Raw genomic sequence first — 57,671 nt, 5'->3', positions numbered from 1 at the left:
TGCACTTGTCTTCATAGGTATTATATCCTTTTTCTCTAATATTAATGTCATTGGTCCTGGCCAAAATCTATCCATTAATTTAGTTGCAACCTCAGGAATATTTTTTGCATATTCACTTATATCTTTTGAAGCAACGTGTATAATTAAAGGATTATCTTGTGGTCTTCCCTTTGCTATAAATATTTTTTCTACACTTTCTTCTTTTAAAGCATTTGCTCCTAATCCATATACAGTTTCGGTTGGAAATGCAACTACTCCCCCATCTTTTATAACTTGTGCCGCTTCTTTTATGTACTTTATATCATTAGTTCCATCTAAAGTAGCAATCTTTGTTTTCAAAGTTAATTCCTTCTTTCTAACTTAAAGTTTGCCCACGCGCAATTTTTATATTTTCAATACAAGCTTCAGTGTAGTCCGCCTTAACACAATATTTAAATACCTCATCTAAAAAAGGATATTTCTTTAATCCACCTTTCTTCACTATTTGGAAATAGTAAATTTCATCTGGATCTAATCTTTTTATCTTATCATATAGTTCAGCTACTTCTGGATATCTTTTTAAAAATCCTTTTGATATTAGCTTCATTCTTCTATTTCTAACTTTTGCATTACTAACTAATATTATCTTCATATAATCTTCCATACCATCAGTATGAACTATGGCTATAGTATCGCATAATATTGTGTTAGTTTGGCTAAATAATCCGCTCGTAAACTTTAGTCTATTATTTTTATATTTAAATTCAAGCTTTGTATAATCTCTTTTTTTTAAAACAGCAAGTATTATTAAAAGCTCTAAAATCAGCACATAAAATATAAAAAATTTTGTTTTTATATCTGTTAGCCATAATGTAGTTGGCAATAACAAAGCTAATATACCCATGTATATGTAAAATCTTTTTATGGCTTTTTTTTCTTTTTTTAATGCTTTATAAATATCCATACTTTGCCCCTTTATATATTCTAAAAGCCTTACATTATCAATGCAAGGCTTTTTTAAAATTACTGCTCTGTATTTCCCATTTGTTTCATTTTTTCAGCTTGGTCAGCAGTTATAAGTGCATTTATAACTTCATCTATATCTCCATTTAAGAACATTTCTAATTTATAAAGAGTTAATCCTATTCTATGATCTGTAACTCTCCCCTGTGGGTAATTATAAGTTCTTATTCTTTCACTTCTATCCCCTGTACCAACCTGTGATTTTCTATCCTCTGCAATACCTGCTGCTCTTTCTGCTTCTGCTTGTTCATATAGTCTTGCTCTTAAAACTTTCATAGCCTTTTCTTTATTTTTAAGCTGTGATTTTTCATCTTGACATGATATTACTATACCTGAAGGTATGTGTGTAAGTCTTACTGCTGAGTCAGTTGTATTAACACATTGTCCTCCATTACCTGATGCTCTAAATACATCAAACTTAATATCTTTATCATTAATTTCAACTTCTACATCATCAACTTCTGGTAATACTGCAACTGTAGCAGTTGATGTATGTATTCTACCACTTGATTCTGTATCTGGAACTCTTTGTACTCTATGAACTCCACTTTCATATTTAAGTCTTGAGTATGCACCATGACCTTTAATCATAAATACAACTTCTTTAAGTCCACCAATTCCAGTTTCATTAGTACTCATAAGTTCAACAGTCCATCTGTTGTTTTCTGCATATCTTGTATACATTCTGAAAAGGTTAGCTGCAAATAATGCTGCTTCGTCTCCACCTGCACCTGCTCTTATTTCTACAAATACGTTCTTATCATCATTTGGATCTTTTGGTAATAGTAGAATTTGTATCTCTTTTTCTAATTCTTCTTCTCTTTTCTTAAGCTCATTAATTTCATCGTTAAGCATTTCTTTCATTTCTTTATCTGATTCAATCTCAAGCATTTCTTTATTATCTTGTAAATCTTCTATAACTTTTCTATATTCCTTGTAAGCTCCAACTATTATTTCTAAATCGGCATGTTCCTTACATAGTTTTCTCCACTCGTTTTGGTTTGCCATAATTGAAGGATCACTAATCTTTACTGATAATTCATCATACTTGTTTTCTATGAATGCTAATTTATCTAATAACATTTTATCCACTCCGTATTATCTAATTTCATATTTAAACATTATATCACATATTATAATCCTTTTTCAACAAGGGTAAAGTTTCCTACAACTACCCTATCATGTCCTGCTAAGTCCTTTATAACTCTTACATCTTTAAAATTATTTTCTTCCATAAGCGTTTTTACCTCATCTCCTTGATCATGCCCAATCTCAAAGGCTAATATTCCTTTTCCCTTTAAAAGAATTTTACTTTCATTAACTATTCTTCTATAGAAAACAAGTCCATCTTCTCCTCCGCTTAAAGCACTATGAGGTTCGTATCTTTTAACATCATCCATTAAAGTTCTTATTTCTTCTTCCTTTATATATGGAGGATTTGAAACAATGATATCATATTTCTTATCTTCATCTATAACAACCTTCAATAAGTCACTTTTAATAAATCTTATTCTATCTTCTAATTTATGTTTTTTAATATTTTTAATTGTGATTTTTTCTGGTTTTTCAAAATAATCTATTTCATCTACATTAATATTCCTTCTGTAGTGTGCAAGTGATATACCAATAGCACCACTCCCTGAACATAAATCACATATATCTAACTTTTCATCATCACCTATATGATTTAAAACTTCTTCAACTAATATTTCTGTATCTCCTCTAGGAATTAATACACCCTCTTCAACATCGAAGTCTAATCCCATGAATTCACAAGAACCTAAAATATATTTAATTGGCATCTTCAATTTTCTTTTCTCTATAAGCTCTAGATACTTTTTCTTATCATTATTATTTATATTTTCTTCACCATGAGTTAGTATATAAAGCCTATCTCTACCTATTATATGTCCTAATAATAAGGTAGCATCTAATCTTGCATTTTCCTTATCTACATTTAATAATATCTTTGTTCCTTCATCTAAAAGTTCTGTTATTGTCATTTCTTCCTCCGGTAATCCTTCAGCCGCTCTTAAAGATCTAATTGCAACTTCTATCTGTGAATCATCTGGCTCTCTTGTTGTAATCTCTTGTAATTTTAATCCTGGAGCTGCAATAATTTTTGCTAGCTTATTATCAGACTTTCCAAGCCACTTTATAAGCTCATAAGTTATTCCTGACACAACTGGTATTAGTATTATTCTAAGTAATAGCCTTTCAAAAAAACTCCCCCATCCAGTAAAAGCAAAAACTATTATACTTACAAACATTATAAGGAATAAAAAATTTGTTCCACATCTTGGGTGAAACCTTGAATATTTCTTTACATTTTCAACCTTTAAGGGTTCTCCAGATTCATAACAAAAGATAGTCTTATGCTCAGCACCGTGATACTGAAATAACCTATATATATCATCTAATTTACTAATTCCCCACATATATAATAGCAATATTCCTATTCTAATAGCTGCCTCTATCATATTAAGACCTATGCTAGATATGTTGAGTTTAGAAAAAAGTGAAGCAACTCCTGTAGGTATTGCAATAAATAAAAATGCTGAAAGTATAAATGAAATAAACATCGTAAAAGTAATTATTACATCATTACTTTTATCTCCAAACTTCTTTTTAAGCCAATCTTCAAAAGCTGATGGTTCAGTATCTTCAAAAAAAGAGGCTGAATAATTTAATGATTTTATTCCTTGTATTAAAGAATCTATAAGTATAAAGCCACCTCTTATAAATGGCATATTTAATATCTTGTATTTTTTTGTAATTGGTGTAATTTTTCTGACTTCAACTTCGATGTTACCATCTTCTTTTCTTACGGCTGTTGCCATTCCTTTACTACCTCTCATCATTACACCTTCAATAACAGCTTGACCACCCACGTCACATTTCTTCAATATATATCCCCTCCTTATTTTTGGTTCTTATATTTAAAGTAACACTCTCCACATAATGATTCATAATGAACATCACCTATATTATCTATAGCAACTTGCTCACCTTCAAATACAAATCTATCATTTATCTTTCTCGCATTTACTACAGCTTTGTTACCACATTTACATATAGTTTTCATCTCTTCTATACTATGTGCAATTAATAGTAGTCTTTTACTTCCTTCAAAACCTTCCATCTTAAAATCAGTTCTTAGACCATAACATATTATAGGAATATCTAGTGTTACTGCAACTTCAAATAATTCATCTATTTGATTTTTTTTCATAAATTGAACTTCATCTACTAAAATGCAATGTAATTTCCCATACTCTTTAACATTGTTTTTAACTATATTACAAATATTTTCATTTTCTCCAACTAGAACATCAACTTCTCTAACTACTCCCAATCTAGAAACAAGTTTATTACCACCCTTTTTATCTGTTGATGGTTTCATTAATAAAACTCTCATTCCTCTTTCTTCATAATTGTGAGCAACTTGCATTAAATGCGTTGATTTTCCTGAATTCATAGCCCCATATCTAAAGTATAATTTACTCAATTTTTTTCTCTCCTTCTACATTTCAGTTAATAATGATTATAGCATTTATGCACCTTTATAAAAAGTTTTTTTTAATTTTGTCTTTTATTGACTGCTATAGGTTACTATGATATACTCTAGTAGTTATTTATTGTATAATGCTACAATAAAACTAAAACACAAAGAGGTGAAAAACATGAGAGAAGGCATACATCCAGAATACCATCACGACGCAGTGGTTAAGTGTGCATGTGGAAATACTTTTACAACTGGTTCTGTTAAAGAAGAACTTAAAGTAGAAATATGCTCTAAATGCCACCCATTCTTCACTGGTAAGCAAAAAATCGTTGATGTTGGTGGAAGAGTTGATAAATTCAACAAGAGATTCAACATTAAAAAATAAGAAATTTAGGGAAAGACTTCAAGTCTTTCCCATTTTCTTTTTTACTAAATTTATTTTAATTATACTGAAATAATGTTAAACTATATTTATATAAAAAATTATATGAAGCGAGTGAATTGAATGAAGAGAGTTCTTATATTAACTACTTCTACTGGGCAGGGACATAATCAAGCAGCTAAATCACTTAGTGAATTGCTTCAAAAAAACGATTATGAATGCATAAGTTATGACTTTTTAAGTAATAGTAGTAAGTTCTTAATAAATGCTGTAGTAGGTGGATATGAAGTATCTGCAATGAGTTTTCCAGGTATTTATGGTTTTATTTATAAACTAACTAATAATAGATTTATAAACACGCTAGATAATATACCTTTTTTATTTGTAAAAAAGAGGCTTGCTAATCTAATTAGCTTAAAAAAACCCGATATAATAATATCTACTCACCCGTTATGTGTCTGTATAATGGATAAACTAAAACAGGAAGGCTTAAACATACCTTTCATTTCAGTTGTTACAGATTTTAAAGCACATTATACATATATAGGAAAGAATGTTGATGCTTATATAACAGGAAGTAACTATACTAAGCAATCTTTAATAAATAAAAATATAAAAAAAGATAGAATTTTTCCTTTTGGTATCCCTATACGAGAATCTTTTTTTGATAGAGATAAAAATATTCCTCATATAAAGGGGACAGAATACTTTAATATATTACTTATGAGTGGAAGTATGGGATTAAAAAATATTTCTTATGTTCTTGATGAATTATTAAAAAATGATAATAAACTTAGAATTACAGTTGTTTGTGGAAATAATAAAAACTTAAAGCATAATTTAATGAAACATTGTACTAAAGAATATAAAGATAAAAAGTTGCATATATTAGGTTTTTCAAATGACATATCTTCATTTATGGAATACTCAGATGTTATAATTTCAAAACCCGGAGGACTTACAGTTACTGAGTCAATTGCAAAAAATTTACCTTTAATAATACCGTTTGCAATACCTGGGCAAGAGAAAGAAAATACTGAATTTCTTACTAAAGAAGGATATGCATTTCACGTAAATGATATGAAGGAAATTAACCCTATAATAGATTCATTAATTGAAAACCCAGCTATTCTTGAAGAAATGAAAAATAAATTAAAATCTTTAGCAGATACATATTCATCATCTTCAATAGTTGATTTAGTAAACCATTTAATTAGTAATAAAGACTGATACAAAAAGTCATTTAACTTTTTGTATCAGTCTTTTTATTCTAAATATTATTTTTTTCAAATACTCTTATAAACTCTTCATTATCTTTAGTTTTACCTAGCATTTTAATTAGATTTTCTGTTACGTTATCTACATTTCCATCTGTATACATTATTTTTCTAATTGCAAATGCAACTTCTCTTTCTTGATTGCTCAATAATAAATCTTCTTTTCTTGTTCCTGATTTATAAATATCTATAGCTGGGAATATTCTTCTCTCTTGAAGTCTTCTATCTAAGTGTACTTCCATATTACCAGTACCTTTAAATTCTTCAAATATCATATCGTCCATTCTTGAACCTGTATCTACAAGAGCTGTTGCAAGAATTGTCAAACTACCGCCCTCTTCAATATTTCTTGCAGCCCCAAAGAATTTCTTAGGCATTATTAATGCACCAGGATCTAATCCCCCTGTTAATGTTCTTCCTGTTGGAGTAATTGTTAAATTATACGCTCTTGAAAGTCTTGTTAAACTATCTAAAAGAATTACAACATCTTGACCTTGCTCAACTCTTCTTTTACCATGTTCTAATACCATTTTTGATACTTTCTCATGATTTTGAGGTTCTTCATCAAATGTTGAGTACATTACCTCTCCATTTATTGATCTTTGCATATCTGTAACTTCTTCCGGTCTTTCATCTATAAGTAATACTATAAGCTTAACTTCCGGACAATTCTTTGATATATTTTGAGCTAATTTCTTTAAAAGTGTTGTTTTACCAGCCTTTGGTGGTGCAACAATCATACCTCTTTGTCCCTTTCCCAAAGGACAAATTATATCCATTAATCTTGTTGAAAGATCATTTTCTCCCTTACGTTCAAGTCTAATTCTTTCCTTTGGATATATTGGAGTTAATTTTTCGAATTTAGTTCTTCCTACAGCCTTTTCAGGATTTTCATCATTTACTTTTTCTAAGTATATTAACGCTTTAAACTTTTCTCCTTCTTTAGGCTCCCTAACCTTACCTTCTAATTTATCTCCAGTTGATAGGTTGAATCTTCTAATTTGAGCTGGAGATACATACACATCTTGATTACTACTTAAGCAATTCTTTCCTCTTAAAAATCCAAAGCTATTATTTTCTTGAATCTCTAATATACCTGATACTGTAACAGCTTGAGCCATATCATTTTGATTATGGTTTCTCTCCCCTTGATTGTTATACCTTCTATCATTTTGAGTATAATTCCTATCACCTTGAGTGTGACTTCTATTTGTATTTTGGTAACTATTTTGAGTGTTTTGATAATTGTTTTGAGTGTTTTGATGATTATTTTGGTAGTTTTGAGTATTTATTTCTCTAGGCTTAGGTGATATTTTTTCTTTTAATATAACACCATCTTTTTCTATAGAATTTACTTTATTCTTTAGAATTTCATCTATCAATTCACTTTTTTTATATTTTGATATATTTTTTATTTTTAACTCTTTAGCAACTTCTTTTAGACTTGCTAATGTCATACCTTCGTAAACTTCTCTTGTCAAAATGACACCTCCATATTTAGTTCAATATTTATATAAAAACTTAAATTCATTCTTTAGGGAACTCTTAAGGTAAGATTCTTAGATAACTTGACTTTTATTTTATTATCCTTCAATAACCTTATGTTTGCAAGGTATTTAGGGTATTTGTTTATAATTAATTAAAAAGATTCATTTTATAATAATTATATTTATAATCTTCTCCTAAAATATATAAAGGTATTCTAAAAATTTAGAATACCTTTATTATATAATAATTTATTTTATTTTTCCTTTAAAGCAGCTTCTATAAATCCAGTAAATAATGGGTGTGGTCTATTTGGTCTTGATTTTAATTCTGGATGGAACTGAGCTGCAACAAACCATGGATGATCCTCTATTTCAACTATTTCAACTAATCTTCCATCTGGACTTGTTCCTGAAATTGTCATACCACTTTCAGTAATTTCTTTTCTAAATTCATTGTTAAATTCATATCTATGTCTATGTCTTTCATATATAATTTCATCTTTATATGAATCATAAGCCTTTGTTGTCTCATCTAACTTACATGGATATAATCCAAGTCTCATTGTTCCACCTAAGTCTTCTATATCTTTTTGTTCTGGCATAATATCTATAACTGGATATTTTGTTTCTTGATCTAATTCTGAACTATGTGCACCTTCAAGTCCTACAACATTTCTTGCAAATTCAATTACTGCACATTGCATTCCAAGACAAATTCCAAGGAAAGGTACTTTATTTTCTCTAGCCCATCTTATAGCTTCTATCTTACCCTCTACTCCTCTATCTCCAAATCCACCTGGAACTAAAACACCATTTACACCAGCTAAAACTTTGTCTACATCTTGAGTTTCTAATTCTTCTGAATTTATCCATTTAATTTTTACATTAGTGTTATTTGCTAGACCACCATGACTTAAAGCTTCAACTACTGATATGTACGCATCATGTAATTCAACATATTTACCAACTAAAGCTATTGTAACTTCATTTTCTAAGTTCTTAATTCTTTGAACCATGTCTATCCATTCACTATTGTCTATATCTTTACAGCCAAGGTGTAACTTTTCGCATACTAAATTATCTAATCCTTCAGCATGTAACATTAAAGGAACTTCATAAAGATGTTCAGCATCTAAATTTTGGATAACTGATCTTCCATCCATATTGCAGAATAAGCCTATCTTATTTTTAATATCTTCTGATAATTCTTTTTCTGATCTACATACTATTATGTCTGGTTGTATACCAATACTTCTTAACTCTTTAACTGAGTGTTGAGTTGGTTTAGTTTTAAGCTCTCCTGCTTTTCCAAGGTATGGAACTAATGTAACGTGTATAAAACAAACATTTTCAGGACCAACTTCACTTCTAACTTGTCTTATTGCTTCTAAGAATGGTTGTGATTCAATATCTCCAACTGTTCCACCAATTTCTGTTATAACAACATCAACATCTCTTTCTTTTGAAACTCTATAAACTTTTTCTTTTATAGCGTTAGTTATATGAGGTATTACTTGAACTGTTCCACCTAAGTATTCTCCTCTTCTTTCTTTTGATATAACTGACCAATATATTCTACCAGTAGTAACATTACTATTTTGAGTTAAGTTCTCATCAATAAATCTTTCATAATGTCCTAAATCTAAATCTGTTTCCGCTCCATCATCAGTTACAAATACTTCTCCATGTTGGTATGGACTCATTGTTCCTGGGTCTACATTTAGGTATGGGTCAAACTTTTGTATTGATACATTTACCCCTCTATTTTTTAATAATCTTCCAAGCGATGCTGCTGTAATTCCTTTTCCTAATGCTGAAACAACTCCACCTGTTACAAATACATACTTAGTTCTTTTGTTCATTTTAGTTCCTCCCTATGAGAAAATTTATTTTTTATTGACATATAGACTATTCAAAGTTATAATAGATATTACCCCATAAATTTCATTTATGGGGTATTCGTGCTAAAACAATTCTCTTTAAATAACATAGATAATATAGTACCACATTTATTTTTTAATATCTAGTCATTTTTTATTTATATTTTATTCATTTCTTATTTTTTTATAATTCTGCGTCTATTTTTTTCTCTATTTCAAAATATTTATCTCTAAATTTCTTATTTATCAATAATTTTTCTTCAGCTTTCTGGTAGTTATAATGTATGCTTTTTCGTGTTTTAACATTTAAAACTTCTTTTAATTCTTCTTCACTCCAACAATCATATTTTTTCAAAAATAAAATTAGTAAGTATTTCATATCTTTTTCCTTTAATATATCCAGTAATTCTTCTTTGGATATGTTATTAAAGGCACATATTTGTTTTATTATTCTAAAATACTTTTCCTCATTAATCATACACATTCCCTCCTTTTATTAAATTATTCCCACTTTTTATTTTTATAGACAAGATTTAATTTAAACAAATTTAATAAAAAATCACCCTACTAAATTAACGTAATCATAATCTAGTAAGGTGATTTTATTATGCTTTTATATCTAATTTTAATTGTGTTTTAAATGATGGTTGCCCCTCTACTTGCATTTCATACTTTATCTCAACATTCCCGCCATCTTCTGTCATATCTATTTTTAACTCTTTAGTATCAATTGTTAATTCTAACATTCCATAAGGTGTATTATATAAACAAACAGATGGTTTGCCTTTTTCAAAATGCATTTTTGTTGTTGTGCTTCCTTCTCTTTCAAGAATGATATATTCATCACCAATTCTAAGCTTTGTATCCGTTCCATTCATTCCAGATATCTCAGTCTCTTTATACATTGCAATTATTTCATCATTCTCATTCTTTAAGCTACCTGGAGTAACCACTTCTATAAGTTCTTCATTTTCCATAGTAGCATTACTAATTATCTTAATAATCGCTTTTTTTTCCAAAATGCTCTACCTCCTTATTTACCTTGTATTATGTACTTATTTATCTCATCTTCACTAGCTGGTTTAACTTTTAAAGTTCCTTCAAATTTACATCCAAATTTCCCATAAGCTATTTCTACCTCATCAAGATCTTTCCCCTTGCAATATCTACCTGCTATCTTAGCTGCTAATTCCTTATCTTTTTCATTATACTTTCCACTTATCACTATCATAGCACCATTATGGCTTGTTGGATATAATACTAAATCTTCTTTAGTTAAAACATTTTTTATTCTATCGCCTTCATCTTTAGTTCTAGTAGCTATTATTTTACAACCATTTTCACTAACAAAATGTCTTCCAAATCTTAATAATTCTATTTCTTTTGGAGATACATCACCATTTCTTTCAAGTGATTCTTTAAGCCTTAATGAATAATTAGGCTCTGTTAATCTACATCCGCCCGCAGGTGATGGATAATCTTTTATTCCCCACTTTTCTGCAAGTTCCATTTGTACTTTTCTACTTCTTCCTGATATATCAAGTAATTTTTCTCTATCTACTAACCCTGATTTTTCCATTTCAGTTTCATCTAAATTTTTTGCACATAAAGGTCTTAGTATAATATCTTTAAAACCTGATTCTTTTCTAACTTTATTTAAAGCTTGTCTATTTTGAGACATTGGTCTTTGATTTAAAACTTCACCTGTTATTATAAAATCTGCATTAAATTTTTTTATTAATTCTCCTGAATACCTCATCATCATAGCATGACAATCTATGCATGGATTCATATTTTTTCCCCATCCATTTTTAGGATCCTTAACCATTTCAAAATGTTCAACTGAAAAGTCAACAACCTCTAAAGGTATACCTATTTGTTCAGTCATTCTTTTAGCATTTTCTTCATCAAAAAAATATGATTTAAAGCATATTCCTATTACTTCTATTCCTTGATCCTTAATTAATTTTGCTGATAATATACTATCTAATCCACCTGATATCATAGCTAGTGCTCTAGTCATTAAAATTTCCTCCTAATAATTAGTTTATTTAAACTTTAACTATCCCAAATTCATAATTTGTTACAAATTATAGTTTATGATTCTTCATTAGTTTTATCAAGTTAATTTTTAAGGTAACTATTAAAATAATCCCTTTATAACTTCTACAATCTTAAATTTAACATTATACTCTTGTTTTTCATCTATCTTTGTGTCATCCTCTATTTTATTAACTTCTTCATCTATTTTATTATCCTTATCATTCTGTTTACTCTTTCCATTTTTACTATCATTTTTTTCTACAGGTTTATTTTTATTTTCAACAACTTTATTCATTTGTCTTTCTGTCTCATTATATGCGACCTCACCTTTAGTTACATCTACAAAGCATAATGGTGGAAACATAACACACCACCAGTTTTGTCCTGATGACTTTCCTATTAAGATTCTATAAGCTTCATATTCTCCTTGTGGTAATACTATATTTCCATATATCTTTTCCGGGAAATTCTCTCTTGAAAGTTCGCTTTTAACACTATAATTATATCCATTTTCTTTTATAACTTTTTTAGCTATATCAATAACCTTCTTATCATTTTCTTTAAGTATTTCTCTAGATTCCTCTATACTTGATGATTTATCTAGTAATGGTGTAAGAAACTTAATTACTTCATCTCTCACTTTAAGTTTTAGTTCCTGATCCTCATCAGTATCACTATTTGCAATTACGTGAAATCTAATTATTTCCTCTTGCACACTATCATAATCATAAGTGATTTCACTATCTACCTTTAAGTTGCCCACCTCACTGCTTGTACACCCTGAAAATAACATTGAAATTATAATTAATATAAATGCATAAAATACTTTTTTCATAATAAAAACCCCCTTACTAGTAATCATTATTACCAGTTAAAGGAGTTCTATACATATATATTTATTTTATATTGTTCTTGTTATACATACATCTTTATATTTCTTTTTCATTATATCATAACACTTTTGTGCTTTAACCATATCATCAAAAAATGCAAATACAGTTGGGCCACTCCCACTCATCATACTTCCAATAGATCCACATTCAATCATTGATTGTTTAATGGAAATTATCTCTTTATACTTTGCAAGAGTAACATTTTCAAGCAAATTCTTCATATTACTTGCTACATATTTCAAATTACCTTCTTCTATATTTTTAATAAGTCCTTCTACATTAGGATGGAATACAACTTTTGACAAATCAAACTCTTGATATACCACCTTTGTTGAAACACCAAAAGGAGGTTTTACTAAAACTAGTATTTTATCTTTGAATGATTTTAACTTAGTTATCTTCTCTCCTATCCCTTCACAAAGTGCCGTTCCTCCAATTATGCAGTAAGGAACATCTGCACCCAGTTTAACACCTAAATCCATCAATTCTTGATCACTAAGATTAGTCTTAAACATCTTATTCATGAGTTTTAATACAGCTGCACAATCTGTGCTTCCACCAGCTAACCCAGCAGATACTGGTATGTTTTTGTTGATTGTTATATTAACTCCTGATTTAATATTGAATTTATCCATAAATAGCTTTGCTGCCTTATAAGCTAAATTTCTTTCATCAGTTGGTACATATGGCTTATTACAATTTATCCTTATTCCTTTATCTATCTTTTCTATCAATATCTCATCGTATAAATCTATTGCTTGCATTATCATTCTTAATAAATGATATCCATCTTCTCTTTTTCCAATAACATCTAATGCTATATTAACCTTAGCATATGCCTTTGCTTTCATTACACATATCCCTTCCCTCCGTCAATGTTATCTCATATTTTATCATAGCTAATTCTCTCTGTCTATTTTTGTAATATAAAAAGATTAGACACATAATTTTTTAATAATTCAAATGGATTATAGAATAATTAAAAAATATTATGTGTCTAATCTTTAATTTAAATATTTATAAATTAACCAACTCTTCTTTTTCATTATCGTCTCTATAATTCTCAACAACCTTCATTAAAGGCTGTAATTCTTCAAAGAATGCTACTATAACATCTCCCTCTTCACTAATTCTTATAGCTTCTTTAAGAGCTTCTGGTTCTTCCAAAACAATTTTATACTTATTTTTATCAGATATTCCATTTTCTATCAAGCTAGCAATTTCTCCTGGCTTTCTTCCTCTCTTATCAATGTCTTCTTTTATTATAATAAAATCTAAATTTTTATCACTTATTTTCCCTATATCAATTGCCATTTCGTCATTTCTATCACCAGGAATACCTATAACTCCAATTAGTTTATTAAAATTCATAGATTTTAAAGATTCAAATATAGCCCTAAATCCATCTACGTTGTGACCATAGTCTAATATAATAGTTCTACCATTTAATTTATACATATTAAACCTACCAGCATTATGTTCATAATCTAATTTAAACTTATTAAACCCTCTAGCTATCATGCAGTAATCTATGCCAATTCCTACTAATGCCGCACATGCTGCTAGTGCATTTTCAATATTAAATATTAAACTGCCATTTAATGTTATTGGTATATCATCAACCTTTAGTACATTATATTTTTTATTATTATTAACTACACAAAGAATACCATCATCTATAAATACAGCCTTCTTTCCAGCAAGTATATTTTTTTGTATTAAGCTATTATTTTTATCTTTGGAAAAATATATTATCTCTCCTCTAGCTCTATCTATTAAATTTCTACTCCAATTATCATCTGCATTTATTACAGAGTATCCACTTGGCTTTACAGCTTCAGTTACTAATGATTTTATAAAACTTAAATCTTCCATTGTGTATATTTCATCAATTCCTAGATGGTCTTCAGTTATATTAGTTACTACTCCAACATCAGCTAAATCATAAGCTAATCCTTTCTTTATCATTCCACCTCTGGCTGTCTCAAGTACCGCAACATCCACATCTTTGTTTAATAGAATTGATTTTGCACTTTCATAACCTGTATCATCACCTATATCTATGCATTCATCTCCAATATAAATACCTTCTGTAGATGTCATGCCAACAATATTTCCCATAAGATTTAATACATAGGATATAAGTCTAGTTGTTGTAGTTTTTCCATTAGTTCCTGTAATAGCTACTACAGGAATATTTCTAGGTTTTCCATTATACAAATGATTTAGTATAGCCTTTCCTACATCCCTCGGTTCTCCACTTGATGGATAATGATGCATTCTTATTCCTGGTGCTGCATTCACTTCCATTACTACACCTTGCTCTTTTATAGGTTCTCCTATACTTAAAGCTGTTATATCAATTCCACAGATATCTAATCCAATAATCTTTGCTGCTTTTATACAATACCTCTTATTTTCTTCGCATATTTCATCAGTACAATCTATAGCCATTCCACCAGTAGAAAGATTTGCATTCCTTCTTAGGACTACTTCTTCACCTACCTTAGGAATACTACTTATTTTATATCCTGATTCTAAAAGAAGTTCCTTCATATCATCATCAATCTTAATCTTAGTTAAAGGTTTTTCATGATCGTCTCCCCTTAGAGGATCATTATTTAACTCTTCTATAAGTTCACTTATACTTCTCTTTCCATCACCTGAAACCTTTGGCGGAATTCTTAGTGAAGCTGCAACAACTTCGTTGTTTATTACGCATACTCTATAATCATTTCCGCTTACATATCTTTCTATTATTATATCTTTATATTCATTTGATAATTTGTTATAAACTTTTATAAGCTCTTTTTCATTTTTTATATTTAAGAATACGCCCTTACCTTGATTACCACATTGTGGTTTTAATACAACTGGATATCCAATACTTTCAGCTGCTTTTAATAAACCTATTACATTATATACTTTTTCTCCATCAGCAACTGGTATACTTTGACTCTTTAATAAGGTTTTTGTAAACATCTTATCACATGCTATATCCGCTCCAATACATGTAGTATTTGACCCTATAGTAGCTTCTATAATACGTCCTTGTTTTCCATATCCTATTTGATAATATCCTGAGTTGTCTATTTCAAAAACAGGTAACCCAACTCTCTCAGCAGCTACTTTTATAGCTTCCGTACTTGGGCCTACTGATTCCTTACTTAATATATCACTAACTAATTTTAATCTTTCTTCAAAATTTATACTTTTCTTTGTTATTAATGAATTTATTAAATCAACGGCTAATTTTCCTATTTCAACTGACGTATTTTCATACATAAATTCATAAATAATATAGTAATGGTCTCCTTCACATTCCCTAGCCTTACCATAGGAAACATCCATACCTAGCATATTTTGCATTCCAATTACTATGTGCTCACAAATATGTGATAGATATGTACCTTCATTTAATCTTATAACAAACCCACCCTCAGTATCTATACCGCATCTATGTTCCTTTAGAATAGGTAAGAGTCTTAAAAGTTCATCATTGAATCCCTCTATTTTATTACTTGGTGTCTCAGAATATCCTTCTAAATCAACATCCATTCTCATACACTTTCTATGCGAATAGATATTTCTTCCATTAAATATCCTTATCCCTTTTATCTTCATCTCTAAATACTTCCTCCTCAAAAGGTATCTTATTAATTAGATCAAATTTATTTCCTTCAATTAGTACATGTAACTTAACATTAAATATACTTAATGTTTTATCTCTAAATTGCTCTGACACATTTGTATGATTTATTCCAGTTCCATCAATTACGTATACTGCACCATTTCCAATAACCTTAAGTATTTTTCTCTCATCAATGATTATAGCTGTATCTTCGTCTATTCCTATTCCTAAATATTCTGGATTTTCAGCTATACCTGTTAATAATCTCCCTATTCTTCCTCTTTGAATAAAGTGCTGATCAATAACAACATTCTCAATAAATCCAAGTCCTGGACACATATTAATACTATGTTTTTTAGGTGACTCTTCATCATCTCCTTCTAAGATCATAGTTCCACTCATTACAGATGCTCCCGCTGATGTTCCTACTATTACTTTTCCACTATGCATCCCATTAATAAGAGCTTTGTTTAATGGAGTTCCTCCTATGAGGCTAGTTATTTTTAATTGATCTCCACCTGTAAAAAATATTAATTTAGAAGATTTTATAAGATCTATATTTTTTTCTAAATAAGCTTCTTCCCTATCTTCTATATTTAAAAACTCTATATTTTTCACTCCTATTTCTCTGAAGACCTTATCATATACATCCTCCATTTCTTCTTGAATTTCAGATGCTATTGTAGCGACTAATAATAAATCTCTATCTTTATTAATTAAATCGCATACTTCATTTAGGATTTTTTTTCTTCCTTCTTTATCTTCTGCTCCACCTATAACAACCAAATCATAGTTTAATTTAGATTTCATAATATTCACCTCAAATCATGCGTTTATTATTATTTCCTAAGGCCATATTATTTATTCAAGAATATTAAAACTCATATTTTAAACATTTAAACGAAAAAATAAGTCTTGCTAAACATTTAGCAAGACTTATTTTTTATACTAAGATACTATTCTTCCAGGTATTAATAATCTTTCTCCAGGTACTAAAATATCAGGATCTTCTAATTCATTCATTCTTATAATTTCATTCATTGTTGTACTATATTTCTTTGCAATCTTCCACAAAGTATCCCCTTTACCTACTACATATATTGTTACACTAGCTTTCTTTTCAACTTCTTCTCCTTCAGCCTCTAAGATATCTTTTACAAATTCTTTTTTAACTTCAAATAATATCTTAGCATTCATGATTAAAGTCGCCTTTATAGCTATAGTATTAGCCTCTATTGCTACATCCATATTTTCTATATTAGCTTTAACTAGTGCTTTCATCTTATCATTAGCGCCACTTGCTTCGATGCTCACATTAAATGGTATATCACCAGAAACCTTATCTAGATACTTATCTTCATCATTAGTTTTATATATAACATTAACATTTATATATCCGCCAACCATAATTTTATCATTAACAACAGATTTCTCAGTAATTATAGCATTACCTGAGAATGTTACTATTCTTTCAGGCATCATAGCGCCTTCATTCATGTAAAGATTATCTTTTACCATAGATTCAGCATTGTATACACCTTGAATCATTCCCATATCACATTGATCTTTGGAAATTTCAATTGGAAATTTTGGTGAATATGCATCTATTACTATATCAACATTTTTCTTTGAAAAGACTCTTACATTACATTTAAGTAAAACTTCCGTATTAAGAATTCTAGCTTCACCTAAATCATCTTCTTCAACAGTAATATCTTTATTTTTAATATCATAATCAGCTGTTACCATCATATCTGGAGTTACTCCTGCAACTTCGACCTCTTTTGATAAATAAATATTATCTTCTAAATAGAAGATATCCTTACTTTCATTGCTTAAATATAATATTACGAGTTTGCAATAACATCCACAATGTACTTTATCTTCTCCAATTTTTATTTCTTTCTTTTGAAGTTCAATTTTAGATTTTAATATCTTTGATATCTGTGGTTTATCCATGCTAACTCTAATAACTGATTTACCAGCTATATCTATATTTTCATTTGCATTTTTATTATTTATAACTTCATTTTTCTTAAGAATCTCTATGCCTTCTGTTCCCTCAACATCTTTTATAAGTTCTAATTCTTTTCCTTTATACATTTCCCAATTAAAATTAAGTACCCCATCAATAGCTACTTTTCTTTCATTGATTATCTTTGCTTCAATATGTTCTACTCTGCATTCAACTTCGCAGACTATTTTATGTTCAGCTTCTTCTAAGTCTAGGTTACTATTAAATTTTTGATAATAATTAACTGATGAAACTACTATATTTTCCTCTTTAGCTAAATACATTAAATTATATTCAACTTTTCCTTCTACAACGATCTTATCCCCCATTGTTTCTTTAGAAGTAATAGAAGGTTTTGCCTCTATCATTAGCACTTTTTCTACATCTGGATGAGTATCAGGTATAAGATATTCATCATTTAACATAGTTGTAGTATTGCTTTCTCTTAAAAGTTGTTCAAATTGGATATTTTCTTTTATAACATCTATCTTTGACATTTTTTAATCCCTCCCCATAAACTACCTACTACTATTTATATAAAAATATTCTAAATGTATGCCTAATGTGAAGGAAAAGCAAATTATTTTTTATAAGTTTTTTCATCATAATATCCATATTAAAGAAAAATTTTTTATAAAGTATATATTTTTTTTACTTATTTTAAAATTTATTTTATATTTTTGTTGACAAACAGACTTTTTTGTCGTAACATAGTAAATGGTTATTGACCATATAACCTCTCATAAATTCTCAATACCCTTTTATACCATAGTTGAAAGATGGAAACCCACCATCTTTCTTTTTTTATTTAAAATTATTTAAATAGAAAAAAACTTCGAAAATCGAAGTTTTATTTTCTATCCTGGAAAATGTAATTGTACTGTCTGAGTTAATACATCTGAATAACTATATGTCACGGTTCTTTGGGTGTCATTGTCTAATCTTATTACGAATATGCTAGGATAAGCACTTTCTAAAACTCCATCGTTAACCAGAATCTTTTTTCTTCCTCCGTTAGCTTTTAAAGTTACTTTTTCTCCAAGGTGCCCCTCAATATTCTTTTTAATTGAGGCAATTGTCTTAATAGTTTCCATAAAAACACCCTCTTTCTTATTTTTATTATACCATTTTTTTGAAGCTTAGTCAAGCAAAAACTTAATTTTAACACTTAACAATTATAATGTCAATATTTTTTTCATACTTTTTCTTACCTTTTTATTATTTGTAAATCTACTTACATTTATGCATAAAATCTAAAACTAATTTTTCATTAATAATAGATATAATATATAAACTTTAAGGGACTTAATTATAAATTATTCTAAATATTATATTTATAATCTTATCCCTCTATATTTAATTTTACTTATAGTACATATGGTGATTTCGGATACCCTTCTCTATACTTCCCTCTAGTTTGTAATCCACCTACACCCTTTATACCAGTAATTGTATTATCAATTACTTCTTTAATTGATGCAATTTCATTAATTCTAGTATATGCAATTTTCTCACATACAAATACAGGATCTAAACAATGAATAAGAACTCTACTTGGAGAAGATGCAAAATTTGCCCCTGCATCTAACATACTTTCATAACAACTTTGACATGCACCTGCAAAAATTATTAATTCATCATAGCTTGAGTTATAATCCCTAAGGGCCTTTACTGCATCTCTATAAAATAATGAATTTCTATAATTATTAAGATCCAAATAATCTCTAGTTCCTCTAAGAACACCATCATGACCTGTCAAAACTACTATATCCGGTTTAATTTCTTTTACTAGATCAACTATCTTTTTAGGTTGTTCTTCCTCCGGCAGTGCTACCCCCACTGCATCAAGTGAAAGTTGCTTATATACTTTAAGACAAGTATCCATATATTCTTTATCTCCATCGACGTGAAGTATTTTTCCTGGCCTTCCAAAAAACAATTCTTCCGTTTCTTCATTTTTAGAGACCTTACTTACTTTATTACTAGCTTTTGTTGCACCTTTTCTGTTATATATATCTCTAGTTGAAATAGCAGTTTTTATAGCTTTGTTAACTCTACTATTTAAAATTTTATCTTGCTCTCCTGAGTAATCTTCTGATACTTTCTCTAAATCGTCACTCTCAGCATCAGCTATAATTCTTATATTTAACCCCTTTAATATGAATGTAACCTTTCCGTCTACCTCCTTTATATCAATCACTTTAAAAGAAACATCCTTATCGTATGATTTTCTTACAACTATATCTCCTACAACCATAATTTCACCTAAAATATTATTACTCTATTTATTATATGTAAAAGATATGATTTATGATTTAATTAAAATAAAACTCCACCGAAATGGAGTTTTATTTTAGTCAATGTTATATTCTTCTTTAAATTTCTTTAAAAATTCTAGATAATTATCTCTTTCATCTATTATACCTTGAAGCTTCTTAGCAAAAGTATTTTGTCCCCAGTTAACTTCATTGTAATAATATCTGTTAGCTAATCTCCAATATCTTTGAGGGAATTGTAGATAAGCTAATAAAACTTTATACTCATCTTCTCTTATAGGAGATACACTATTATATGAGTCAATTATAGCTTTAGCATATTCAAAGTCCCATTCAACTCTTTTTAATACTTTAGTCATGAAGTTAGAAATATCAAAAGCTCTTATTTCTCTCTTACAATAATCAAAGTCTATAACATTAACATCATTATTATTATCAATTATAATATTATGATAAGTAAAATCATGATGACAGAAACTCTTATCATTTTCTGCAATTTCACAAAGGTCAAGATAATTTGATTGCTCTAGAGTGTTATAGGATTCTCTCCCCATTTCTTTGTAAAATTCCATTGATTTAATATATATTAAATCAAAATCACTCTTATTACTTTTCTTTCTAACCATATCTCTCATTTTATCTAATGATTTAACTCTCTTTTTCATAAGATTAAGCCATCTACCAAGATCACTCTTTAACTTTGAATTTTCAGGTGGATCATACCCTTTTGAAGCTTCATGCAACTTTGCTAAAGTTTCTGCTGCAAGTTTTACTTCAGAAATTTTATGAAAATCACATTCCCTTCCTTCTAGCCATATTGATAGAGTATATAAATCTTCATTTACTAATGCATATGGTTCACCCTCTATGTTTAAAAAATACTTGTCTACCTTATCAAATCCATTATTTATTAAATGTTCCTTAGCACCATATACAAATAATAGTTTTTGAGGTCCATAGTTTATTTTTTTTAAGCAACGTTCTCCCTTGTTAGTTTTTAAATAGTATACACCTTTATTTGCTTTTAAAGTTTCAATCTCAATATTAAATTGTCTTTCTATTTCAAACTCTCTCATCATTTTAATCACCCCCTTAATATTTATATGTCCTACCTATTTCTTTTATTAACATTTTTTACTATAAATAAATATAATAAGATTAAGAATACTTTGAAAGGATTAAATCATGAAAATTGGCATTGACGGCAGAGCCGCAAAATGGTATAGAGGAACAGGTATCGGCACGTATACGCACCAATTGATAAATAATTTAAATAATGTAGATTTCAATAATGATTATTTAATTTTTACACCAGATAATCCCAACCTAAGTAATTTAAATTCTAATTTTAAAATCGAAAAAATTGATACTGTAGTTAAGGAGCACTTTTGGGAAGAGGTAAGAGTTCCTAATATTTTATCTAGTAATAGCATGGAATTATATCATGTTCCTCAAAACGGTGTAGGACTTTCTGACAATATTAATTGCAAAAAAGCCATTACATTACATGATATAATCCCGCTTAGAATGCCAGAGACAGTTAGCGATCGTTATCTTAGAATATTTAATGATGATATGCCTAAAATTCTAGATAATTGTGATGGAATAATTACTGTTTCAGAATTTTCTAAACAAGATATATGCAAGGAATTTAATTATCCTAAGGAGAAAATATATGTAACTCACTTAGCTGCTGAAGAGATTTACAGACCTATGAGTAAGTGCCAATGCAAAAAAAATATTGAAAAAAAATATAGTATTGCATCAGATTTTATATTATATGTTGGAGGCTTTAGTCCAAGAAAAAATATACTTGGGCTAATTGAAGCATTTTCATTATTACCTCCTCCTTATAGAAAAAGTACAAAGCTAGTTATAACAGGTAAAAAAGGGTTTTCATATGATGTCTACCTAAATAGAGCTAGAGACTTGAATGTTGAAAATGATGTTATATTTACTGGATTTATCCCACTTGAAGACTTACCTTATTTCTATAATGCTTGTGAAATGCTTGTATATCCATCCTTTTATGAAGGATTTGGATTGCCACCTATAGAAGCTATGGCATGTGGTACTCCTGTAATAACATCTACAGAAACATCCCTTCCTGAAGTGTGTTATGATTCTGCATTACTTATAAACCCTCATAATCCTGATGATTTATGTTATGCAATGCAAAGAGTTCTAAGTGATAGCTTACTAGTCCTAGCTATGGTAAAAAAAGCACTAACAAGAAGCAGGTTATTTTCATGGGAAAATACAGCTCTAAATACTATTAAAGCTTATGAAAGCATTTTAAGTAGATAAATTAAAGAGTGAGTGATTAAAAATTTTAATCACTCACTCTTTAATTTATTTATAATATCTTATCTTCATAAAACTTCTTATAATCATCTAAAAATTTTATTCTAAATACATCATTCTCAAGTTTTGTCTTGAATCTATGAAGAAAAACCTCTTCTTCCCATTCTTTACTCTTATGATAATAGGATTTTATTATTGAATATATATCCCTTGGAAAACTCATCAAAATATATATAAGTTTATATTCCTCATCTTTTATTTTGAATATTTTATCATAGCTCTCGAGTGCAAGCTTTCCCTTATTTATATCAAAAACACTATTCTTAATCCATTTTAAAAGAAAGTCAGCTATATCTAAAGTTCTTAAATCTATTGTAGAATAATCAAAATCAATTATATTAATCTTATTTTCATTGATTATAAAGTTATGATTTGCAAGGTCATTATGACAAAGACATATTAACTCCTTATCCATTAATAAATCTCTATATTTACTAACCCAAATCATTTCATTTACCTTTGATATCTCTTCTATATATCTATCACAATTTTCTATAAAAAGCTTATCAAATTCATTTTTATAAGTATAACAACTTACCCAGTCCTTTATATTTATAAGATCTTCCTTTATTGATTTGTAGTACTCAACTAAATTGTTAGATTTTTTAATAGCTATTTCTTTAGGCTCTAGTACATCGCTAATCATCTGAGAAGCCTTATGCATTCTAGCTAATGCCTCACTGCACATTTCTACCTCTATGGGATTACTTATTGATGCCTCTCTTCCTTCTATTAAATCCATTACTATATAATTATCACCTTGCCAGCTTATATAATTATCATTTGCTTGTAACTTATTCATTTTCATAATGTATGGAAAATTCTTGTTTACATATTCAAGAGACTCTCCTATAAACTTTATTCTCTCTTCATTATAATCAACTTTCTTTAATATTTTCTTTCCTTCAGTTGTATTTAATATATATAACTTTCTTAGAGGAGTTATATCTAATATATCAAGTCCTAGCTTGTCAAAAAAGTTTTTACTTAAATCATATCTACATAAAAGCTTTTTATCTCCATATTTAACCTTCCTCATTACATACCTCCTTTAGAATTCTAATTCTCTCTCAGATATAAGTCTGAATTCATCTCTACTATGCTCATCCCACTCATATCTATTTTTATACCAATATTTAAGGCTCTCACATGGCATATCAACAATTAAATTTATATATTGAAGGCTACTTTTTTTAAGGTTTGACCTTCTTACATATTCTTTTGCATATTCTCTTAAAGCATCTTTATTACATTTCTTCTTATATTTAAATAAATAATTTATAAAGTCCTCCTCAACTATGTTAAAATTAATTTTTTTAATCTTACCAATCTCTACTTGATCTACAACTCTTAAATTACTCTCATCAACTCGTTCAATACATATTTCATCTTTATACATTCCTCTTCTATATATATCTATATAATCAATATCCTCTATTCTTTTAAGCTGTTTCTTTACTTTATCTAATACACATTTTTCATAATAATTTAGCTCATTAAATCCTATATCTAACTTTTTTGTCATCACAAAAATTCTATCAACTCTTCTACCTATTTCACTTAAAATACTGTTTTTTTCAACAGAATGGTATCCCATCAAAATTTTTTGAAGGTTAATTATTATATCTATATGATTTAAAATATCTATATCATTTTTCTTCTTTTTAAAATAATTTCCCATTATATAAACATCATTTTCCAATAAATAATTTTTAAGAGTTACCTCATTTATAGTAATCACCCCTTAGTTAAAGAAATTATTTAAAAACTCTTCTTTCTCTTCTCTATCATTCAAATATTTATTAAGTTTCTCTAAAAGAAACTCCTCTCCCCATGGTTGTTGCTCCCAATACATTTGTAACCCTCTTTGCCAGAAATCTTGTGGGAATAACATAAATGATTTCATTATTTTTTTTTCTTTATCAGAAATCTCAATATTTTTAGAGTATCCTTCAAGTATTATATTACCTTTATTTTTATCCCACCTATGATATTTCATAGCTCTCATAAATAATGAAGATAAATCATGAAGATGACTATCTAAGATACAATAATCAAAATCAATTATATTTATATCGTTATTTTTTCCTATCAATATATTATGATTCGCTAAATCATGGTGACAAAATTCTCTTTTCATTAAATGCTCTTCCATAACACAAGAATAATCACTTTTGATAAGTCCATTTATACTCCTATCGGCTCTTCTAATCTCTTCATCTAAATTTCCTAAAAACACCTCATCGAATTTATTTTTATGTGCCTTTTGAGATATTCTATGTGCAAAATCAAGAATTTCTTCTCGTCTTGTTTTAAACATATTTATCCATGATAACCAATATACTCTTGGCTTCATAAGAGGTGTTATAGTAAAATTTCTACTACAGATGTGAAGCTCTGATAATTTTTCAGAAACCTTTTTTAGTTCATCTATATCATCATAATTGCTTTCTCTTGAATCTACCCATTTAGTTAAGTAAGCATAATTTCCATTTGTAAGATCTACATACAAACTTCCTTTATTATTTTTTATTATATCTAATACATTTAAAAAACCATTATTTTTTAAATGTAACATAGAAGATAAAATAAAATAAAAATGAGGAAAATTATATTTTACAATCTTAAAACAATATTCCTCATTTCCATTTATCTTATAAGTATTTTTAATCTTTGTAGCAGATTTAACTTCTATATCGTACTCTTTTTCCACTATATTTTTAATAATCTTTTCATTCATATACTTCTCCCAAAACTTATTTGATTTATTATATGAATATCCTTAATTTAATGTGATTTCATTCACAAATTTTACTATCAATAATATTTTATAGTATATAGCTAAATTGAGGTGTTTTAATGAAGATTTGCATAGATTCTAGAAGTATAAACTTACATGCCGGAACTGGTATAGGAACATATACAAGAAACTTAATTTCAGAAATGATAAACATAGATAAGAATAACCAATTTACTCTTATATGGGCTGGAAAAGTAGATACTAGATTTACTCAAAAAAATACTGATCTTATTTACTGTTCTGGACGCCATGGTACTTTTTTTGAAAAAGAATATATTCCAAATTTAATTAAAAATAGAGAATTAAATTTATATCATATTCCTCAAAATGGCATGGGATTTCCTTTTAATTACGATATAAATACAGTTGTAACAATACATGATCTTATACCATATATAATGCCAGAAACTGTTGGTCCAGGATACTTAAAAAGATTTTTAAGAGATATTCCAAATATAATAGAAAATTCTAAAGGTATAATTACTGTCTCTGAATATTCTAAAAGAGATATTCTAAAATTTTTTAAAGGTTATCCAGAAGATAAAGTATTTGTGACACCTTTATCCACAAATTATGAATTTACTCCTATGAATAAAAATAAGTGTAGAGAAACTATACAAGGTAAATTTAATTTTAAAGATCCTTATATATTATATATAGGCGGATTTAGCTCAAGAAAAAATGTTCGTGGTCTAATAAGTGCATTTAGTAAAGTTAAAAACAGTCTTTCTAATAAATATAAGCTAGTTCTTGCAGGTTCTTTAAAAGATGACGGCCTTAATTTAAAAACTTATTCTGAAAGCTTAAATTTAGAAAATGATATTATATTTACTGGCTTTTTAGATGATAAAGATCTTCCTATTCTTTATAATGGTGCAGATCTTTTTGTATATCCATCTTATTATGAAGGATTTGGACTTCCACCACTTGAAGCTATGAGCTGTAAAACTCCTGTTATAACTTCTAATACTACATCAATTCCTGAAGTAACTAAAGATTCTGCACTACTAATTAATCCTACAATAGAAGATGAATTATCTAATGCTATATTTGATGTACTTGAAAAAGATTCCCTTAGAAATGACTTAATTGAAAAAGGATATAAAAGAAGCCTCCAATTCTCTTGGAGGCAAACTGCACAAAATACATTAAGCGTATATGAAACAATATTAGATTCTTTAATTAACTAGATTTCCTTCAATCTCTTTATAAAGATTATAATTATTTATTTTAGGAGCCTTCTTAGAGATATTACTCATAACAACAAGAGGGCTCTTCCCTTCAAAATTCTTAACATGCTCTTCTACTTTATTGCTTTTATATGCATATATATAGCTTGGAAACAAACTTCCATCAAGTGCATATTTTAATGCTATATTGGTATTATTACTTGCATACTCTAAAAAACTATTTATAAGTTTTTTATCTTCAGTACTATTAAGAACAACAAGATTTTCACCTTGTGCTACAAAAAATCTATTTGATCCAATGTTAGTAGCTGGTGGATTATTTGCTGTCCAAATTCCTTTTGTTTGTAACTTCTCAATAGATTTCATTCCATTTATAGAAGATACTTTAGCAAAATATTCTTCATCATTGTTTTCTGTAATAATATTTTTTTCATTAAAATATTTCAAATTTTTCTCTACATTTTTTATTATCCCATCTTTATTACTTTCATACTGCATATTCTGCATTATAAGTAATGTCTTTAAATCATTATAATCTTGCCCAACCCCATTTAAAGCTCTATACTTACCATTACTTTTTTTATAGATATCTTCTGAAACTTTAATTAAGTCATCCCATGTATTTATATCACTACTAGAATATCCGTACTCTTTTAATACATCTTCTCTTAAATATATAACTAATGGCCTACTTGTAAATGGAACAGCAATTAACTTTCCATCTATCATTACCTCTTGTAATCTACTACTTGAAAAGTTCATTTTATAAGTATTTATTAAATTACTCTGATCTTCTGGTTTAATTTTCTTTTCTTTCATTAAGCTAGTAAGCTCTTCACTATTAAATAATGCAATATTAGGTACATCTTTTTTATTTAAATTTACTATTTTATTAAAATACTCATTACTATTAATATTCTCAACTTTAATCGTTGCTCTCTTATTATTTTTCATATAATCCTTTGCCAGTTCGTCTAAGTAATCATACGTATGATTATTTGCCCAAATAGTAATTTCTCCTGTTATTTTATTATGCTTATCATCACTAAAATAATTTATTATTACAACAGATACAACTATAGTTATAATAAAAATTAATACTGTTCTTATTTTACCATTCATAAAATCAATCCTTCTAATTCTTAACTATACTCTCTTTTTTCTTTATATATAATATTGCAATGAAAACCGATAAAAATCCACAAAATAATTTGATGAATATATATATACCTATAATTTCAGTTGCTTCACTTGCAACAAATCCAAGTTGTCCTCCAAGCACATAGGCCCCACCAACTGAAAAAGCGCTACATAATATTTTCCCCTTATCATCAAGTTCTTCGAAGTTTACAAATACTATTATAGCTGAAGCTAAACTTCCTAAAAATGCAGCAATCGAATTTTTGTTAACTCCAAATTTTAATGCTAATCTATCTAAAGGATTTTCTAACAATCTCTTTAGTACTTCAAGCATAACATATGCACCGCCTAAAAATATAGCAATTTTACCTACTATATTCAAAGCTTCTTGTAATGGCATAAGATTTTTAAAAATCATTACGCCTGAAATAGATTGTATTCCTTGAAGTGATAATCCAATTATACTAAGCCACAATATCCCTTTTCCTAAAATATTAAATATAAAAATTATTTTATTTTCGCAATATAATATTCCTATGCTAAGGAGTATAGAAATTATAATTATAGGAATCAAATTTATAAGTATAATATTTATAGGTATCTTAAGTAACAATCCTCCAATAAATAAACCAAAAGGTAATGATATAATACCAAATAACATACCTATAAATAATTGCTGTCTATTTTCCTTTTTTATTATTCCAAGAGCTAAAGGAAGGGTGAAGCTTAAAGTACACCCTAGCATTGAAGCCATTAAAACTCCTGAAAAATATATCATTTCTTTACTAAGTGCAATATTTTCTGCTATATTAAAAGCTCCCATATCTATAGCAATAATATTTGATATAAATATAGATGGATCAATTCCAATTTTATCTGCAATTGGAACTAAAACTATATTTAATATTTCTGTTATTACCGGTGTTAAAGATATTATTCCAACCATTGCTATAGCAAGTGCTCCCATGCTTTTTATTCCATCAGCAAAATAACTTCCTAATTTAAGTTTATCTCCACAAACATAATCTACCGCTCCTATAAAAAAAAATATAGCAACAATATATAGTACAATATTCTCCATAACTTCTCACCTACATTTTATGCCTCTGCTACTAGATTTTTAATCCATTTTTTTGATGCCATTCTTTTAAAACATGCAATTGCTTTTGTAATTTCTTCAAAAGTACATAATGCATATACTAAATATACTGGTAATTTAAATACAAATGCTCCCATTAATGCAAAAGGAACTCCTATAAGCCACATTGTTGATGCTTCTATAATAAATGATGCTTTTACATCACCGCCACCCCTTAATACTCCAACAATTGCTATTATATTATAAACTCTTATTACCATTATTATTGATGTAACATAAATTATTGCCTTTGACCAAGTTTTAACCTGATCTGATACCTCATACACAGAGACTATAGTATTTGCAGATAATGAGAGTGCTATAGCTATAATTATACCGATTATACATCCTATAACTAGGAAATTCTTACTATATTCTGCTGCCTTTTCTTCATCACCTTTACCAACTTGTGCCCCAACCATTACAAGTGTTGCACTACCCATACCAAAAATTATTACCATGAATAAATTATTTATGGTAGTAGCAATTTGTACTGAGGCTATTGCCTGAGTTCCTATTCTCCCGTAAATTACATTATACATAACTGAACCAAGTCCCCAACAAGCTTCATTTAATAATACAGGCATTACTGTGATATATATCTTTTTCACAAATTCTATATTAAACGAGAATAATTCCTTTAAATTTCCCGCCAAAATACTTTTGCTAATATAAACATAAGCTACTATTATTAGAAACTCTATTATTCTAGCTATAAGTGTGGCGATAGCTGCTCCTCTTACTCCAAGTTCTGGCATGGCAAAGTTTCCAAATATAAGTCCATAATTCAATACTGTATTCGTAACTAATGCAATAGCACTTGCTATCATAGGTACTATTGATTTTTCTACACATCTTAACGAAATTCCATAATTAAATGTTATAGCAGTAAAAATATAGCTAAAAGATACTATTAATAAATATTGTGCTCCTAGCTCTATAACATACTTATCTTTATTAAATATACTAATTATTCCTTCTGGTGCTATTTGAGCTAGTATATTAAATATACTACCTATTACTATTGCAGCTATAATTCCTATTCCAATAAGTTTTTTAATGTTCTTTTCATCCCTTTTACCAAAATATTGAGATACAAAAATCCCTATTCCACTAAATAATCCCATCATTAGTATGTTTAATAAGAAAAAATATTGATTCGCAATTCCTACTGCTGCAATTTCACTTTCTCCAAGCTTTCCTATCATCATTGTATCTACTATATTTAATGATGACATTATAAAATTTTGTATAACTATAGGTAACGCTATAATAAGTGCTTTCTTATAAAAACTTTTATCCATGCTAAGTATTCTATTCATAATTGCCCCCTTAATGTATTTAACTTTTAGTATAGTATGCAACCCCAATGCTTCCTGGACCAACATGTAATCCAATTATTGGTCCTATAGAATCTAATATTATATTGCATTCTATTCCTTTTTGCTTTAGTCTATCTTCTAATTTTTTTTTAAGTTCTATTCCTTCATCCTCGCAATTTATATGATGTATCGCAATCTCCCCAAGTCCTTTTTTATCAATATCTTCTATAACTTTATTGATTATTACATTTATTGCCTTTCCTCTTGTTCTAACCTTATTAAAGATAGTAGTTTTTCCATCAGTTACTGTAAGAATAGGAACTATTTTCAATATACTTCCAACTAATGCAGCTGCACTCCCTATTCTTCCTCCTTTTTTAAGATATTTTAAAGTCTTTGGCATAAATAAGAACTTGCTTTTATTTATTACTTCTTCCGCCTTTGATACAACTCCCTTAATATCAGCTCCTTCTTTTGCTGCTTTTGCTGCAACTATTGCAGCATAGCCCATTTGCATACAGTTTGTCCTAGAGTCCAAAATTTCTATCTCTGCTTCTGGATACTCTTCTAAGATTATATTTTTAATCATATTTGCACTTTGGTAAGTTCCACTCATATCAGATGAGATTAATACGCAGACAACCTTATCTCCATTTTTAATAATATTTTCAAATTTTTCTTTAACTTCATTTATACTCGGTTGAGAAGATGTTGGTAAATCATCTAATTTCTCTAGCTCATCAAAAAATTCTTCATTAGTAAGGTCAATTTCTCTATAGCTTCTTCCCCCGAAGATAACATTTAGAGAAATAACTTCAATTTCCAATTCATTCCTAATATCTTCAGGAATATAACTAGTACTATCAGTTATTATTTTTACGCCCATTCTTACCTCCAAAATTTGAATAATCTAGAACAATTATATCATAACTTATTCATATTTTATTCCAATATCATTCACTTTCTATTCATTTATATATAATAATAAAATATATTAATACATAAAAAAAAGAACCCATATAAATAGGCTCTTTTTTTATAATAATTTACTTTATAGATTCACTCTTTTTATAACAAGTCTTTTTTATTTACCTTCAAAATATTCTTTAAATTGTGGCAAATAATCTTTGTGTGCTTCTAATAATTCATCTAGAAGAGTCTTAGCCATACTTTCTGAAGGTATTAATGGATTCATACAAAGTGCCATTAACGCCTTATGATAATCTCCTGTAACAGCTGCTTCTACAACTAGTCTTTCAAATGATTTAACTGTTTGAATTAATCCATTTACTGATACAGGAATTTCTCCCATAGCTAATGGCTTTGGACCATCTTTTGTAATCATACATGATATTTCTACAGCGGAATCATCATCTATTCCTTCAAGAGCTCCACCATTTCTAACATCAATTGGTTGAATATCTCCCTCATCATTATAAATTGAATAAATTAATCTACAAGCTGCATCTGAGTAGTAAGCTCCTCCTCTTTTTTCTAATTGAGGTGGTTTAATATCAAGATTTTCATCTTTATATAAATCAAATAAATCAGCTTCTAATCTCTTAACTACTTCTGCTCTTGTTTCTCCTTTTGAGAATTCTTTTAATTCATCTTCTAACATTTGTGCAGTTTGGAAATAGTATCTATGATATGGACAAGGCATCATTCCTAATGCTTTAATAAAGTCAGCATCCCATCCAAAATCTTTTACATTTTTAACTATTGATCCAAGTTTACCTTCAGCAATAGAATCTATAACTTTACTAGTTACATTTTCTCCATCAACATAAATGTTCTTTCCAAATACCATATGATTTAATCCAAAGAAGTCAAATCTTACTCTTGAATGGTCAACACCTAACATATCTGCTGCTGCCTTTTCCATTCCTATTGGAACATTACAAAGTCCTATGACTTTTTTATTTCTACCGTGTCTAAGTAATGCTTCTGTTACCATACCTGCTGGATTTGAGAAGTTTATAAGCCAAGCATTTGGGCAAAGTTCTGACATATCTTTATCTATATCTAAGATTACAGGTATTGTTCTTACTGCTTTAAACATACCCCCTGCACCATTTGTTTCCTGTCCTATAACGCCATGACTTAATGGAATTCTTTCATCCTTAATTCTTGCATCTAAAAGACCTACTCTAATTTGAGTTGTAACAAAATCAGCATCCTTTAAAGCTTCTCTTCTATCTAAAGTTAAATGAATTTCCATAGGAATTCCAGCTTTTTTAACCATTCTCTTAGCAAGGTTTCCTACTATCTCAAGCTTTTCTTTTCCTTCTTCTATATCTACAAGCCATAATTCCCTTACAGGTAGCTTATCATATCTCTTAATAAATCCTTCTACTAATTCTGGAGTATAACTTGACCCTCCACCAATAGTAACTATTTTTATTCCTTTTTTGTTCATTCTCTACACCTCTTTACTTAATAATCTGTAATTTTCTTTTGTAAGATTTTAATCTAAAAGGCTATGGTATTAATATCCCCATAGCCTAATGATATTTAAATTATTTTAATTTAAATGCGAATTTACTCCATGGTTCAATATAATCTAATAAGAATTGTTCATCTTCTACAACTCTTCCAACTACATTAGTTTTACCACTATTTTTCATTTCTTTTATTGCAACTTGAAGCTCTCCAGCATACCTTGTATAAAGATCTGATTCTATTAAGATATCACCCTTCTCCATATCTTTCGTATTAAATGGAGCAAAGCTTTCCCCTTTATATTTAACTCTTGATTGAGTTGATCTTATAACATAATCTGAAACATCCCCTCTGTTAAAGTGAAATTCTTCAAGAACTATCTTCTTTTGTAGTTCTGGTATACCTTCTTCTAATTCAACAGAAAGTTCTAACATTTCTTTATTAATTTCACTTAATGCTTTAAGCTCCTCTTCTGATGCAAAACAGTTAGCTATTATTACATCATCAATTAAACCTGTTGCAAATAAATGTTTAGCTTGTACATCTATAGGCATATCTCTATGCATTTCTAATGTACAAAGTCCTTCTGATACTGGCCATGGTCCAAACTCCGCCTTAGGGGAATTTACAAATGCGGCAGTCTTTATTCCAAGTTCTTTAAATTGCTTACTACATTTTATAAAATGATCGTATGAAAGTCCTGTATAGACATGAGGATAGAAATTATGACATCCATATAAATTATTTAAATTTGGTCTATATGAAACTATATTATCAACATACTTAGTCCCATTGCTCATATTAAGTTCTACCTTTAATCCATATTTATTAAAAGTCATTATAGCTTCTTCATTACCTGAGAATCCCATATCTAATCTTATTCCACTAAGTCCCATATCCTTAAATACTTTAAGATCCGTGATACTAGCTCCTAAATTATTAAATACCGTTGGATCTAAGTCGGCTATAACTTCCATGCTATGTTTATTTGCTACATTAAGCATAACTTTGAACTCTTCTACAATATCTTCTATTGATTTTCCTTCTGCTGATAAAAGGCATGTGAAAATTCTTTCAAATCCATACTTTGCGGCAAGTTCTATATATTCTAATATCTCATCAATTGGACGATGTCCTGGATATACTGAAATACCTAATCTCTTCATTAATATGTCCTCCAATACCTTCTAAATCTTTCTACCTTACACTGTTATTGTATATATAGTATGCGCCCTTTGCTGCTGATACATCTTCATCTACAAATTCAACAACATTTATATTCTTGTTTAAATATTCTTCAAATGCATCTCTCAATATTTTAGATTTTTTTATAGCACCTCCAACAAGGCCTATTTTACACTTATTAAAATCTAGACTCTTAAATACTCTTTCTGCATCCTTTGCAAGTGCAATCCCTTCAGTTTCTAATATGCTCCTAGCATATTCATCACCTTTTTCTGCATATTTAGATACTAATCCCGCAAATCCTGCTATCTCATCCTTTGTTGCTGAGTAGATAAATCCAATTACTTCATCAACTTCTTGAACATTAAGTTCATCAAGTATTGATTGTGAAAGTTCACTTCTTCCTAAACCAAAATCATATTCATAAATCATTCTTTTAAATGCTTCAATTGAAATCTTATATGCACTTCCTTCATCGCCTAATATATGGCCCCATCCACCACATCTAGCCTGCTTTGTGCTATTTATACCAAAGGCTGTAGAACCAGTACCTGCTATAACAAGTATTCCATCTTCACCCTTTAGTAACGCTTTTAAAGCTAAATCTCCATCATTCATAATAACTGAATCTAAATCAAACTTTGACTTAATCTCATTTTGTATCTTTTTAGCATTATCAGATACCTCTGAACCTGCAATACCAAGATATATACCCTCTAACCCATCTATACTTAACTTATCTAATATTTCGTTAACAGCGCTAGTTATATTATTTAAGGCTTCTTTCTCATCATTAAGCAAATTCCCAAAGCCAGTTAAGCTTTTAGCTAAAACTTCTCCATCTAAGCTATAAGCTACAGCTTCAGTTTTAGTACCTCCGCCATCAACACCAATTATATATTTCATAATTTTTAATCTCCTTAACATATAATTAATGAACTCTAATGCTTACCATTAGAGTTCATATTTAAAATGCTATAGATTATAGTCTTGCATGTATGTCAATTATTTGACTTGCTAAATCTTTTAATGTCATAGTTGTCATTAAATGATCTTGAGCATGAATTAATAATAATGAAAATTCTGCTTTTTGACCTCCAGCTTCACCTTGTATTAAGCTAGTTTGTGAATGATGAGCAAGTCCTAACTCTTCATTTGATTTCTCAATTAATCCTCTAGCACCTTCAATATCTCCACTTTTTGCAAGTTCCATAGCTTCCATTGCATAGCTTCTAGCTTCTCCACTATGCATTATTAAGTTTAAAATTATTTCTTCCATGTGTCCCTAACTCCCCTTCATATTGCCAAAATTTTGACACAGTTACGATCTACTGAATCTTATTTTTCATCGATTAATTTTAATGCATGTGCTAAAACTTTTGCGCCATTCATTGTTCCATAATCTACTGTATTTATTACATCAACAGGAATTCCCATTGGTTCATATTTTGATTTCATTTTATTTAATAAGAATCTAACTTGCGGTCCTAATAATAATACTTCCATTTCATCTTCGTGATTCTTAACGTCTGCTTCTGAATAAGCGTTTATTAAACATTCAATCCCTTGTTCCTTTGCAGCTGCTTGCATCTTTGTTACTAATAAACTTGTTGACATCCCTGCTGAACAACATAATAATATTTTTTTCATAATAAATTCCTCCTTAAGATTTAAACTTTATATTTTTTATATTATATTTTATTATTTTACTTTTTCGTTTTGTGTTCCTTTACACTATTTATATATAGCAAATTGCATGCCAAAATATTCTCGAAAAAAATTTTTTTATTTTTTTGTAACTATGGCTTATTTACTAACTTTCATCTTAATAAAAAAGTTTGTAGTGTGCAATTTAAATTACACACTACAAACTTTACACTTTACACACTTTTTACACTCTACACAGAGACTATATTTTCTAAAAACATTCTAACTATAAATGCTAGATCGTCTTCACTTATCTTTATATTATAATTAACTTCAAGCTTTCTAAGATTTTGTCTTATAAGTATAAATTCTCTATTATGTTTATTTCTAAAATCATTTAAATTATCAAATTTCTTTCTCTTTCCACTCTCAATTATTTTTTCAATTAAGAAACATATATGAATTACCATACCAACAGCTACTTCATGTGATATTTTAATATTTAGATTCTCTTGTACTTCTTGAATAGCTTCTCTTACTATTTTAACAAGATATTCTCCATCTACTTCTTCTAATTGAGCATCTATTGAATTCGCTATCTTCTGAAAGTCTTCTTCTTGGCTTATAAAATTCTCTAGTACTGATAATCCATCTCCTGCTAGAATATCTGGCGCTGATATAAATGGTATTCCCTCTACATTTAAATTAACAGTACCAACTATTGCTAAAATATTGCTATATTTCTTTAAATTATCCACATTTTTAATAAAGTCATCTCTATCTAATATGTTTAGTGGTTTAACTTTTACATTTGGATTATTGATTCCACTAACTATTAATTGCCTTAATTTTTCAGCCGATCCTTCTCCAGTAAAACATGTTGTAACTATTACTTTCTCTTTCTCAATCTTTGTATTTTTTTCTCGTTTTAATCCAAATCTACTGATTTCTAAACAAGCTTTGCATATCTCATCTATTTTTCTTCCATTTAGAGCTTTTCGTCCAGCTTCAATAACTGCAAGTGTACTTATCATATCTATTGTTTTTACATCTATGTTAGTCTCATCCTTAATCATCTCACCAAAATTAGTTAAAGAGCCCATATCAACTAATAAAATGACACCTTTTCCTTCATCTATTTCTTTTACCTTTTCTTTTGCTAGCTCATACATCTTTTCAGCCTTCATACTTAATGGCATATCAAGTGCATTTACATGAATCTCTCCAATTAATTTATTTGCAACCTCAACCATACTAGATGCAGTTGAATGTCCATGCATTATTACAATTACTCCAACCTTACCTTCTTTTTTCTCATCAAACTCATAAGGCTTTGCTGCTAAGAACATTGTAAGATATCCTATCTCATCAAGTGGTACTTGTATATTAAATTTATCATCAATCTTTTTAGCAGCTTCCATTGCAACCATGAATTCATTAGAGTATTGAGACCTAACAAAATTTAATTTAGGATGATATATCTTATTTCCTTGCTTTATTCTCTCTAAACTTCCTTGAAGATGTAATGCTAATCCAAAATACACTTTTTCATCGTAATGAGTATTTAACTTCTCTGAAGCCATATTTAATATTTCTTCTACCATATTAGCAATATCTTCGCTAACGATCTTGGTTATCTCTTCTTTTCTTACCTCTTCTGGAAGATCCCTTATATATTTTTCAAAATAGCTTTCTATATCTATATTTATTATTTGATTTATTTCTTCTTCTTCCATACCTTTTTTCTTCAGGTAATCTAATTTGTTTTCTATAATATCGTAAAAATAATCGCCTTTAATATTTTCTTCTTCTTCATCCATAAGATTTATTATATTATCATCATTATATGAAAATCTTAAAACGTCTGAAGCGCCTCCTAATAGCTCATCAATTTCTTTTCTACGATCTTGAAGATTCATAAGCCCCCTATTTACTCTTGGATGTAAATCTCCTTGCTCAACTATTATAAAATCTTTATTATTTGCTTTATAATTTAAAAAAGCCTTTGCACATGCAAGTTGTATATCACTCTTTAATTGCCCTATATTGTTTGGACAATCATATAATAAAAATGAAATAAGGGCATTTTTATTAAAATATATACTATCGCCTAATCTATGTGATTCTGCTTTTATGAATTGCTCTAGTAAATGATATCTTTCACCCGCACTTCGCTCCTTAAGAGATGGAAGTGTTATTGACATTGGAATTCTTCTAGTAAATGTCTTTAAAAGATAAGACTTTGGATCCTCTGTTGTTGCTGCAATAATTTGAGCATCTGAATATATTGGATTATCAGTATCACCAAGCGGTCTAAAATACCCTTTATCTATATATGTAAATAACATTTCTTGTCCTTGAGGAGATAATCTATGAATTTCATCTAGAAATATTATTCCTCCATTTGCCTTTTTAAGCAATCCCTCTTTATCTTTATCAGCACCTGTATACGCTCCTTTTTTCACCCCAAAAATTTGAGCAATTACAAGCTGAGGATTATCTGCATAATCTGCACAATTAAACCTTATAAATGGTGCATCTTTATCTAGCAAATTATCTTCCTTTGCAAACTGATACATAAGTTCTGCAAACATCGATTTACCTACACCTGTTTCTCCAAGAATTAAAGTATGTAATCCTCTAGGTGGATACATCATTGCAGCCTTTGCCTGCTGAATAGGTACTTGTAGGCTTTGATTTGCACCAACCATCATATCTAAACTATTATCACCTGAATTTACTTTTAAAGGTTTTCTCTCTTGAACAGTTTCCTTTTCTTTTATTGTGTTAATTGATGCATATCTTACTGGTCTTCCTTCTTCTTTAGTTACTTTTCCATCAGAATACAATTTATTTAAATATCTTGATACATTTGCCCTATTTGAATTTATGTATTCACTTAGTTCTTGTGCCGTTACACCTCTATTTTCTTGTGCTTGAAGGTCTAATAATGATTGATAGACCTCATTAATCTTACTCATAAAATCCTCCCTTTCTCAAAACTATAATCAATTATACTATATAGGTAAACCTTTTTGTACACACAAAAAAATAATACACACTAATTTATATTTTTCTTAAAATTAGCGTGTATTCATTCATATTTTCTATTGAGCTTCTAATGTTATATCAACTGTTTTTGCTTTTCCGTCTCTTATAATCTTAGCATTTACCTTATCTCCAGCCTTCTTAGTGTTTTTAATAGCATTTAACTCTTCAAGAGTTTTTACTTTTTTTCCACCAAACTCTGTGATAACATCACCTTGTTTAATTCCTGCTTTTTCTGCTGGTGAAAATGGAGTTACTTCAACTACATATATTCCTTCTGGAATATCATATTGTTTTGATAAGTTCTTATCTACTTCTCTAACCTTAACTCCTAAAGTTAATATAGGCTTTGATAAAACATCTAGTTTTGATTTAACTTCATTTATTGGAATTGCAAATCCTATTCCTTCAGCTCCTCCAGCTAATTTTAAAGTGTTTATTCCCACTACTTGACCTTCTGAATTAACTAAAGGTCCTCCACTATTACCTGGATTTATAGCTGTGTCTGTTTGAATTAAATTAACTTGTTTACCAGTTTCAGTATTTACTGTTCTTCCAACTGCACTTACAACACCTTTTGTAACTGTTTGAGCAAAGTCTTTTGATAAAGGAGTTCCTATTGCTATAACTTCTTCACCTGGTTTAAGCTTAGATGAATCTCCAAGTTCTGCAACTGCTGGAACTTTAAATTTACCTTGCATCTTAATCATTGCAATATCCTGTGTTTCATCATAATTAACTACCTTTGCCTTAACCTCTTCACCAGTACTTAAAGTTACTGTAACTTCTTGCGCTCCTTTAACAACATGGTAGTTAGTTAATATATCTCCATCTTCATTTATTATGAATCCTGATCCTATCCCCTCAACCTCTTGTGGTATAATTCCATTTTGCATTAAGCCTTTAGTTGAAACTATTACTACCGCTGGAGCTACTTTATTAAATGCTTGTTGGGTTGTCATAGCTGATGAATCCTTAAAATCTGGTGCGTTTCCCTCTTTACTTTGAGTAGTTACCTTATTATCGTTCTTCATTAAGAAATATGTTACTCCACTACCACAAATTCCAGCAAGTAATGCTACAACGACAATGATTGCGCCAACTACAAAGGTTCTAGAACCTCTCCTTTTCTTCTTAGGTTCTGGACTTTCATTTACATAATTATAATTTCTATTATTATAATTATTGTTCATATCGTCATTAACACTTCTATTAGTGTTATCATCAATTCCGTCATTTAAATCTTTATTTAAGTTGTCATCATTATTCATTAAGTACCTCCTAATTTATCTTAAATTCTTCTTAATCTAAGTATAAAAAATTTTTGTGTCAACTATATGGCATAAAAAAAAATTTTTGATTAATAAGCCCAATTTTTTCAAAAAAATACTGAATAGGACTTCTCCTATTCAGTATTAGTATAACCATACGGTCTTATATTTAGCCTTTATATTAATCGTTATTTTGTGAATTCTTTTTTTCAATTCTTCTAGCTGACTCAACAACTTTTTTAATTGCATTCTCCACATTCTTTGAATCCATCATTGAATAAACTAATCCATCATAAGAGCTCTTATATTGGAATGTTAAGTCTGGACTTCCAAGTCTTTTAAGCGGATTATCCTCTTCATTGCTTAGTATATAATATGGTATATTCTTAAACATTCCATCTTTCTGACTATCACTTGCTCTATCATATATATTTTTTGTTTCATTATAAACAGCATCTCTATAACCATTTTGATTTTTTTTATAAGAAAATTCTTCTCCAGCAAAACCAGTAAGGTTATTTTCAAAATCTTTATTCTCATTAGCTAGTCCAAGTTTGTCCAATAGTAGTGTTAAAGAAAAATTCGATCCTACATCTTCTATCTTCTTTCTAACTAAATTAAGTGTATCTTTAATACCATTTTTCTGTTCTTTAATTTGATTTTCATCATATGGATTTATTAACACTACTCCTTTTATACTATCAGGATACATGCTTGCAAAGTTTGTCATAACTAAACTTCCATATCCCTCACCAACTAGTATATACGGCCCACCTGCTGCTGCTTTTCTTAATAATATCTTTAAGTCTTCTGCTTGCTCTTTAGGAGTAATCCTACTTCCTGAGTCATTAAATCCATATCCTCGTCTATTATATACAAATGTTTTGACACCAAGTTGTTTTTCAACTTCATCTGCTACAGTCTTCCACTCATAGGCATTTGCTCCTGTGGAACCATCAAAAATTATTGTAAAATCTCCACTGCCTGAAACATTATACTCCATTTTCTTATCATTGACTCTAGTATATTTCATTCTAGCTCCAAACTTTTCGCCTATATAAAAGCCATATCCCCATTGGATTACAAGTCCACTAACTATTACAATTAAAGCTATTATAATTATTCTTTTAAACAATGTCATTTTCGAAATTTTTTCCTTCATATCAACTGTATGTAGGCTATTAGAATTAGGTAATAACTTCATATCTATCCCCCTATTTATACTACAGTTTTAAATTAGGTTTAGCATTCAAATCTAACGTTGATTCTTCACCTTTTATAAATCTAAAATATGCAGCACTTCCTATCATAGCTGCATTATCAGTACATAAAATTGGCTCTGGGAATAATACCTTAATTCCTTTTTCATTTCCTTCTGAAATTAGTGCCTCTCTTAATGCTGAATTTGATGCAACTCCACCTGCTATTGCAATTTTATCTAGATTCTTTTTGTCACATGTTGCAAAAACATTATCTTTTAAAACTCCCACTACAGCATTTTGGAATGATGCTGCAACATCAGCTCTATTTATTTCTGTATTTTGCATTTTAGCTTTATTTAAATAGTTAAGAACTGCTGATTTTAGTCCGCTAAATGAGAAATCTAGTGTATCATCATGGAACTTAGCTCTTGGAAATGCTATAGCATCTTTATTTCCTTCTTTAGCTAACTTATCTATTTTAGGCCCTCCTGGATATCCAAGACCTAATGCTCTTGCAACTTTATCATATGCTTCTCCAGCTGCATCATCTCTAGTTTCTCCTATTACTTCATACTTTCCATAATCTTTTACGTAAACAATAAATGTGTGTCCACCTGATACTACAAGTGAAACAAAAGGTGGTTTTAAATCTTCATGTTGTATGTAATTTGCTGATATATGTCCTTCTATATGATTAACTCCAATTAATGGTTTCTTAGTTGCCATAGCTAAACCTTTAGCATATTGCAATCCTACAAGTAATGCCCCTACAAGACCTGGTCCATAAGTAACACCTATTGCATCTATATCATCTAGAGTTACGTTAGCTTCCTTTAAAGCTTCTTGTACAACACCATTAACAACTTCAGTATGCATTCTTGATGCCACTTCTGGTACAACACCACCAAATTTTTTATGTGTATCTATTTGTGAAGCTATTACATTAGATAAAACTTTTCTACCATCTACAACAACAGCAGCTGATGTTTCATCACAGCTTGATTCAATTGCTAAAATTATTTTTCTATCCATTTTAATTCCCTCTTCTTTATATAATCGCATAAATTTACTATTTGTAATTATACTTCATTACCAATTTATTATCAATGAAACACGTACTTGTTAAGTATTTTTTAATAATGTATATTTAAATTATATATTTTAAATCATATATTATCATTAACTTTATGTTTCAAAATTTGGAAAATTAATGTCTAAAAGGAGTTATTTTATGTCACAGTATGCAAAAGTCGTTGTTAAAGGATCTCCTATAACAAAATCAAACTTTAAACTTCATAATAAAGATGGAAGAGCTATTCTTCCTTATAATACAGGTAAATATCATGATAGATATGCTCTTTATGAGCAGGAGATAGCATATGTTGCAAGAGTTCAAAATCCAAGTACTGTATTCACTGAAAGCTTAATTGCTATACTTAAAGTTTATTATAAAAGTGAAAAACGTCATCCAGATACAATAAATATTTCAAAAAGTATTTTTGATGGAATAGAAAAGAGTGGTCTTATTATAAATGATGCTCAAATAGTAAAAATAATAGTTGAAGAATATTATGACAAGGAAGATCCTCGTTTTGAACTTGAATTGTTTCCTCTTAGTCAATTTGAGCTTTCATTTTCAATAAAAGAGAGAGATGAAAAATTAGAAGAAAGAAATTATAGCCCTATAAAGAAATCTTCTATCTCAAAAGAATTAAGTCATAAAGAAATAAAACCTAAAGAAGTCAAAAAAGATGTGTCAGTATATGTATGCGAAATATGTAATAAAAAGATTTCTCCTAAAGACTCAATTAAAGCTAATAAAGGAAAAACCTTAATATGTAAGAAATGCTTTAATAAATTATTTTAGATTAAGAGGTGTTTTTATGAATTCTAATAATGTAGATATTATTCTATTTGGAGATAGTCTTACCTTTGGTTTTGGGGTTTCTAAAAAAGACTCTTGGGTTTATAAGCTTCAGCAAAGGTTTAATAACCTTACTATATTAAATAAAGGAGTGAATGGAGATACAACTTCATCAATGCTCACTCGATTTTACAGAGATGTAACTAGTAAATCTCCTAAAAAAATATTTATAATGGGTGGTACTAATGATTTATTAAGTGGAAGAAATGTAGATTATATTATTGGCAATTTAGAACTTATGATAAAAGATAGTCTTGATATTAACGCTTCAGTTATAGTTGGTATTCCCCCTATTATTATTGAAGATTTAGCAGAAGACTTATTTATGCCTTCAAATTACTATACTCATTGCAGTAATTCACTACCAATACTTCGAGCAGAAATTATTAAGCTACAAAAAAAATATCCCTTCAAATATGCTGATTTTTATACTTTAACTAAAACCTACATAAATGAAAAGATATTTTTAGATGGTATTCATTTAAATTCATTAGGAAATGAATTCTTATTCAGATATTTTATGGATATAATTTGATGCTACTAATCCAGCATCATATCCATTTATATCTTCCATCTCTATGCATTCTTTTCCATATATAATATTTCCGCAAGCAAATATACCAGGCTCCGAAGTTTCATAATTATCTACAACAGGAGTATTTGTATCCTCATTAATCTTAATATTAAGTTCCTTAACCATCCCAAGTTCTGGATAATACCCAACTGATAAAAACAATGAATCACATGTAATTTCTTTAATCTCTTCTGTTTTTTTATCAAGTAACTTAACTTTATTAATTCTTTTATTTCCATCAATATCTAAAAGCTTTATATTTTCTAAAATATTTATATCAAAGCCTTCAAGTATATCTTTATTCTTATCTGTAAGCTTAAATCCACTTTCTTCATTTATTATAAGAGCTGCAACTTTTCCGCCTTCAATTTCTAATCTTCTAGCAAGAATTAATGCCCATTTATTATTTGCAATTATTACTGGATTCTTTCCAGGTAGTACACCTTCTAAATTTATAAATCTATGGGCATTTCCTATTGTAAATATTCCTGTAAACTTATTTGTAGGAGTTAATACGTTACCTGTATATCTTTCTCTACATCCTGTTGCTAAAATAATAGCTTTAGCTTTTACATCCCGCACTCCATCTTTTTCATTAACATAAGTTACTACCTTCCCATTTGATACATTTAAAACACTCGTTTTTTTCTTTTTATCGAACTCATATTTATTAAGCTTAAGCCTAATAAATTCTATAAATTCTGGCCCTGTAACTTCATCCTCTATATATGATTTACCAAAGCCATTATGAATACATTGATTTAGTATGCCTCCGAATTCATCTTCTCTTTCTATTAAAAGTATATTTTTTATTCCATTTTGCAGAGCAGCAAGAGTTGCTGTCATTCCTGATATTCCTCCACCTATAACTACTAAATCATATTTTTTCATGGCTTTTACACTTCCTTTATTATATCTATCTTAGGAACTCTAACCTTTAATGCATTTGGAATAACTTCAAAGGTCAAGTCTTTTGAAAATAAAATTTCTCCATCTAGATTTACGATGGTTTCATCCTTTGCTATAACTTGAATTTTATTACACTTTATATATTTTATCTCCTCTACATGGCTTGTATCTTTCCCTAATACTACCATTGGTAAAAATCTTATAAGTCTATGTACCTTCGGTTTTTTTATAGCATATATATCGAGTAGTCCATCATCTAGTTTCGCCTTTGGTGCAATTTTTATACCACCACCATAACATTTGCCATTTGCAACTGCTATTAAATACATATTTCCTTTTGTTTCTGCCCCATTTATTTTAAAGGTTAATTCCATAGGTTTAAATGTAAAAAGAGTTTTCATTACCGCTATTGCATATGCCATTGGTCCACTTATAAATTTATATTTTTTATAGTGTCTTGCGTTATTAACTACACTTGCGTCAAATCCTATAGATGATATATTAAGATAATACTGATCATTTAGCTTTGCAACATCTATAGTCCTTTCTTCTCCATGTATTAAGTCTTCTAATAAATTATCAGACTTTATATCTCCATACAAAGTTCTAGCAAAATCATTTCCTGACCCAGCTGGTATTACAGCAAGTGAACTATCTGAATTAATAATTCCATTTAAAACTTCATTTAAAGTCCCATCTCCACCTATTGAATATACTATGCATTTTTCTTTTGATGTTATCTTTTTAACTACTTCTATAGCATGTCCACTTTCTTTAGTAACTATAATTTCATAAGGGTAATTTATCTTTTTAAAAATATTATGTATCTTTCTCTCAAAGTCTAATCCCTTTCCTTTTCCTGCTACGGGATTAATAATAAAAATATGTTTCATAACCTCTCCAATTTATATAATTAATATTTTAAATTATATCACATAGAAAGTTTACAATTCTATATTATTATTTACAATATATTTTTCAATATACAAGGAGCAATATCTTAGCCTAATCCGTCCTGATATCACTTATTGCATATTGTAAATTACATATATAATATTCTTATTTTATATTTTAATTACTCTCTTGCTATTCATTATTTCAACAATTGCATACATATTGGATATTTCTCCTGTTAATAACTTATCCTTTAGACCATAAAAATCCAAGCATGTACCACAACTTATAATCTTAGTTCCCTTATCTTCTAGCTCTTTTATACTGTCAAGCACTTCACTTCCTTCAGTTACAAGTTTTACACCACTGTTTAAAAATACTATCTCTTCTGGTATTTCCATCGCTTCACTTAGAGCATATATATAGCTTTTCATTAAAACTTTTCCAAGTTCCTCAGATCCTTCTCCCATTTTATCAGTTGTTATTATTATTGAGAATGTATCTTTTCCTTTGCAGCTGTTATTATTCTCTGATTCCTTTATAATAGTAAGCTTAAATAATCCCTCTTCTTCAAAACTATTAACTGTAAATCCTGAATTTTCTGCAAATCTTGTAATATTAGTATTTGCAATCTCATTATCCACTATAATTACAGCCTTCCCACCTTCTATACTATCAAAATACTTTTTAGTCTCTATTACTGGTTTTGGACATGTAAGTCCAATACAATCAATAATCTTCATAAAAACACCTTTCCTTTCATTTGTTACTAATACTATTATATCATTATTTTACACTCTTCTCTTCTCCCTTTATTGATTAAATATAGTCCATATACTATAATTTAAATTGATTATACTTTAAGGGGTGACCATATGGAGAAGTTTTTTAGAGTCTCTAAGATTAAGTTTAATAAAGATACACTTTTTAGACTTATATTATTTTTAATACCTTTATTCGGAATTGTTTTTAAAGGTATCCTTCTACAATGTTTTATTGCTAGTAAGGATCCTCATAACTTAAATATTGCGGGAGGATTTAATAATGCTAGATATTTTTTAGATTATTATTATGCTTTTGCATTAGTTTTTTTAAGCTTTGCTTTGCTATTTAAAGGTAAAGGTAGAGTTATATATTTATTCATAATTGATGCAATATTAACAGCACTAATTTTAACTGATATTACATATTTCAGAGGATTCTTAACAGTTCCATCATTACTTATATTTACTCAGACTGCTAACTTAGACAATATGTCTGGAAGTATCCTTTCAATGTTTAGCCCATATGATTTCTTATTTGTAATAGATTTCATAATAATGGGAGTCTATGTATACTTTACTAGAAAATCTTATGTGAGAGTGCAAAAAAGAGCTATTAAATCATTTTTATGTACATTAATACTTCCTATAGTATTTATTGCTTATGTACCTTTTATAATTTATACTTTTGGTAGTGAATATGTTGAAAATGCATATATTTTTGAAAATTATGATCCAACCAATACTGTTCAATACTTTTCACCTATTGGATATCACATAATTGATGCTATAAATGTATATAAAGATTCAAAACCTTATAAAATTACTGAAAAAGATAAGGAACAAATTAATGATTACTATAAATTCAAAAATGAAAATTTACCAAACAACGAATACTACGGAATGTATAAAGGCAAAAACCTTATAGTAATACAAGTAGAATCTTTAGAAAGCTTTATCTTAGGACAAGAGATAAATGGTAAGAAAGTTACTCCTGTATTAGATAGTTTAATTAATAAGGGCGCTTACTTCCCAAATATTTATGAACAAGTTAATGAGGGTACAAGCTCTGATTCTGATTTAATGATTAATACTTCAATGCTACCACTTAGAAGAGGATCAACATTCTTTAGATATCCAACTAGAGCTTATAATTCTCTTCCATTAATACTTGAGCATAACGGTTATGATACAGAAGCTATCCATCCTGATAAAGGCTCTTTCTGGAATTACAGAAGTGGATTAACTGGAATAGGATTTAATAAGTTTACTGATTCTCACTCATTTAACCAGGATGAAATAATTGGAATGGGTATAAGTGATAGAAGCTACTTCAAACAAGTTGTTCCTATGCTTGAAAAATTAAAACAACCATTTTACGCATTTACTGTAACTCTTACAAGTCATGGTCCATTTGATCTTCCAGAAAATCTTACTAAGTTTAATTTAGATCTTGAGCTTGGCGAACTTGGCGGATATATAGAAAGTATTCATTATACAGATACTCAAATAGGATACTTCTTAGATCTTCTTAATAAAGCTGGACTACTTGATAATACAGTTATTGCAATAGAAGGAGATCACACTGGTGTTCATAAGTATTATCAATATAGAATTGATAATATAGACAAGTATTATAAAGATAAATTTGCTAACTTAAGTAATAAGAAAGATTGGTATTCAAACCATGGACAGCCAACTGTTCCACTTATAATTTACAATAAGAGCAAACCACTTGGAAAAACATTTGATACTATAGGTGGTCAAATTGATATAATGCCAACTCTACTATATGGACTTGGTATACCATCAAAGGAATACCAAGATACTGCCCTTGGAAGAAATCTATTTAACACAAATAGAAACTATGCAGTACTTACAAATGGAAAACTCGTTGGCGATTTAGGTAATCTTTCAGATAAAGATAAAAGTCTTATAGAAGGATCTCTTGATATGTCTGATAAGATGATACGTTCAGATTATTTTAATATGAATAAAAATTAAAATGAAAAAGAGCAAGAATTTTTATTTCTTGCTCTTTTTCATTTTGTTATATACTATAAATACAACTATAGTAATTACTATTATCATAATTGTAACTATAGAATATTTTTTTAGTATACTTCCAATTAAAGATTTATTATTACCTATATAGTATCCAAGAGCTAATAAAAATATATTTACTATAGTAATTCCTATTGCCGAAAGTATTGTAAATATATATTTATTTAATTTCTCTACTCCAGCTAATAGTGATATGTATGTACGTAGAAAAGGTACTATTCTGGCTATTATAATTGCAAATCCTCTATATTTACGCAATATCTTGCCAATCTTATCTACTCCTTTTTTGCTATTTGGGATTTTATTCTCTATCTTTGCTAAGGCATCATTTCCACCATAATATCCGATTATATAATTAACTATTGATACTAATATTTCAGTTAATATTGTACATAGTAATGCTAAGAAAAAATTAAAATTCCCATTTGAAATACCAAGTCCTATAAATGGTAAGACTACTTCACTAGGAAATGGAATCATACATAAAAGGCAAATTCCTAAATATCCAAATGTTTGTGTTAATTGAGTTGCTATATTTATAACATTCATTCTACACCCTCCATTATTTAGAATTGTATCACCTAATTATTAGAAATTTATTAATACAAGCTAAATAATGTGAGAATGTGAAAAAATTTAACTATTTTTTCTTTTTCTCTTTCTATATATAAATATAACTATCCCAACTATTACTATTAGTATACATATAGTTGAGTATTTTCTAAATATACTTCCTATAAGTTCCGTATTGTTACCTATATAGAATCCTATAAGTAATAATACAAAGTTCCAAATTCCTATTCCTATTGCTGAAAATACAATAAATATAGGTTTATTAAGGCGCTCTGCCCCTGCAAGCAATGATACATATGTCCTAGTAAAAGGCACTACTCTTGTAAAAAATACTGCAGATTTTCCATAATTAGAAAATAAATTTTCTATCATCTCTATTCCTTTTCTACTACTTGGTATTTTTCTTTTAAGCCACCTTATTACAATTTCTCCACCAAAATATCCTACTGCATAACTTATTAACGCTCCCACAATAGCTGCACATATTGTGCATATTAATACTAATATAAAACTATATCTTCCATTTGCAATGCTAAGTCCAACAGCAGGCAATACAATTTCACTTGGCAATGGTATACATGCATATTCAAGCATTGTAGCTATAAATATCCCTAAATATCCAAAATTTTCTGTGATGTGTGTTGCAATAGCGATTACATGATTCATAAAATCCATATAAAATCCTATCTCCTTATATTTAATTCTGTTTTGTATTATAGCACCTAGATATTATAAATTTATTAATAATTAAAAAAATTAAGAGAATGGTAAAATTTATTACCATTCTCCTACTTTAAGTTATAATTCTTATTCTCCTGCTATTGATAATTCTTTAATTAACACAGATGGAGAACCAAAGCTACTCATTGGGAATTTTATATCTGAACAAACTTCCTCAATATCCTTTAAAAGTTTAAAGAAGTTTCCTGAAACAGTTATCTGTTCTATAGGGAATGTTTGCTTTCCTTCCTCTATCATAAATCCTTTAGCTGCTAATGAGAATTCTCCTGTTATTGAATTAGCTCCTGCATGAAGTCCTGAAAACTCACTAATTACAACTCCATTCTTAACCTCAGCTAAAAGCTCTTTAAAATCTTTTTCTCCATTTTCTAAATAGAAGTTTGTAGGTCCTACACTTACTGGTGCTGCATATGAACTCTTAAATCCATTTCCTGTTGATTTAATACCTGCTTTATTGGCTGTCTTTAGATTATGCAGTAATGTTGTAAGCTTTCCTTCTTCAATAATTGATTTCTTAAATGTTGCGACTCCTTCATCATCAAATCCAACAGATGCTAATCCATCTTCCATTAAAGGATTATCCACTAATGTAATTTTATCAGAAGCTATCATTTCTCCCTCTTTATCTTTTAATAAAGATATTCCCTTTTGTGCTGAATCTGCATCAAATACTGACCAAAATGCTTGAAGTAATGATACCATAGCTTCATTCTTAATTACAGTCTTATACTTATTTGATTTTATTGATTTAGCTCCTACCTTCTCCATAGCTTCATCAACGCCTTGTTTTGCTATCTTCTTTGGATTTATCTCTTCTATTGATTTAGCCGTATCGTATCCAAATCCATCATACTTTCTATTATCTATCTCCATAACTGGTGCTACGTAAGCTGTTAAAAGGTTTGATTTATCAGTAAGTTCTAATCCCTTTGAATTCATAAGACCATATTTTACATTTACATAACTTATTCCGCATCCTATGAAGTTAACTACTTTATCTGAACAATTCTTACATTCCTTCTCCATATCTATTGCTAAATCTATAAGTTTTTTAGCATCAATATTTTCTAACTCTTTATAGTAGCTGTTAACTTCACTATATTTTTTATCACCTTTATATATAAATTGCATATCATCATTTTCTATTGATAATGCAGATGCTTTTGCATTTGCTACAAGCATTTTTATTGCATCCTCATCTATAATTTCAGTATAAGAATAACCCATCTTTTCATCTACCTTTGCTCTAAAAGATATTCCAAAAGATTTATTTAAATTATACTTTTCAACCTCTTCTTTATATATACTTATACTTAAACTTTCCTTATTTGAAAAATATATTTCAAATTCTGTAAGCCCTTCATTTCTTGCTTCTTCAAAAAGCTTTTCCTTAAAATCTTTAAATTCCATCTCTAAAAACACCTCCTATCTTCCACCTACAGTTATTTCTTTTAATCTAATCATTGGCTGACCTACATTAACTGCTATACTACCTGATGATGAACCACACATTCCTTGTGCCTGTTCAATGTTAGTTCCAACCATATCTATATTCATTAATACTTCGCTACCTTTTCCTATAAGACTAGCACCTCTTACAGGCTCAGTAATAACTCCATTCTTTACAAGGTATCCTTCTGCTACTGAGAAGTTAAATTCTCCTGTTACAGGATTTACTGACCCTCCTCCAAGCTTTCTTGCATATAATCCATCATTAATTGATTTTATTATATCTTCTGGTTTGTCTTCACCTGCAGCTATATAAGTATTTGTCATTCTTGAAGTTGGTGCATATTTATAATTTTGTCTTCTTGCACTACCAGTTGGCTTCATTCCCATTCTTCTACCATTTAACTTATCTATCATGTATCCTTTTAATATACCATTTTCTATTAACACATTTCTTTGAGATTCCATTCCCTCATCATCTATATTTATTGAACCCCATGCATTTTTTATAGTTCCATCATCTATTGCTGTAACTTTTGAAGATGCTATTTGCTCTCCCATCTTTCCTGCAAATTCTGAATTTCCTTTTGCAACTGAAGTAGCCTCTAGTGAATGTCCACATGCTTCATGGAAAAGCACCCCTCCAAACCCATTATCAATTGCAACTGCCATTTTTCCAGCTGGACATTCTTTTGCATGAAGCATTGTGACTGCACTTCTTGCTGCTTCTTCTCCATGCCATACTGGATTTATCTCATTGAACATCTCAAATCCCATTGAACGTCCCGGTCCTTCGAATCCTGTTTGATTCTCTCCATTTTTTGATGCTACTGCGCTTATTCCAAGTCTTGTTCTAACTCTCCTATCTTCAACGCAAAGTCCATCTGTATTAGCTATTAATACTCTTTGATCCTTATCTGAATAACTAACACTAACTTTTGTAATATCTGTGCTATATTCCTTTGCACTATTATATGCCATCTTCATTACTCCAATTTTTTTTGCATACATTATATCACCTGGATAATACTTTATTATATGTTTATTAGGTACTATTATGGAGTCATTCACAAATATCTCTTTCTCATCTTTTAAATCTCCAAGTGCCACAGCAGCCTTATAAGCTGTATCTAGAAGGCTACTTAATGTATTATCATTAGTATATGCATAAACGCTTTTAAGCCCCTTAAATATTCTTATACCTACACCATAGCTTCTTCCACCTATAGCACTCTCTACTTTATTATCTAAAATCCCTAAGGAATTATTTATTGTATCTTCTTCATAAATTTCTGCAAAATCTCCTCCTGTAATCATACATTTAGATAAGACTTTACCTATAACCTCTTTTGATAACATAATATCCCTCCTTATTTTTTTTCTTTCTGGAATTCTTTAAATGAATTCGCCCAATAATCTACATAATCACTTGCACACCATTCTGCCATTATAACCTGATCACCTTTATTAAGATCATACCTTTCTGCTGGCTCTTGTGATAGTTTATTATCTTTCATTTCATAAACTAATAACTCACCATCTATTATTATAACAGCTATATTCCCATCTGGAGATATATATGCATCTTTCATAAATGGAACTTCATTCTTTAGAACTCTCCACGGAACTACTAAAGAATCATATTTAAGCAAATTCTCATTTGGTTTTATTGATAATCTATAATCATGAGATTCACCATTACCACTTAGTGGTGATATTTTTCCTTCTAGTACCCACTTACCGTTCTCTCTCTTCATAGTGAAATTACTATAATCAATATATTTTTTAGATAATTCTTTTTCCTTTTCAGTAAGCCCTGCATATGCATTTTCATAATCCTTTTTATATCTAGCATTTATATCTTTTGAATATATATCTTGTATAACAAAGCCCTTTTCAACAGATAAGTTATCTACTGGCAATACCTCATATTGAGGAAATTTATTCTGAAAATCATTTCCCTCATATACTTCAGTTGATATATAATTATTACTTATAAAATTAATACTTCTATATATATCTTTATCACTTTTTATTACTACCGGATTCTCTTTATTTTTTCTATCGATAGTATTTGCTACAAAATACTCTTGATGTTTATTATTTTTATCCAATGTCTTTTTATCAAGTGTCCATATTCCTGTCATTCTAGGAAATATTATTCCATTAGCCTTTTCTATAGGCTGAACTTTATTATCCTTATAACTTATCCATAATGTTTTATAAGTTTCATCAGTATATGTTCCATCTTCTTTTAATCTTCTTGGTTCTTTAATCCCTAAGTATAATCCAACATCTTGTTTACTCTTATCTGCAGCTTCATTTTGATTCAATAATTTTTCATTTGAATTTATAAATGTATCTTTAGTGACATCCCCGACTTTTTTAACTGTTAAAAATACGCCTTGATAATATATATAACTTTTATTATCTTTTATATGGAAAAAATCAAAAATAATATTATTTTTACTATTTGCCGTTATTAAATCGACATCTTCATTTTTTATTCCTAAATCCTTAATTGTAAAATCTGCCTCATAAGAAATATAATAATCACTTTTAACGACCCTTAATTTATAATCAACATTGTTATATACTTTATTATCAATATTTATGTTTCTAGTTCCAATGTCAATAATTTGATTTTTTAAATCTCCAATCTTACTACTATCATATATATTTTTATCTAAAACCATATAATCCACAACTTGCCATTCCCCTTTTATTGACAATTCATTGTTTCTAGGTGATTTAATTTCAACCATTTGATTAGCATTAATACTCCCGCAGCCACTCAAAGAAAACAAGGTAATTATCATAATTATAGATAATATTATCTTATTCTTCATTTTTAAATTTCAGCTCCTTCAAATTTAGGGATAATTATTTCAATTTCTGTACCAATATTTATCTCACTTCTTACTATTAAAGATCCACCATGCAATTTAATTATCTCATCTGCTATTGAAAGACCAATACCAGCGTTAGAATTTGCATTACTGCCTTTATAGAATTTTTCTTTTACTCTCTCAAGTTCATCCGCTGCTATTCCACATCCATCATCTTTAACCTTAATTATTAAATTACTTTCTAAATCTATAAATTCTACTTTAACCCTACCTTGCTCTTGAGTAAATTTAAATGCATTATCTATTATATTTATAAGCACTTGCTTCATTCTATTTGGATCTATATTTATCTCCATATCTTCGGCATTATTATAAACATAGAAATTTATATTCTCTCTCTCTGCCCTTGGTGTCATGTATAATTGTATATAATTTGCAAAATCTTTTATAGCTATAGGCTGTTTATTAAGACTAATTTTATTATTTATAAGCCTTGAGAAATCAAGTAGCTCCTCAACCATTGCTGATAATCTATCTGTTTCCTTTTCAAGTATATCAAATCCAAGGCTTAATGTTTCTCTATCTGTATTATCATTATTAAGTGTTATTACCCAACCCTTAATTGCAGTTAAAGGCGTTCTTAATTCATGTGATATTGATGATATAAAATCATTCTTCATCTGGTCTTTTTCTGTAAGTTCTTCAGCCATAAAATCTAAAGTATCTGCAAGTTGCCCTATTTCATCTTTTGATACAAAATTACTTCTTTGATTTAAATCTCCACTCGCCATCTTCTGAGCTGTATCTTTAAGCTTCAATATAGGATCAACTATATTTTTTGCCATAATAAAACTAAGAACTACTCCTATAATTAAAACTAAAACAGATATAATTATGAAAAAGCTTACTATTGAAGCTATAGAGTCATCTATATCTTTTAATGACGTAACGAACCTCATCACACCTATTATTTTGCCATTTACTTCTAAAGGTTTAGTTACAGCCATTACTTTATATTTTGTATAACTTACATATCCAATCCATCTACTACTTTCTCCTTTTAATGCTCTCTTAACTTCATTATTACCTTCTAGCGACTTATCATTAACTCCTATAGAGTCCATTAGAAGTTTTCCATTTTCATCAAACATCTGAACTTGTGCTGTTGTTTGATTCCAAAAGGAATCAACATTGTCATATATATTCCACACTAATGATGACGTTGAATAATATCTATCATAAAAGTTACTTGCTACATCAATTTGGTTTGTAAGCATATTTTCGGCATTATCATAATAATACTGCCTAACAAAAACTATTAGCAATATATCTAATATCATTATTGTTGAAAGAATTACTACTATAAAATTTCTTATAATTCTACTCTTTATACTTTTCATATATTACCCTTTCCATCTGTATCCTATGCCCCATACAGTTTCTATAAACTTTGGATTTGAAGCATCTTCCTCTATCTTTGCTCTTAATCTTCTTATGTTTACGTCTATTATCTTAGGATCTCCAAAATAATTATATCCCCATACACTATTTAAAAGCTCATCCCTTGAAAATGCTTTGTTCGGATTTTCAATAAATGTTTTCATAATCAAATACTCTTTAGGAGTTAACTCTATTTCCTCTCCATCTTTAGTTATCTTTTGTGAATAAAGATTTATTATAAATGGTCCATTAATTATCTCATTTGATTTTACATCTGCAGTCTTTTCTAACCTTCTTAATATAGCCTTAATTCTAAGTACTACTTCTAATGGATTAAATGGCTTAACTATATAATCATCAGCACCATATTCTAGTCCCATTACCTTATCCATATCTTGCCCTTTCGCCGTAAGCATTATTATCCCCATATCAGGGTATTCACTTCTTAATCTATTACAAACTTGGAAACCATCTATTCCAGGTAACATAACATCTAATATAGCAACATCTGGCTTTTCAGCAATAGCTTTTTTGATACCATCTTCTCCATTACTTGCTTCTATTATTTCAAAGTCATTTCTTGCTAGATTTATTTTTAAAAATCCTCGTATACTAATTTCATCTTCTACTAATAATATTTTAGCCACTTTCTACCACCTCTTTTATTAATTTCAAAAAAGAAGCTTAACATTATCAAGCTTCTTTTAATACTATTATAATCTATATTTACGTTTCTTAATATTAATAAATATTATTTCATTGTTCTAAATTCATATCCTTTACTTTTAAAGTACTCAATTATTTCTGGTAAAGCTTTAACTGTATTCTCTTTTCCATAAGTGTCATGCATTAAAAATACAACACTATCAGCATTTGAACCTAAAGCTTCTACACTCTTTTTAGTATTTTGAACTAATTGTTCTGGAGTATTTTTTCCACCATTTTCAGCATCTCCATTTAATGCATTCCAATCAACTATATTTACTCCATTCTTATCTAAAACTGGCTTAGCTTGTTCTCTTCCATTCCATGACCAATAACCACCTGGGAACCTAACTACTCTAGTTGAAAAGTCTTTTCCTAGTACACCTTGTAATAATTTATTTGTTTTATTATATTCTCCCATGAATCTATCTGAATTTATAACTCTATTCGGATATAAATAACTATAATCATGACTATAACTATGATTTGCAATTGCATGTCCATCTGAAGCTATTCTTTTTAAAATGTCATTTGTTACTTCTGGCTTAGCTTCAATACTCTTACCCATTACAAAAAATGTTCCTTTAATATTATATTTATCTAATATATTTAAAACTTCAGGTGTATTAGTACTTGAAGGACCATCATCAAATGTTAAATAAGCAACTTTTTTTCCATCATCTCTTACAGGATAATGTAATTGTCCCTTAAGAAGTCCAGAAGTACGTTTTGCAACAACAATTGCATCATCTGCATTAGGGTCTTCTTCCAATGTCAAATATCCTGAATTATCCAAATTATTTTTTTTAGTTTCCTCAGTACCTTCTGAAGATTTACCTTTATCATCTTTGCTTTCTTTATTATCAATTTCTTTTCCATCTGCTAAAGCTTGTTCACTTTTACCATTTGATGAAAAAGCTGAATAAATTCCAATACCTCCAACAGTTAATACTAATGCTAGTCCCAATAATAACATACTTTGTTTTTTTCTTTTTTTCATTTTAATAATCCTCTTCTTCTCAATAATCCTATTCTTCTTCATTCTTTCTAAATTATGTTTATTATATGTACTCTGTCTCCTCACAGATAGCCCCCCTTATGATCTATACTTTAATTATAATACTTATATAAAAATTTGCTATTACAAAAACATTAATATCTATTACAAATTTGTAATACATTAGAAGTTTTATTTACTCTTTATAATACAAAATTATTGAATTACGATTACATATAAAGACAATAATTTTTATTTTTAGGCAAAAAAAAATAAGCTATCATTAGCTTATAATAAAAATGGCTCCGCGAAGAGGACTCGAACCTCCAACCTGTCGGTTAACAGCCGAATGCTCCACCATTGAGCTATCGCGGAATATTTTATTCAGATTTTTATTCTCTGAAAATTGCACATGAATTTTTGTTGATCGTTTTTTATTGGTCAAGCCCTCGACCTATTAGTATCAGTCAGCTGAACATGTTGCCATGCTTACACCTCTGACCTATCAACCTTGTGTTCTTCAAGGGGTCTTACTAGCTTATGCTATGGGAAATCTAATCTTGAGGTGGGCTTCACGCTTAGATGCTTTCAGCGTTTATCCCTTCCCGACTTAGCTACCCAGCTATGCTCTTGGCAGAACAACTGGTACACC

The 57,671-nt window shown here is 28.9% G+C and carries 52 protein-coding genes, 1 tRNA gene and 1 rRNA gene (1 of these 54 running past the window's edge); 7 read left to right on the top strand and 47 right to left on the bottom strand.

All coding sequences use genetic code 11. The features are described from left to right. The 5 genes in view from JOC62_RS11855 to JOC62_RS11835 are tightly spaced (at most 59 nt apart) and all read right to left on the bottom strand, a layout consistent with a single transcriptional unit that may run on beyond the window. Nucleotides 1-339: the start of an L-threonylcarbamoyladenylate synthase gene (locus JOC62_RS11855; RefSeq protein ID WP_204595492.1), read on the bottom strand. 705 nt of this gene lie to the left of the window's left edge; the window shows 339 of its 1,044 coding nt (coding positions 1-339); its start codon is at nt 337-339; its stop codon lies off the left edge, out of view. A 16-nt stretch (nt 340-355) separates the two neighbouring features. After that, the gene (locus JOC62_RS11850) at nt 356-943 is read right to left on the bottom strand and encodes a hypothetical protein (RefSeq protein ID WP_204595491.1); all 588 of its coding nucleotides are present in this window, start codon (nt 941-943) and stop codon (nt 356-358) included. A 59-nt stretch (nt 944-1,002) separates the two neighbouring features. After that, nucleotides 1,003-2,085: a peptide chain release factor 1 gene (prfA, locus tag JOC62_RS11845; protein WP_204595490.1), complete on the bottom strand. Its 1,083-nt coding sequence runs from the start codon at nt 2,083-2,085 to the stop codon at nt 1,003-1,005. 50 nt (nt 2,086-2,135) lie between these two features. Continuing rightward, the gene (gene prmC / locus JOC62_RS11840) at nt 2,136-3,908 is read right to left on the bottom strand and encodes a peptide chain release factor N(5)-glutamine methyltransferase (RefSeq protein WP_204595489.1); all 1,773 of its coding nucleotides are present in this window, start codon (nt 3,906-3,908) and stop codon (nt 2,136-2,138) included. A 14-nt stretch (nt 3,909-3,922) separates the two neighbouring features. Then, nucleotides 3,923-4,510 carry a thymidine kinase gene (locus JOC62_RS11835; protein ID WP_204595488.1) on the bottom strand — a complete coding sequence of 196 codons (588 nt, stop codon included), beginning with the start codon at nt 4,508-4,510 and terminating at the stop codon, nt 3,923-3,925. 175 nt (nt 4,511-4,685) lie between these two features. On the opposite strand from JOC62_RS11835, the gene rpmE reads away from it, so the two are divergent. Together rpmE and JOC62_RS11825 are read left to right on the top strand one after the other, a co-directional pair. Beyond that, a complete protein-coding gene (gene rpmE, locus JOC62_RS11830; protein ID WP_204595487.1) occupies nt 4,686-4,892 on the top strand; it encodes a 50S ribosomal protein L31 in 207 nt (68 codons plus the stop codon). Between the two features lie 120 nt (nt 4,893-5,012). Next, nucleotides 5,013-6,119, top strand: coding sequence for an MGDG synthase family glycosyltransferase (locus JOC62_RS11825; protein ID WP_204595486.1), 1,107 nt, complete (start codon nt 5,013-5,015; stop codon nt 6,117-6,119). A gap of 40 nt (nt 6,120-6,159) precedes the next feature. On the opposite strand, the gene rho is transcribed toward JOC62_RS11825, so the two are convergent. From rho to JOC62_RS11760, 13 genes are all read right to left on the bottom strand, one after another. Beyond that, nucleotides 6,160-7,647, bottom strand: a complete 1,488-nt coding sequence (rho, locus tag JOC62_RS11820; protein ID WP_204595485.1) for a transcription termination factor Rho — start codon at nt 7,645-7,647, stop codon at nt 6,160-6,162. 260 nt (nt 7,648-7,907) lie between these two features. Further along, nucleotides 7,908-9,515, bottom strand: a complete 1,608-nt coding sequence (locus JOC62_RS11815) for a CTP synthase (protein ID WP_204595484.1) — start codon at nt 9,513-9,515, stop codon at nt 7,908-7,910. Nucleotides 9,516-9,717: 202 nt separating this feature from the next. Next, complete coding sequence (locus JOC62_RS11810) at nt 9,718-10,011, bottom strand: hypothetical protein (protein WP_204595483.1); 294 nt, start codon at nt 10,009-10,011, stop codon at nt 9,718-9,720. A gap of 127 nt (nt 10,012-10,138) precedes the next feature. Further along, the gene (locus JOC62_RS11805) at nt 10,139-10,552 is read right to left on the bottom strand and encodes a YwiB family protein (RefSeq protein WP_204595482.1); all 414 of its coding nucleotides are present in this window, start codon (nt 10,550-10,552) and stop codon (nt 10,139-10,141) included. 14 nt (nt 10,553-10,566) lie between these two features. Beyond that, nucleotides 10,567-11,556, bottom strand: coding sequence for a tRNA 4-thiouridine(8) synthase ThiI (locus JOC62_RS11800; RefSeq protein ID WP_204595481.1), 990 nt, complete (start codon nt 11,554-11,556; stop codon nt 10,567-10,569). Nucleotides 11,557-11,676: 120 nt separating this feature from the next. Next, complete coding sequence (spoIIR, locus tag JOC62_RS11795) at nt 11,677-12,411, bottom strand: stage II sporulation protein R (RefSeq protein ID WP_204595480.1); 735 nt, start codon at nt 12,409-12,411, stop codon at nt 11,677-11,679. Between the two features lie 66 nt (nt 12,412-12,477). Beyond that, nucleotides 12,478-13,320: a 4-(cytidine 5'-diphospho)-2-C-methyl-D-erythritol kinase gene (gene ispE, locus JOC62_RS11790; RefSeq protein WP_204595479.1), complete on the bottom strand. Its 843-nt coding sequence runs from the start codon at nt 13,318-13,320 to the stop codon at nt 12,478-12,480. A gap of 166 nt (nt 13,321-13,486) precedes the next feature. Further along, entirely contained in the window at nt 13,487-16,093 is a 2,607-nt protein-coding gene (gene cphA, locus JOC62_RS11785; RefSeq protein ID WP_204595478.1) for a cyanophycin synthetase, read from the bottom strand. Further along, nucleotides 16,065-16,910 carry a cyanophycinase gene (locus JOC62_RS11780; RefSeq protein ID WP_204595477.1) on the bottom strand — a complete coding sequence of 282 codons (846 nt, stop codon included), beginning with the start codon at nt 16,908-16,910 and terminating at the stop codon, nt 16,065-16,067. Before JOC62_RS11780 ends, cphA begins: the two co-directional genes overlap by 29 nt. A gap of 138 nt (nt 16,911-17,048) precedes the next feature. Then, complete coding sequence (locus tag JOC62_RS11775) at nt 17,049-18,611, bottom strand: DUF3794 and LysM peptidoglycan-binding domain-containing protein (RefSeq protein WP_204595476.1); 1,563 nt, start codon at nt 18,609-18,611, stop codon at nt 17,049-17,051. 360 nt (nt 18,612-18,971) lie between these two features. Further along, the gene (locus tag JOC62_RS11770; protein ID WP_204595475.1) at nt 18,972-19,208 is read right to left on the bottom strand and encodes a Veg family protein; all 237 of its coding nucleotides are present in this window, start codon (nt 19,206-19,208) and stop codon (nt 18,972-18,974) included. Between the two features lie 272 nt (nt 19,209-19,480). Further along, nucleotides 19,481-20,371 (bottom strand): sporulation peptidase YabG, encoded by an 891-nt coding sequence (gene yabG, locus JOC62_RS11765; protein ID WP_204595474.1) that lies wholly within the window; start codon nt 20,369-20,371, stop codon nt 19,481-19,483. A gap of 96 nt (nt 20,372-20,467) precedes the next feature. Further along, nucleotides 20,468-21,469, bottom strand: a complete 1,002-nt coding sequence (locus tag JOC62_RS11760; RefSeq protein ID WP_204595473.1) for a CotS family spore coat protein — start codon at nt 21,467-21,469, stop codon at nt 20,468-20,470. Nucleotides 21,470-21,575: 106 nt separating this feature from the next. Here JOC62_RS11760 and JOC62_RS11755 point away from each other — a divergent pair, with 106 nt between their 5' ends. Next, nucleotides 21,576-22,697, top strand: a complete 1,122-nt coding sequence (locus JOC62_RS11755) for a glycosyltransferase family 4 protein (RefSeq protein WP_204595472.1) — start codon at nt 21,576-21,578, stop codon at nt 22,695-22,697. Nucleotides 22,698-22,746: 49 nt separating this feature from the next. Here JOC62_RS11755 and JOC62_RS11750 read toward each other — a convergent pair whose 3' ends face one another. From JOC62_RS11750 to JOC62_RS11740, 3 genes are all read right to left on the bottom strand, one after another. Continuing rightward, nucleotides 22,747-23,793, bottom strand: a complete 1,047-nt coding sequence (locus tag JOC62_RS11750) for a CotS family spore coat protein (protein ID WP_204595471.1) — start codon at nt 23,791-23,793, stop codon at nt 22,747-22,749. Nucleotides 23,794-23,805: 12 nt separating this feature from the next. Beyond that, complete coding sequence (locus JOC62_RS11745) at nt 23,806-24,435, bottom strand: hypothetical protein (protein WP_204595470.1); 630 nt, start codon at nt 24,433-24,435, stop codon at nt 23,806-23,808. A 63-nt stretch (nt 24,436-24,498) separates the two neighbouring features. Continuing rightward, a complete protein-coding gene (locus tag JOC62_RS11740) occupies nt 24,499-25,494 on the bottom strand; it encodes a CotS family spore coat protein (protein WP_204595469.1) in 996 nt (331 codons plus the stop codon). A 119-nt stretch (nt 25,495-25,613) separates the two neighbouring features. On the opposite strand from JOC62_RS11740, the gene JOC62_RS11735 reads away from it, so the two are divergent. Beyond that, nucleotides 25,614-26,744 (top strand): glycosyltransferase family 4 protein, encoded by a 1,131-nt coding sequence (locus JOC62_RS11735; RefSeq protein ID WP_204595468.1) that lies wholly within the window; start codon nt 25,614-25,616, stop codon nt 26,742-26,744. Here the strand turns inward: JOC62_RS11735 and JOC62_RS11730 are convergent. The 13 genes from JOC62_RS11730 to tsaD all read right to left on the bottom strand — a co-directional run bounded on the left by JOC62_RS11730 (nt 26,733) and on the right by tsaD (nt 42,171). After that, entirely contained in the window at nt 26,733-27,866 is a 1,134-nt protein-coding gene (locus JOC62_RS11730) for an ABC transporter substrate-binding protein (RefSeq protein WP_204595467.1), read from the bottom strand. The two genes, JOC62_RS11735 and JOC62_RS11730, sit on opposite strands and share 12 nt — an antisense overlap. A 13-nt stretch (nt 27,867-27,879) precedes the next feature. Next, a complete protein-coding gene (gene eutH / locus JOC62_RS11725) occupies nt 27,880-28,965 on the bottom strand; it encodes an ethanolamine utilization protein EutH (protein ID WP_204595466.1) in 1,086 nt (361 codons plus the stop codon). A 17-nt stretch (nt 28,966-28,982) separates the two neighbouring features. After that, entirely contained in the window at nt 28,983-30,344 is a 1,362-nt protein-coding gene (locus tag JOC62_RS11720) for an MATE family efflux transporter (RefSeq protein WP_204595465.1), read from the bottom strand. A gap of 19 nt (nt 30,345-30,363) precedes the next feature. Beyond that, nucleotides 30,364-31,230, bottom strand: coding sequence for a DegV family protein (locus JOC62_RS11715; RefSeq protein WP_204595464.1), 867 nt, complete (start codon nt 31,228-31,230; stop codon nt 30,364-30,366). A 198-nt stretch (nt 31,231-31,428) separates the two neighbouring features. Next, nucleotides 31,429-32,763 (bottom strand): 6-phospho-beta-glucosidase, encoded by a 1,335-nt coding sequence (locus JOC62_RS11710; protein ID WP_204595463.1) that lies wholly within the window; start codon nt 32,761-32,763, stop codon nt 31,429-31,431. 100 nt (nt 32,764-32,863) lie between these two features. Next, nucleotides 32,864-33,952, bottom strand: coding sequence for a DUF871 domain-containing protein (locus JOC62_RS11705; RefSeq protein ID WP_204595462.1), 1,089 nt, complete (start codon nt 33,950-33,952; stop codon nt 32,864-32,866). A 31-nt stretch (nt 33,953-33,983) separates the two neighbouring features. Further along, on the bottom strand, nt 33,984-34,877 hold the full coding sequence (locus JOC62_RS11700) for an N-acetylglucosamine kinase (protein ID WP_204595461.1): 894 nt from the start codon (nt 34,875-34,877) through the stop codon (nt 33,984-33,986). Nucleotides 34,878-34,953: 76 nt separating this feature from the next. Continuing rightward, nucleotides 34,954-35,250 (bottom strand): PTS sugar transporter subunit IIA, encoded by a 297-nt coding sequence (locus tag JOC62_RS11695; RefSeq protein ID WP_204595460.1) that lies wholly within the window; start codon nt 35,248-35,250, stop codon nt 34,954-34,956. Between the two features lie 59 nt (nt 35,251-35,309). After that, nucleotides 35,310-35,621, bottom strand: coding sequence for a PTS sugar transporter subunit IIB (locus JOC62_RS11690; protein WP_204595459.1), 312 nt, complete (start codon nt 35,619-35,621; stop codon nt 35,310-35,312). Between the two features lie 248 nt (nt 35,622-35,869). Further along, a complete protein-coding gene (locus JOC62_RS11685; RefSeq protein ID WP_204595458.1) occupies nt 35,870-38,599 on the bottom strand; it encodes a sigma-54-dependent transcriptional regulator in 2,730 nt (909 codons plus the stop codon). Between the two features lie 126 nt (nt 38,600-38,725). Then, a complete protein-coding gene (locus tag JOC62_RS11680) occupies nt 38,726-39,937 on the bottom strand; it encodes a S1C family serine protease (RefSeq protein ID WP_204595457.1) in 1,212 nt (403 codons plus the stop codon). Between the two features lie 181 nt (nt 39,938-40,118). Beyond that, on the bottom strand, nt 40,119-41,141 hold the full coding sequence (locus JOC62_RS11675; protein ID WP_204595456.1) for an alpha/beta hydrolase: 1,023 nt from the start codon (nt 41,139-41,141) through the stop codon (nt 40,119-40,121). A gap of 19 nt (nt 41,142-41,160) precedes the next feature. Then, a complete protein-coding gene (tsaD, locus tag JOC62_RS11670; RefSeq protein WP_204595455.1) occupies nt 41,161-42,171 on the bottom strand; it encodes a tRNA (adenosine(37)-N6)-threonylcarbamoyltransferase complex transferase subunit TsaD in 1,011 nt (336 codons plus the stop codon). Between the two features lie 199 nt (nt 42,172-42,370). On the opposite strand from tsaD, the gene JOC62_RS11665 reads away from it, so the two are divergent. Together JOC62_RS11665 and JOC62_RS11660 are read left to right on the top strand one after the other, a co-directional pair. Then, nucleotides 42,371-43,006 carry a RusA family crossover junction endodeoxyribonuclease gene (locus JOC62_RS11665; protein WP_204595454.1) on the top strand — a complete coding sequence of 212 codons (636 nt, stop codon included), beginning with the start codon at nt 42,371-42,373 and terminating at the stop codon, nt 43,004-43,006. A 16-nt stretch (nt 43,007-43,022) separates the two neighbouring features. After that, the gene (locus JOC62_RS11660; RefSeq protein WP_204595453.1) at nt 43,023-43,598 is read left to right on the top strand and encodes a GDSL-type esterase/lipase family protein; all 576 of its coding nucleotides are present in this window, start codon (nt 43,023-43,025) and stop codon (nt 43,596-43,598) included. Here JOC62_RS11660 and JOC62_RS11655 read toward each other — a convergent pair. The 3 genes from JOC62_RS11655 to yedF form a co-directional block, all read right to left on the bottom strand. Continuing rightward, on the bottom strand, nt 43,569-44,528 hold the full coding sequence (locus JOC62_RS11655; RefSeq protein ID WP_204595452.1) for an NAD(P)/FAD-dependent oxidoreductase: 960 nt from the start codon (nt 44,526-44,528) through the stop codon (nt 43,569-43,571). The genes JOC62_RS11660 and JOC62_RS11655 overlap by 30 nt on opposite strands. A gap of 5 nt (nt 44,529-44,533) precedes the next feature. Next, nucleotides 44,534-45,439, bottom strand: coding sequence for a diacylglycerol/lipid kinase family protein (locus JOC62_RS11650; protein WP_204595451.1), 906 nt, complete (start codon nt 45,437-45,439; stop codon nt 44,534-44,536). Nucleotides 45,440-45,610: 171 nt separating this feature from the next. Further along, on the bottom strand, nt 45,611-46,183 hold the full coding sequence (yedF, locus tag JOC62_RS11645) for a sulfurtransferase-like selenium metabolism protein YedF (protein ID WP_204595450.1): 573 nt from the start codon (nt 46,181-46,183) through the stop codon (nt 45,611-45,613). Between the two features lie 132 nt (nt 46,184-46,315). On the opposite strand from yedF, the gene JOC62_RS11640 reads away from it, so the two are divergent. Continuing rightward, nucleotides 46,316-48,205 (top strand): LTA synthase family protein, encoded by a 1,890-nt coding sequence (locus tag JOC62_RS11640; protein ID WP_204595449.1) that lies wholly within the window; start codon nt 46,316-46,318, stop codon nt 48,203-48,205. A gap of 21 nt (nt 48,206-48,226) precedes the next feature. Here the strand turns inward: JOC62_RS11640 and JOC62_RS11635 are convergent, their stop codons facing one another. The 10 genes from JOC62_RS11635 to JOC62_RS11590 all read right to left on the bottom strand — a co-directional run. Continuing rightward, complete coding sequence (locus tag JOC62_RS11635) at nt 48,227-48,814, bottom strand: DedA family protein (RefSeq protein WP_204595448.1); 588 nt, start codon at nt 48,812-48,814, stop codon at nt 48,227-48,229. Nucleotides 48,815-48,901: 87 nt separating this feature from the next. Next, a complete protein-coding gene (locus JOC62_RS11630) occupies nt 48,902-49,513 on the bottom strand; it encodes a DedA family protein (protein WP_204595447.1) in 612 nt (203 codons plus the stop codon). A gap of 132 nt (nt 49,514-49,645) precedes the next feature. Beyond that, on the bottom strand, nt 49,646-50,989 hold the full coding sequence (locus JOC62_RS11625) for a TldD/PmbA family protein (RefSeq protein WP_204595446.1): 1,344 nt from the start codon (nt 50,987-50,989) through the stop codon (nt 49,646-49,648). A 15-nt stretch (nt 50,990-51,004) separates the two neighbouring features. After that, a complete protein-coding gene (locus JOC62_RS11620; RefSeq protein ID WP_204595445.1) occupies nt 51,005-52,387 on the bottom strand; it encodes a TldD/PmbA family protein in 1,383 nt (460 codons plus the stop codon). A gap of 11 nt (nt 52,388-52,398) precedes the next feature. After that, nucleotides 52,399-53,877, bottom strand: a complete 1,479-nt coding sequence (locus JOC62_RS11615; protein ID WP_204595444.1) for a hypothetical protein — start codon at nt 53,875-53,877, stop codon at nt 52,399-52,401. A gap of 2 nt (nt 53,878-53,879) precedes the next feature. Beyond that, nucleotides 53,880-55,277: a sensor histidine kinase gene (locus tag JOC62_RS11610; protein WP_204595443.1), complete on the bottom strand. Its 1,398-nt coding sequence runs from the start codon at nt 55,275-55,277 to the stop codon at nt 53,880-53,882. 3 nt (nt 55,278-55,280) lie between these two features. After that, a complete protein-coding gene (locus JOC62_RS11605) occupies nt 55,281-55,964 on the bottom strand; it encodes a response regulator transcription factor (protein WP_204595442.1) in 684 nt (227 codons plus the stop codon). Between the two features lie 104 nt (nt 55,965-56,068). Further along, a complete protein-coding gene (locus tag JOC62_RS11600; RefSeq protein ID WP_204595441.1) occupies nt 56,069-57,106 on the bottom strand; it encodes a polysaccharide deacetylase family protein in 1,038 nt (345 codons plus the stop codon). A 213-nt stretch (nt 57,107-57,319) separates the two neighbouring features. Next, nucleotides 57,320-57,394, bottom strand: a tRNA-Asn gene (locus JOC62_RS11595). 62 nt (nt 57,395-57,456) lie between these two features. Then, nucleotides 57,457-57,671 (bottom strand): 23S ribosomal RNA (locus JOC62_RS11590); the annotation flags it as partial.

The organism is Clostridium sardiniense (assembly GCF_016907995.1).
GTDB classification, from domain to species: Bacteria; Bacillota; Clostridia; order Clostridiales; family Clostridiaceae; genus Clostridium; species Clostridium sardiniense.
This window is presented reverse-complemented; position numbering and strand designations above follow the sequence as displayed.

Excerpts from the sequence above, each read along its gene's own strand:
- JOC62_RS11850 (WP_204595491.1), bottom strand. The coding sequence starts at position 943 with ATGGATATTTATAAAGCATTAAAAAAAGAAAAAAAAGCCATAAAAAGA.
- prfA (WP_204595490.1), bottom strand. The coding sequence starts at position 2,085 with ATGTTATTAGATAAATTAGCATTCATAGAAAACAAGTATGATGAATTA.
- rpmE (WP_204595487.1), top strand. The coding sequence starts at position 4,686 with ATGAGAGAAGGCATACATCCAGAATACCATCACGACGCAGTGGTTAAG.
- JOC62_RS11825 (WP_204595486.1), top strand. The coding sequence starts at position 5,013 with ATGAAGAGAGTTCTTATATTAACTACTTCTACTGGGCAGGGACATAAT.
- JOC62_RS11815 (WP_204595484.1), bottom strand. The coding sequence starts at position 9,515 with ATGAACAAAAGAACTAAGTATGTATTTGTAACAGGTGGAGTTGTTTCA.
- JOC62_RS11810 (WP_204595483.1), bottom strand. The coding sequence starts at position 10,011 with ATGATTAATGAGGAAAAGTATTTTAGAATAATAAAACAAATATGTGCC.
- JOC62_RS11800 (WP_204595481.1), bottom strand. The coding sequence starts at position 11,556 with ATGACTAGAGCACTAGCTATGATATCAGGTGGATTAGATAGTATATTA.
- spoIIR (WP_204595480.1), bottom strand. The coding sequence starts at position 12,411 with ATGAAAAAAGTATTTTATGCATTTATATTAATTATAATTTCAATGTTA.
- ispE (WP_204595479.1), bottom strand. The coding sequence starts at position 13,320 with ATGAAAGCAAAGGCATATGCTAAGGTTAATATAGCATTAGATGTTATT.
- cphA (WP_204595478.1), bottom strand. The coding sequence starts at position 16,093 with ATGAAGATAAAAGGGATAAGGATATTTAATGGAAGAAATATCTATTCG.
- JOC62_RS11780 (WP_204595477.1), bottom strand. The coding sequence starts at position 16,910 with ATGAAATCTAAATTAAACTATGATTTGGTTGTTATAGGTGGAGCAGAA.
- JOC62_RS11775 (WP_204595476.1), bottom strand. The coding sequence starts at position 18,611 with ATGTCAAAGATAGATGTTATAAAAGAAAATATCCAATTTGAACAACTT.
- JOC62_RS11770 (WP_204595475.1), bottom strand. The coding sequence starts at position 19,208 with ATGGAAACTATTAAGACAATTGCCTCAATTAAAAAGAATATTGAGGGG.
- yabG (WP_204595474.1), bottom strand. The coding sequence starts at position 20,371 with ATGGTTGTAGGAGATATAGTTGTAAGAAAATCATACGATAAGGATGTT.
- JOC62_RS11760 (WP_204595473.1), bottom strand. The coding sequence starts at position 21,469 with ATGATGAGAGAGTTTGAAATAGAAAGACAATTTAATATTGAGATTGAA.
- JOC62_RS11755 (WP_204595472.1), top strand. The coding sequence starts at position 21,576 with ATGAAAATTGGCATTGACGGCAGAGCCGCAAAATGGTATAGAGGAACA.
- JOC62_RS11750 (WP_204595471.1), bottom strand. The coding sequence starts at position 23,793 with ATGAGGAAGGTTAAATATGGAGATAAAAAGCTTTTATGTAGATATGAT.
- JOC62_RS11745 (WP_204595470.1), bottom strand. The coding sequence starts at position 24,435 with ATGGGAAATTATTTTAAAAAGAAGAAAAATGATATAGATATTTTAAAT.
- JOC62_RS11740 (WP_204595469.1), bottom strand. The coding sequence starts at position 25,494 with ATGAATGAAAAGATTATTAAAAATATAGTGGAAAAAGAGTACGATATA.
- JOC62_RS11735 (WP_204595468.1), top strand. The coding sequence starts at position 25,614 with ATGAAGATTTGCATAGATTCTAGAAGTATAAACTTACATGCCGGAACT.
- JOC62_RS11730 (WP_204595467.1), bottom strand. The coding sequence starts at position 27,866 with ATGAATGGTAAAATAAGAACAGTATTAATTTTTATTATAACTATAGTT.
- eutH (WP_204595466.1), bottom strand. The coding sequence starts at position 28,965 with ATGGAGAATATTGTACTATATATTGTTGCTATATTTTTTTTTATAGGA.
- JOC62_RS11720 (WP_204595465.1), bottom strand. The coding sequence starts at position 30,344 with ATGAATAGAATACTTAGCATGGATAAAAGTTTTTATAAGAAAGCACTT.
- JOC62_RS11715 (WP_204595464.1), bottom strand. The coding sequence starts at position 31,230 with ATGGGCGTAAAAATAATAACTGATAGTACTAGTTATATTCCTGAAGAT.
- JOC62_RS11710 (WP_204595463.1), bottom strand. The coding sequence starts at position 32,763 with ATGAACAAAAAAGGAATAAAAATAGTTACTATTGGTGGAGGGTCAAGT.
- JOC62_RS11705 (WP_204595462.1), bottom strand. The coding sequence starts at position 33,952 with ATGAAGAGATTAGGTATTTCAGTATATCCAGGACATCGTCCAATTGAT.
- JOC62_RS11700 (WP_204595461.1), bottom strand. The coding sequence starts at position 34,877 with ATGAAATATATAATTGGTGTTGATGGCGGAGGTACTAAAACTGAAGCT.
- JOC62_RS11695 (WP_204595460.1), bottom strand. The coding sequence starts at position 35,250 with ATGGAAGAAATAATTTTAAACTTAATAATGCATAGTGGAGAAGCTAGA.
- JOC62_RS11690 (WP_204595459.1), bottom strand. The coding sequence starts at position 35,621 with ATGAAAAAAATATTATTATGTTGTTCAGCAGGGATGTCAACAAGTTTA.
- JOC62_RS11685 (WP_204595458.1), bottom strand. The coding sequence starts at position 38,599 with ATGAGTAAGATTAATGAGGTCTATCAATCATTATTAGACCTTCAAGCA.
- JOC62_RS11680 (WP_204595457.1), bottom strand. The coding sequence starts at position 39,937 with ATGAATAATGATGACAACTTAAATAAAGATTTAAATGACGGAATTGAT.
- JOC62_RS11675 (WP_204595456.1), bottom strand. The coding sequence starts at position 41,141 with ATGAAGTTATTACCTAATTCTAATAGCCTACATACAGTTGATATGAAG.
- tsaD (WP_204595455.1), bottom strand. The coding sequence starts at position 42,171 with ATGGATAGAAAAATAATTTTAGCAATTGAATCAAGCTGTGATGAAACA.
- JOC62_RS11665 (WP_204595454.1), top strand. The coding sequence starts at position 42,371 with ATGTCACAGTATGCAAAAGTCGTTGTTAAAGGATCTCCTATAACAAAA.
- JOC62_RS11660 (WP_204595453.1), top strand. The coding sequence starts at position 43,023 with ATGAATTCTAATAATGTAGATATTATTCTATTTGGAGATAGTCTTACC.
- JOC62_RS11655 (WP_204595452.1), bottom strand. The coding sequence starts at position 44,528 with ATGAAAAAATATGATTTAGTAGTTATAGGTGGAGGAATATCAGGAATG.
- JOC62_RS11650 (WP_204595451.1), bottom strand. The coding sequence starts at position 45,439 with ATGAAACATATTTTTATTATTAATCCCGTAGCAGGAAAAGGAAAGGGA.
- yedF (WP_204595450.1), bottom strand. The coding sequence starts at position 46,183 with ATGAAGATTATTGATTGTATTGGACTTACATGTCCAAAACCAGTAATA.
- JOC62_RS11640 (WP_204595449.1), top strand. The coding sequence starts at position 46,316 with ATGGAGAAGTTTTTTAGAGTCTCTAAGATTAAGTTTAATAAAGATACA.
- JOC62_RS11635 (WP_204595448.1), bottom strand. The coding sequence starts at position 48,814 with ATGAATGTTATAAATATAGCAACTCAATTAACACAAACATTTGGATAT.
- JOC62_RS11630 (WP_204595447.1), bottom strand. The coding sequence starts at position 49,513 with ATGGATTTTATGAATCATGTAATCGCTATTGCAACACACATCACAGAA.
- JOC62_RS11625 (WP_204595446.1), bottom strand. The coding sequence starts at position 50,989 with ATGGAATTTAAAGATTTTAAGGAAAAGCTTTTTGAAGAAGCAAGAAAT.
- JOC62_RS11620 (WP_204595445.1), bottom strand. The coding sequence starts at position 52,387 with ATGTTATCAAAAGAGGTTATAGGTAAAGTCTTATCTAAATGTATGATT.
- JOC62_RS11615 (WP_204595444.1), bottom strand. The coding sequence starts at position 53,877 with ATGAAGAATAAGATAATATTATCTATAATTATGATAATTACCTTGTTT.
- JOC62_RS11610 (WP_204595443.1), bottom strand. The coding sequence starts at position 55,277 with ATGAAAAGTATAAAGAGTAGAATTATAAGAAATTTTATAGTAGTAATT.